The 57,671-nt window shown below is 66.8% G+C and carries 51 protein-coding genes (2 of these 51 cut by a window edge); 32 read left to right on the top strand and 19 right to left on the bottom strand.

The window, feature by feature from the left end; genetic code table 11:
• The 9 genes from cmrA to AC3A6P_RS29535 form a co-directional block, all read left to right on the top strand.
• Positions 1–465 carry the 3' portion of a mycolate reductase gene (gene cmrA, locus AC3A6P_RS29575; RefSeq protein WP_487695931.1) on the top strand. The gene continues 342 nt to the left of window position 1, outside the view, so the window shows 465 of its 807 coding nt (coding positions 343–807); its start codon lies beyond the left edge, outside the window; the stop codon is at positions 463–465.
• Between the two features lie 120 nt (positions 466–585).
• Positions 586–1,416 carry an SDR family NAD(P)-dependent oxidoreductase gene (locus AC3A6P_RS29570; protein ID WP_487695930.1) on the top strand — a complete coding sequence of 277 codons (831 nt, stop codon included), beginning with the start codon at positions 586–588 and terminating at the stop codon, positions 1,414–1,416.
• 105 nt (positions 1,417–1,521) lie between these two features.
• A complete protein-coding gene (locus tag AC3A6P_RS29565; RefSeq protein ID WP_487695929.1) occupies positions 1,522–3,000 on the top strand; it encodes a flavin-containing monooxygenase in 1,479 nt (492 codons plus the stop codon).
• 160 nt (positions 3,001–3,160) lie between these two features.
• Entirely contained in the window at positions 3,161–4,003 is an 843-nt protein-coding gene (locus AC3A6P_RS29560) for an SDR family NAD(P)-dependent oxidoreductase (RefSeq protein ID WP_487695928.1), read from the top strand.
• Positions 4,004–4,190: 187 nt separating this feature from the next.
• Positions 4,191–5,675: a flavin-containing monooxygenase gene (locus tag AC3A6P_RS29555; RefSeq protein ID WP_487695927.1), complete on the top strand. Its 1,485-nt coding sequence runs from the start codon at positions 4,191–4,193 to the stop codon at positions 5,673–5,675.
• A gap of 113 nt (positions 5,676–5,788) precedes the next feature.
• On the top strand, positions 5,789–6,199 hold the full coding sequence (locus tag AC3A6P_RS29550; protein WP_487695950.1) for an MmpS family transport accessory protein: 411 nt from the start codon (positions 5,789–5,791) through the stop codon (positions 6,197–6,199).
• Positions 6,200–6,234: 35 nt separating this feature from the next.
• On the top strand, positions 6,235–9,156 hold the full coding sequence (locus AC3A6P_RS29545) for an MMPL/RND family transporter (protein ID WP_487695926.1): 2,922 nt from the start codon (positions 6,235–6,237) through the stop codon (positions 9,154–9,156).
• An 807-nt stretch (positions 9,157–9,963) separates the two neighbouring features.
• Positions 9,964–12,696 (top strand): PE-PPE domain-containing protein, encoded by a 2,733-nt coding sequence (locus tag AC3A6P_RS29540; RefSeq protein WP_487695925.1) that lies wholly within the window; start codon positions 9,964–9,966, stop codon positions 12,694–12,696.
• Between the two features lie 18 nt (positions 12,697–12,714).
• A complete protein-coding gene (locus AC3A6P_RS29535; protein WP_487695924.1) occupies positions 12,715–13,590 on the top strand; it encodes a class I SAM-dependent methyltransferase in 876 nt (291 codons plus the stop codon).
• A 50-nt stretch (positions 13,591–13,640) separates the two neighbouring features.
• Here the strand turns inward: AC3A6P_RS29535 and AC3A6P_RS29530 are convergent, their stop codons facing one another.
• From AC3A6P_RS29530 to AC3A6P_RS29505, 6 genes are all read right to left on the bottom strand, one after another.
• Complete coding sequence (locus AC3A6P_RS29530; protein ID WP_487695923.1) at positions 13,641–14,909, bottom strand: hypothetical protein; 1,269 nt, start codon at positions 14,907–14,909, stop codon at positions 13,641–13,643.
• Between the two features lie 933 nt (positions 14,910–15,842).
• Positions 15,843–16,058, bottom strand: a complete 216-nt coding sequence (locus AC3A6P_RS29525) for an RNA-binding S4 domain-containing protein (RefSeq protein WP_487695922.1) — start codon at positions 16,056–16,058, stop codon at positions 15,843–15,845.
• 12 nt (positions 16,059–16,070) lie between these two features.
• The gene (locus tag AC3A6P_RS29520) at positions 16,071–17,117 is read right to left on the bottom strand and encodes a zinc-dependent alcohol dehydrogenase (protein WP_487695921.1); all 1,047 of its coding nucleotides are present in this window, start codon (positions 17,115–17,117) and stop codon (positions 16,071–16,073) included.
• An 87-nt stretch (positions 17,118–17,204) separates the two neighbouring features.
• Positions 17,205–18,008 (bottom strand): DeoR/GlpR family DNA-binding transcription regulator, encoded by an 804-nt coding sequence (locus AC3A6P_RS29515; protein ID WP_487695920.1) that lies wholly within the window; start codon positions 18,006–18,008, stop codon positions 17,205–17,207.
• A 101-nt stretch (positions 18,009–18,109) separates the two neighbouring features.
• Positions 18,110–19,153 carry a substrate-binding domain-containing protein gene (locus tag AC3A6P_RS29510; RefSeq protein ID WP_487695919.1) on the bottom strand — a complete coding sequence of 348 codons (1,044 nt, stop codon included), beginning with the start codon at positions 19,151–19,153 and terminating at the stop codon, positions 18,110–18,112.
• Between the two features lie 96 nt (positions 19,154–19,249).
• The gene (locus AC3A6P_RS29505; protein ID WP_487695918.1) at positions 19,250–19,906 is read right to left on the bottom strand and encodes a class II aldolase/adducin family protein; all 657 of its coding nucleotides are present in this window, start codon (positions 19,904–19,906) and stop codon (positions 19,250–19,252) included.
• A 129-nt stretch (positions 19,907–20,035) separates the two neighbouring features.
• Between AC3A6P_RS29505 and AC3A6P_RS29500 the strand changes: the two genes are divergently transcribed.
• A complete protein-coding gene (locus AC3A6P_RS29500) occupies positions 20,036–21,538 on the top strand; it encodes a xylulokinase (RefSeq protein ID WP_487695917.1) in 1,503 nt (500 codons plus the stop codon).
• Between the two features lie 136 nt (positions 21,539–21,674).
• Positions 21,675–23,045, top strand: a complete 1,371-nt coding sequence (locus AC3A6P_RS29495; protein ID WP_487695949.1) for a DNA polymerase IV — start codon at positions 21,675–21,677, stop codon at positions 23,043–23,045.
• Here AC3A6P_RS29495 and AC3A6P_RS29490 read toward each other — a convergent pair.
• Positions 23,010–23,951 carry an asparaginase gene (locus AC3A6P_RS29490; protein ID WP_487695916.1) on the bottom strand — a complete coding sequence of 314 codons (942 nt, stop codon included), beginning with the start codon at positions 23,949–23,951 and terminating at the stop codon, positions 23,010–23,012. The genes AC3A6P_RS29495 and AC3A6P_RS29490 overlap by 36 nt on opposite strands.
• 182 nt (positions 23,952–24,133) lie before the next feature.
• Here AC3A6P_RS29490 and lspA point away from each other — a divergent pair, with 182 nt between their 5' ends.
• From lspA to AC3A6P_RS29465, 5 genes are all read left to right on the top strand, one after another.
• Positions 24,134–24,670, top strand: coding sequence for a signal peptidase II (gene lspA / locus AC3A6P_RS29485; RefSeq protein WP_487695948.1), 537 nt, complete (start codon positions 24,134–24,136; stop codon positions 24,668–24,670).
• Positions 24,670–25,596 carry an RluA family pseudouridine synthase gene (locus AC3A6P_RS29480; RefSeq protein WP_487695915.1) on the top strand — a complete coding sequence of 309 codons (927 nt, stop codon included), beginning with the start codon at positions 24,670–24,672 and terminating at the stop codon, positions 25,594–25,596. The genes lspA and AC3A6P_RS29480 overlap by 1 nt, the downstream gene beginning before the upstream one ends.
• A complete protein-coding gene (gene rarD, locus AC3A6P_RS29475) occupies positions 25,593–26,516 on the top strand; it encodes an EamA family transporter RarD (protein ID WP_487695914.1) in 924 nt (307 codons plus the stop codon). Before AC3A6P_RS29480 ends, rarD begins: the two co-directional genes overlap by 4 nt.
• Positions 26,517–26,543: 27 nt before the next feature.
• On the top strand, positions 26,544–26,921 hold the full coding sequence (locus tag AC3A6P_RS29470; protein ID WP_487695913.1) for a YciI family protein: 378 nt from the start codon (positions 26,544–26,546) through the stop codon (positions 26,919–26,921).
• A 233-nt stretch (positions 26,922–27,154) separates the two neighbouring features.
• A complete protein-coding gene (locus tag AC3A6P_RS29465) occupies positions 27,155–27,763 on the top strand; it encodes a SecDF P1 head subdomain-containing protein (protein ID WP_487695912.1) in 609 nt (202 codons plus the stop codon).
• Here the strand turns inward: AC3A6P_RS29465 and AC3A6P_RS29460 are convergent, their stop codons facing one another.
• Positions 27,764–28,012, bottom strand: a complete 249-nt coding sequence (locus AC3A6P_RS29460; RefSeq protein WP_487695911.1) for a hypothetical protein — start codon at positions 28,010–28,012, stop codon at positions 27,764–27,766.
• Between the two features lie 83 nt (positions 28,013–28,095).
• Between AC3A6P_RS29460 and dnaE the strand changes: the two genes are divergently transcribed.
• Positions 28,096–31,644 carry a DNA polymerase III subunit alpha gene (gene dnaE, locus AC3A6P_RS29455; protein WP_487695910.1) on the top strand — a complete coding sequence of 1,183 codons (3,549 nt, stop codon included), beginning with the start codon at positions 28,096–28,098 and terminating at the stop codon, positions 31,642–31,644.
• Here dnaE and AC3A6P_RS29450 read toward each other — a convergent pair.
• Complete coding sequence (locus AC3A6P_RS29450) at positions 31,641–32,078, bottom strand: PPOX class F420-dependent oxidoreductase (protein ID WP_487695909.1); 438 nt, start codon at positions 32,076–32,078, stop codon at positions 31,641–31,643. The two genes, dnaE and AC3A6P_RS29450, sit on opposite strands and share 4 nt — an antisense overlap.
• Positions 32,079–32,131: 53 nt before the next feature.
• Between AC3A6P_RS29450 and AC3A6P_RS29445 the strand changes: the two genes are divergently transcribed.
• The 3 genes from AC3A6P_RS29445 to AC3A6P_RS29435 all read left to right on the top strand — a co-directional run bounded on the left by AC3A6P_RS29445 (position 32,132) and on the right by AC3A6P_RS29435 (position 34,719).
• Entirely contained in the window at positions 32,132–32,518 is a 387-nt protein-coding gene (locus AC3A6P_RS29445; protein WP_487695908.1) for a MerR family transcriptional regulator, read from the top strand.
• A 119-nt stretch (positions 32,519–32,637) separates the two neighbouring features.
• Positions 32,638–34,245: a glycosyltransferase family 39 protein gene (locus tag AC3A6P_RS29440; RefSeq protein ID WP_487695907.1), complete on the top strand. Its 1,608-nt coding sequence runs from the start codon at positions 32,638–32,640 to the stop codon at positions 34,243–34,245.
• Between the two features lie 60 nt (positions 34,246–34,305).
• On the top strand, positions 34,306–34,719 hold the full coding sequence (locus tag AC3A6P_RS29435) for an SRPBCC family protein (RefSeq protein WP_487695906.1): 414 nt from the start codon (positions 34,306–34,308) through the stop codon (positions 34,717–34,719).
• Here AC3A6P_RS29435 and AC3A6P_RS29430 read toward each other — a convergent pair.
• Positions 34,716–34,943, bottom strand: coding sequence for a hypothetical protein (locus AC3A6P_RS29430; RefSeq protein ID WP_487695905.1), 228 nt, complete (start codon positions 34,941–34,943; stop codon positions 34,716–34,718). The genes AC3A6P_RS29435 and AC3A6P_RS29430 overlap by 4 nt on opposite strands.
• 154 nt (positions 34,944–35,097) lie before the next feature.
• Here AC3A6P_RS29430 and ilvA point away from each other — a divergent pair, with 154 nt between their 5' ends.
• A complete protein-coding gene (ilvA, locus tag AC3A6P_RS29425; protein WP_487695904.1) occupies positions 35,098–36,381 on the top strand; it encodes a threonine ammonia-lyase IlvA in 1,284 nt (427 codons plus the stop codon).
• A gap of 134 nt (positions 36,382–36,515) precedes the next feature.
• Positions 36,516–37,175: an O-methyltransferase gene (locus tag AC3A6P_RS29420; RefSeq protein ID WP_487695903.1), complete on the top strand. Its 660-nt coding sequence runs from the start codon at positions 36,516–36,518 to the stop codon at positions 37,173–37,175.
• On the opposite strand, the gene AC3A6P_RS29415 is transcribed toward AC3A6P_RS29420, so the two are convergent.
• From AC3A6P_RS29415 to AC3A6P_RS29390, 6 genes are all read right to left on the bottom strand, one after another.
• Complete coding sequence (locus AC3A6P_RS29415) at positions 37,153–37,341, bottom strand: hypothetical protein (protein WP_487695902.1); 189 nt, start codon at positions 37,339–37,341, stop codon at positions 37,153–37,155. The two genes, AC3A6P_RS29420 and AC3A6P_RS29415, sit on opposite strands and share 23 nt — an antisense overlap.
• Positions 37,342–37,369: 28 nt before the next feature.
• Positions 37,370–37,798: a hypothetical protein gene (locus AC3A6P_RS29410; RefSeq protein WP_487695901.1), complete on the bottom strand. Its 429-nt coding sequence runs from the start codon at positions 37,796–37,798 to the stop codon at positions 37,370–37,372.
• A gap of 87 nt (positions 37,799–37,885) precedes the next feature.
• Positions 37,886–39,613: a malto-oligosyltrehalose trehalohydrolase gene (treZ, locus tag AC3A6P_RS29405; RefSeq protein ID WP_487695900.1), complete on the bottom strand. Its 1,728-nt coding sequence runs from the start codon at positions 39,611–39,613 to the stop codon at positions 37,886–37,888.
• Positions 39,606–41,894, bottom strand: a complete 2,289-nt coding sequence (gene treY / locus AC3A6P_RS29400) for a malto-oligosyltrehalose synthase (RefSeq protein WP_487695899.1) — start codon at positions 41,892–41,894, stop codon at positions 39,606–39,608. The genes treZ and treY overlap by 8 nt, the downstream gene beginning before the upstream one ends.
• Positions 41,895–41,898: 4 nt before the next feature.
• On the bottom strand, positions 41,899–44,100 hold the full coding sequence (gene glgX / locus AC3A6P_RS29395; protein WP_487695898.1) for a glycogen debranching protein GlgX: 2,202 nt from the start codon (positions 44,098–44,100) through the stop codon (positions 41,899–41,901).
• A 58-nt stretch (positions 44,101–44,158) separates the two neighbouring features.
• Positions 44,159–46,312 carry an acyltransferase family protein gene (locus tag AC3A6P_RS29390; RefSeq protein ID WP_487695896.1) on the bottom strand — a complete coding sequence of 718 codons (2,154 nt, stop codon included), beginning with the start codon at positions 46,310–46,312 and terminating at the stop codon, positions 44,159–44,161.
• Positions 46,313–46,394: 82 nt separating this feature from the next.
• On the opposite strand from AC3A6P_RS29390, the gene AC3A6P_RS29385 reads away from it, so the two are divergent.
• From AC3A6P_RS29385 to AC3A6P_RS29370, 4 genes are read left to right on the top strand one after another with little or no spacing between them, the layout of a single operon-like run.
• Positions 46,395–47,699, top strand: coding sequence for an adenosylmethionine--8-amino-7-oxononanoate transaminase (locus tag AC3A6P_RS29385; RefSeq protein WP_487695895.1), 1,305 nt, complete (start codon positions 46,395–46,397; stop codon positions 47,697–47,699).
• A 53-nt stretch (positions 47,700–47,752) separates the two neighbouring features.
• Positions 47,753–48,898 (top strand): 8-amino-7-oxononanoate synthase, encoded by a 1,146-nt coding sequence (locus AC3A6P_RS29380; RefSeq protein ID WP_487695894.1) that lies wholly within the window; start codon positions 47,753–47,755, stop codon positions 48,896–48,898.
• Positions 48,895–49,590: a dethiobiotin synthase gene (bioD, locus tag AC3A6P_RS29375; RefSeq protein ID WP_487695893.1), complete on the top strand. Its 696-nt coding sequence runs from the start codon at positions 48,895–48,897 to the stop codon at positions 49,588–49,590. The genes AC3A6P_RS29380 and bioD overlap by 4 nt, the downstream gene beginning before the upstream one ends.
• Positions 49,591–49,594: 4 nt before the next feature.
• Complete coding sequence (locus tag AC3A6P_RS29370) at positions 49,595–50,197, top strand: 2'-5' RNA ligase family protein (protein WP_487695892.1); 603 nt, start codon at positions 49,595–49,597, stop codon at positions 50,195–50,197.
• On the opposite strand, the gene AC3A6P_RS29365 is transcribed toward AC3A6P_RS29370, so the two are convergent.
• A complete protein-coding gene (locus AC3A6P_RS29365; protein ID WP_487695891.1) occupies positions 50,183–50,767 on the bottom strand; it encodes a TetR/AcrR family transcriptional regulator C-terminal domain-containing protein in 585 nt (194 codons plus the stop codon). The two genes, AC3A6P_RS29370 and AC3A6P_RS29365, sit on opposite strands and share 15 nt — an antisense overlap.
• A gap of 42 nt (positions 50,768–50,809) precedes the next feature.
• Here AC3A6P_RS29365 and bioB point away from each other — a divergent pair, with 42 nt between their 5' ends.
• Genes bioB through AC3A6P_RS29350 form a run of 3 tightly spaced genes read left to right on the top strand, consistent with a single transcriptional unit; the run spans position 50,810 to position 52,772 of the window.
• Positions 50,810–51,844 (top strand): biotin synthase BioB, encoded by a 1,035-nt coding sequence (gene bioB, locus AC3A6P_RS29360; RefSeq protein ID WP_487695890.1) that lies wholly within the window; start codon positions 50,810–50,812, stop codon positions 51,842–51,844.
• Between the two features lie 11 nt (positions 51,845–51,855).
• Entirely contained in the window at positions 51,856–52,107 is a 252-nt protein-coding gene (gene bsaP / locus AC3A6P_RS29355; protein ID WP_487695889.1) for a biotin synthase auxiliary protein BsaP, read from the top strand.
• Complete coding sequence (locus tag AC3A6P_RS29350) at positions 52,104–52,772, top strand: DUF2567 domain-containing protein (protein ID WP_487695888.1); 669 nt, start codon at positions 52,104–52,106, stop codon at positions 52,770–52,772. The genes bsaP and AC3A6P_RS29350 overlap by 4 nt, the downstream gene beginning before the upstream one ends.
• Here the strand turns inward: AC3A6P_RS29350 and AC3A6P_RS29345 are convergent.
• Together AC3A6P_RS29345 and AC3A6P_RS29340 are read right to left on the bottom strand one after the other, a co-directional pair.
• Positions 52,746–54,098, bottom strand: coding sequence for a lipase family protein (locus AC3A6P_RS29345; protein WP_487695887.1), 1,353 nt, complete (start codon positions 54,096–54,098; stop codon positions 52,746–52,748). The genes AC3A6P_RS29350 and AC3A6P_RS29345 overlap by 27 nt on opposite strands.
• A gap of 87 nt (positions 54,099–54,185) precedes the next feature.
• Positions 54,186–54,881 carry an NUDIX hydrolase gene (locus tag AC3A6P_RS29340; protein WP_487695886.1) on the bottom strand — a complete coding sequence of 232 codons (696 nt, stop codon included), beginning with the start codon at positions 54,879–54,881 and terminating at the stop codon, positions 54,186–54,188.
• 45 nt (positions 54,882–54,926) lie between these two features.
• Here AC3A6P_RS29340 and nadA point away from each other — a divergent pair, with 45 nt between their 5' ends.
• The 3 genes in view from nadA to nadC are tightly spaced (each overlapping or abutting the next) and all read left to right on the top strand, a layout consistent with a single transcriptional unit that may run on beyond the window.
• Positions 54,927–55,964, top strand: a complete 1,038-nt coding sequence (gene nadA / locus AC3A6P_RS29335) for a quinolinate synthase NadA (protein ID WP_487695885.1) — start codon at positions 54,927–54,929, stop codon at positions 55,962–55,964.
• Positions 55,961–57,547, top strand: a complete 1,587-nt coding sequence (locus tag AC3A6P_RS29330; RefSeq protein WP_487695884.1) for an L-aspartate oxidase — start codon at positions 55,961–55,963, stop codon at positions 57,545–57,547. The genes nadA and AC3A6P_RS29330 overlap by 4 nt, the downstream gene beginning before the upstream one ends.
• Positions 57,547–57,671, top strand: the 5' portion of a protein-coding gene (gene nadC / locus AC3A6P_RS29325) for a carboxylating nicotinate-nucleotide diphosphorylase (RefSeq protein WP_487695882.1). The gene runs 733 nt beyond the window's last position; only the first 125 of its 858 coding nucleotides appear in the window; its start codon is at positions 57,547–57,549; its stop codon lies off the right edge, out of view. The genes AC3A6P_RS29330 and nadC overlap by 1 nt, the downstream gene beginning before the upstream one ends.

The raw sequence follows: 57,671 nt of genomic DNA, 5'->3' as shown, positions 1-57,671 counted from the left end.
CTCAACGTCGTGGCGGTGCACGATCTGGTGCTGGCGGTACTGCCGGGGATGCTCGGGCGCGCCGCGGGCGGCATCCTGATTTCCGGTTCGGCTGCGGGCAATTCGCCGATACCGAACAACGCCGCGTACTCGTCCAGCAAGGCCTTCTTGAATACATTCAGTGAGGCGTTGCGGGTGGAACTGCGGAACTCCGGGGTGCATGTGACGCTGCTGGCACCGGGCCCGGTCAGTTCCGGATTGCCGGATTTCGTCGAAGAAGCGGTGGTCGACAAGGTGATACCCGGTTACATGTGGGTCTCCACCGAGTACGCCGCGAAGGCGTCGCTGAATGGTCTGCAGCGCAACAAGATGCGTGTGGTGCCCGGTCTGCCCGCCAAGGTGATGTCGCTGACGAGCACCTACCTGCCCCGCGCTGTGCTGGCGCCGATCGTCGGCAATGTCTACCGAAAACTCGGCGGGGGATAACACCGGCGAACACACCTACCGTCGCAACCGGCGCTGACCGCGGATACCGCAATCGGTGTCCGCGTCGTCGACGGCGGATCGCGGTTACGCTCGAGAAAGCGGACTGAGGGGAGTGCAGGCATGAATGGGTTTGCCGGCAAGGTCGCTGCCGTAACGGGCGCTGGTTCGGGTATCGGTCAGGCGTTGGCGCTCGAATTGGCGCGTAGGGGTGCCACTCTCGCGATCAGCGACATCGATGTCGATGGTCTGACGGTCACCGAGAAGCAGGTGGCCGCCCTCGGCGCACCGGTCAGGGCGGACCGGCTCGACGTCTCCGACCGCGAGGCCTTCGTCGCCTACGCCGAGACGGTCAACGACAGTTTCGGCAAAGTCAACCAGATCTACAACAACGCGGGGATCTCCTTCTACGGAGATGTCGAGATAAGCCGGTTCGCGGAGATCGAACGGGTGATGAACGTCAATTACTGGGGCGTCGTACACGGAACCAAGGCGTTCCTGCCGCACCTGATCGCCTCCGGCGACGGGCACGTGGTGAATGTCTCGAGTGCGTTCGGTCTGTTTGCCGTACCCGGGCAGGCCGCCTACAACTCGGCGAAATTCGCGGTACGCGGTTTCAGCGAGGCGCTGTACCAGGAGATGGCGCTCGCAGGGCATCCTGTGCGGGTTACCACGGTGTTTCCCGGTGGTGTCACAAGCGCTTTCCTTCGCAACATGACCGTGGCCGAAGGGCTCGGAGACGTCGATCTCACGGAGAACTTCGATGTGCGATTGTGGTCCACCTCCCCGGAGAAAGCCGCCCGGGTGATCCTCGGTGGGGTCCGCAGGAACCGGCCCCGGGTGCTGATCGGGCCCGATATGAAGGTCCTCGATCTGGCGGTGCGCATCGTGGGCCCGCACTATCAGCAGTTGGTGCCGCCCGTCCTGCGGCGGTTCATGAAGCCTCTCAGCTGAACCCCGCACCGAGGCGGCCACGCTCACCGACCAGCAAATTCAGCAAATTTCTGGAGTCAACAACCCCTTCCCGACAGTGCCGCTGGACAGGTACCCTCCGTCACCATGAGTGCCTTGGCGTACGAGGTCGTCATCGTGGGAGCCGGTTTCGGTGGAATCGGCGCCGCCATCCAGCTGAAAAAGCTGGGATATCACGATCTTCTGATCGTGGATCGCGAAAGCGACCTGGGCGGAACGTGGCATGTCAATCGCTACCCCGGGCTGGCCTGTGACATCCCGTCGTCCACCTATTCCTATTGGTTCGAGCCCAATCCGGATTGGTCTCGCCTGTACGCTCCGGGGGAGGAGATCAAGCGCTACGCGGAACGAGTGGCCGACAAATACGACGTCCGAAGGCACATGCGCTTCAACACCACCGTCGACAGCGTGCGGTGGGACGAGGATTCCCAGCGCTGGGAGGTGGCACTGGCCGGTGGCGACACGCTGGTGGCCCGGTTCGTGATCGCCGCAACCGGTGTGCTGTCACAGCCGCGCACTCCGGACATTCCCGGCATCGACCAGTTCGCCGGCCGGATCGTGCACACCACAGCGTGGGACGACGACTACGACTTCACGGGTCGTCGGGTCGCCGTCATCGGCACCGGGGCCACTGCGGTGCAGCTGATACCCGAGTTGGCCAAACAGGCGGCTGACCTGACGGTGTACCAACGTACGCCCATCCACGTAGTTCCCAGGACCGACTTTCCCATGCCGAAAGCGTTGCGGCGCTTGTTCAATCGGGTGCCGCTGACGCAGCGCGCGCTCCGCGTGATCACCGACGGGATGTACGAGATCTCGTTCGTGGCGTCGGTCTTGCGCTACCACCGGTTCTGGTGGCTGAACAAGTCCGCCGCCCACGCGTCGTCGATGCTGCGCTTTGTGTCCATTCGCGACGCAGAGCTTCGGCGCCAGCTCGCACCGGATTACGACATGGGTTGTAAGCGGCCCACGTTCTCCAACTCCTATTACCGGACCTTCACCAAACCCCATGTTCATCTGCAGGCCTCGGGCATCGACCGGGTGGAACCCGGTGGCATCGTCGCCCGCGACGGAACCACGACCCAGATCGACACGCTGGTGCTGGCCACCGGGTTCGATCTGTGGGAGTCCAACTTCCCCGCGATCGAGATCATCGGGCGTGACGGCCGCAACCTGGGAAAGTGGTGGCGCAACTACGGTTTCCAGGCCTACCAGGGGGTGTCGATCCCGTACTTCCCGAATCTGCTCAATCTGGCGAGCCCGTACGCGGTCAGCCTGAACTTCTTCGACATGATGGAATACCAGATGCGCCACATGGATCGGCTTCTGGGCGAGCTGCGCCGGCGGAATGCGGCCACCTTCGAGGTCACCGAAGACGCCAACGAGCGTTTCTGTAGCCGGCTGAGTGCCCTGCAACACAACACGGTGTTCCATCGCGGGAACTGCGGCACGTCGCGGTCGTACTACTTCAGCCCCGACGGCGAGACATACCTGCGCGCCACCGGTACGCGTACCACGGTCACCGAGCAGACCCGCTTCCCGCTCAGCGACTACTCCTTCAGCTGACCAGCGCATTTTCTTCGAGCTGGCGGCCCCTCGAAATAATTGACGAAGCAAGATGATTCGTGCCCCGTTGGCCGCAGCACCTGACGGGATGGAGAAGGAACGCTAGGCTCACACGCCAGGTGGGGTCTCGACTCGGTTCTCAAGCAAGGGACGGGTGAACATGGACGGTTTCGCTGGCAAGGTCGCCGTGGTCACCGGCGCCGGATCGGGGATCGGGCAGGCGCTCGCCGTCGAATTGGCGCGGGCGGGCGCAAAACTCGCGATCAGCGATGTCAACACCGCCGGGCTGGGGGACACCGAACAACGGGTCAAGGCCCTCGGTGCCTCCGTCAAGGCGGACCGGCTCGACGTCACCGACCGTGCGCGCTTCCTGGCCTACGCCGACGAGGTGAACGACCACTTCGGGGTGGTCAACCAGATCTACAACAATGCCGGTATCGGGTTCTTCGGTGAGGTGAGCCAGAGTCAGTTCAGCGAGTTCGAACGGGTGATGGAGGTCAACTACTGGGGTGTGGTGACCGGCACCAAAGCGTTCCTGCCGCACTTGATCGCCTCCGGTGACGGCCACGTGGTCAACGTCTCCAGTATCTGGGGCATCTTCGCCGCCCCCGGCCAATCTGCTTACAATTCCGCCAAATTCGCGGTACGCGGCTTCACCGAGGCGCTTCGTCAAGAGATGATGCTGGCTGGGAACCCGGTCAAAGTCACCACCGTGTACCCCAGTGGCGTCAAGACGGCGATCGCGCGGAACGCGACGGGTGCCCAGGGCCTGAACATGACCGACCTGGCCACGCTGTTCGACGACAAGCTCGCCAAAGGTGCTCCCGAGGCGGCGGCGCGGGGCATTCTCACCGGGGTGCGCAAGAACAGGTCCCGTGTGCTCGTCGGGCCCGGCGCCAAGACGTTCGACCTGCTGGTACGGCTGACCCCGGCCGGTTATCAGCGGCTCTTCGCGCCGGTGACCGGCCGCCTGATGCCGCGGGGTGACACCACCACGGTGTGAATCGATCTCCGCCCCGACTCCGGCGTGAGTCGGCGTGCCGGAGCCCACGCCCACCTGGGTATGGATCACAAGTGGGGGTCGACTAGTTCGAAAGATCTAGTTCCATTTGCTGGCAACACCTTTCGCTAAGTTCATTTTTCCCCGAACATGGTGACTTTCTCCGGCCCGCCGGTACCGTCTAGTGCTTATGGGTGAGGAGCAGTTCGACGTCGTCATCATCGGGGCGGGCTTTGGCGGAATCGGCGCGGCGATCCAGGTCAAGCGCCTCGGCTACGACAACATCTTGATCGTCGACCGCGAAGACGATCTCGGCGGGACATGGCACGTCAACCGCTACCCGGGACTGGCCGTCGATCAGCCGGCGACCACGTACTCCTACTGGTTCGAACCCAACCCACGCTGGACACGCCTCTTTCCCGAGGGCGCAGAGATGAAGAGCTACGCGGAGCACGTCGCGGACAAATACGACGTCCGCAGGCACATGCGGTTCAACACGTGCGTCGAGGGCGCGCAGTGGGACGAAGACGCCCAGAGTTGGCGGATCTCGTTGGTCGGCGGAACGCCGATCACCACCCAATTCCTCATCGTCGCAACGGGCTTTCTGTGCCAACCGAGGACACCCGACATTCCCGGGATCGACAGTTTCGCCGGCCGCATGATCCATACCGCCAAATGGGACGACAGTTACTGCTTCGACGGGCGCAGAGCCGCGGTCATCGGCACCGGGTCGACGGGCATCCAGGTCATCCCGGAACTCGCCAAGAAGGTCTCCGAGCTGACCGTCTACCAGCGCACGCCCATCTGGGTGATGCCGAAATCCGACATCAGGTTCCCGCGTCTCATCCGGCGGCTCTTCGCCACGGTGCCACTGACGCAACGCGCGTTGCGCTTCTGCACCGACTCCTTCATGGACATCGCCAATGTCATCACCATGTGGAACTACAAGTACTTCAAGGTGGCCAACAGAGCCATCACCCTGGGCTCGCGAATCCAGCGTCACCTCGCTGTTCGCGACCGCGAGCTGTCCCACAAGCTGAAGCCACAATACGATTTCGGGTGCAAGAGGCCCTCGATCTCGAACTCTTACTACCGGTCGTTCAGCCAGCCCAACGTGCACCTGGAGACCAGCGGCATCGAACGCATCGAGCCCGACGGCATCGTCGCCTGTGACGGGACGAAGCGGACCGTCGACACCCTGGTTCTGGCCACCGGTTATGACGTGTGGGAAAGCAACCTGCCGGCCATCGAGGTGATCGGGCGGGACGGCCGCAATCTCGGAAAATGGTGGCGCGAGGCGGGTTTCCAGGCGTACGAGGGTATTTCGGTGCCGTATTTCCCCAACTTCCTGACCATGGCGAGCCCCTATGCCTGGGTGGGTTTGTCGTGGTTCAACACCGTCGAGTACCAGATGCGCCACATGAGTCGGCTTTTCGGCTGCCTGCAGAGCCGCGGCGCAGCCACCTTCGAAGTCACCGAGAGCGCCAATGCCCGGTTCTTGCAGGAGGTGTCCGAGCGGCTCGAGAGTTCGGTTTTCCGGCTGGGCAATTGCGCGACGTCGAGGTCGTACTGGTTCAGCCCCACCGGCGAACCCGCGCTGTTTCGGCCCACGTCGGTCCGTAACGCGGTCAGAGCGCAGGATCGCTTCCCGCTGTCGGACTATGCAATCTCCTGATGCCGAAAGACACAGTTGTGCTCAGACGTTCGCCTCATCCGCAGCCACGCCCGGAAACCACGTTCCGCGGCGGCGACGGGCGACGGCCTCACGGCTCACCGTTGCTGAGGCTTCTGGCTCGGGTGTGGCTGCCGCTGGTGGTCGTGATCGTGGCCGGCGTCGGAGGGTACGCCGTGGCAAGGTTGCACGGCGCCTTCGGTTCCCAGGCCCACCCCTCGTACGCCCAGCCCGGTGCTGAGGATGCCGTCAGCCCGAAACAGTTGGTTTATGAAGTCTTCGGCCCAGCGGGAGCGGTGGCAGATATCAGTTATTTCGATGCTGACGCCACCCCACAACAAGTCGGGGGAGCACCGTTGCCATGGTCGTTCACGGTCTCGTCGGTACCGGGTTCCGTCGGAAGCGTTGTGGCCCAGGGCAACAGCAACAGTATCGGCTGCCGCATCCTGGTCGACGGTGAAGTGAGGGCCGAGAAGATCTCCAATCAATTGAATGCATTCACCTACTGCCTGGTGACCGGCGCATGAGTTGGCGCGGGTCGAGCCAGGGGGTGGGCGAGGCCGTGACCGTACAACCCGGACCTCACGAGCGTCCGTTCCTGGCTCGAGTGGTCCGTCGCCTTGCGGTCCTGGTGATCCTGGTGTGGGTGGCCATCACTGCGCTGGTCACCCTGGGGGTGCCCTCGCTGGAACAGGTCGCCCGGGAACGCGCCGTCTCCCTGAGCGTCCAAGACGCGCCGTCCATGCAGGCCAGAGACCACATCGGGAAAGTATTCGAGGAATCCAACACCGATAGCGTCGCGATGGTCGTGGTGGAAGGTGAGCAACCGCTCGGGGAGGCCGCCCACCGGTACTACGACGATCTCATCCGGCAGTTCCACGCCGACGACACCCACGTGCAGCGCGTCCAGGATTTCTGGGGGGATCCGATGACCGCGCAGGCCGTACAGAGTGCGGACGGTAAAGCGGCTTATGTTCAACTCAACCTGTCCGGGAACCAGGGCGAGACGCTGGCGAACCAATCGGTGGACGCGGTCCGCGACATCGTGGCGCAAACACCTGCCCCGGAGGGGATCACGGCGTATGTGACCGGTCCGACACCGCTTTCCGCGGACCTGGCGTACACCGGCGATCACACCGCCGTGAAGATCACGGTGGCGACCGTGGTGGTGATCTCAATCATGTTGCTGCTGGTGTACCGCTCGATCACCACCGTTGTCCTCGTCATGGTCGTGATGGGGATCGGCCTGGCAGCCGTCCGCGGTGTGGTCGCGTCCCTGGCGCACTTCGGCCTCATCGGGCTGTCCTCGTTCGCGATCAGCATCCTGGTGGCTCTCGCCATCGCTGCGGGAACCGACTATGCGATATTCCTGATCGGGCGCTATCACGAGGCCCGACAAGCCGGCGAAGACCGCGAGACGGCGTACTACACCGCCAATCGTGGTGTTTCGCATGTCATCTTGGCATCCGGTTTGACCATCGCCGGGGCCACCTTCTGCCTCAGCTTCACCCGGCTACCCATCTTCCAGACCATGGGTGTGCCGTGCGCGGTGGGAATGCTCGTCGCGGTTGCGGCGGCACTGACCTTGATTCCCGCCGTACTCACGGTGGCGAGCCGGTTCGGCCTCCTCGAGCCGAAGCGGACGACATCGACGCGCGGCTGGCGACGAGTCGGCACGGCGATCGTGCGCTGGCCCTTGCCGATCTTCGTGGCGTCCTGCGCTCTCGCCATGGTCGGACTGTTGGCCCTGCCCGGGTACCAGGTGAGCTACGAAGACCGCCCGTACATGCCGCAGGACACGCCTGCCAATATCGGCTGGGCGGCCGCCGACCGCCACTTCTCGCCGGCGCAGATGATGCCCGAACTCCTGATGATCGATTCCGACCACGACATGCGTAACTCCGCGGACCTCCTGGTGCTGAACAAGGTGGCCCAGGACATCTTCGACGTCGAGGGTATCGCCCTGGTGCAGGGCGTCACTCGCCCGGAAGGCACGCCGCTGCGGCACGCATCGCTTCCGTCCTTGGTCAGCATCGGGACCGCCGGTCAGCAGCAGAACGTCCAGTTCATCAAAGACCGCATGGAAGAGATGCGAGCGCAAGCCGATGAACTCGACGGCACCATCGCCTCGATGGAACGCGGCTATTCCTTGATGAAACAGTTGACCGCCAGCACCAACCACATGGTGGGCGTCTCACATGAAATGGTGGGCATTTCCAAAGCGATCCGTGACGACCTCGGCCGACTCAACGACTCGTACAACCGTTACGACAAGATTCTGTTCTCCGACTCCTGCATTCTCTTCGCCACGTGTGAGGCCGCCAGAACCGGGCGCGAAGCCGGGTTGGCGGCCTCGGCGGGCACCGACCGGCTCAACGAGAAACTCGACGAGCTGACGCCGGACCTGAACAATGTGAACACCGTTGCGCCGCAACTGGTTGCGCTGCTCCCGCCGCAGATCGAAACACTGAAGAGCATGCAGACCATGATGTTGACCACGTACAGCACCATGTCCGGAATCCTGGGGCAGACCGAACAGTTGGGCACCAATGCAGCTGCCATGGGACAGGATTTCGACGCGGCGAAGATCAACGAGTCGTTCTACCTTCCTCGTGAGGTGTTCGACAATCCGGAGTTCCAGCGCGTGGTCAGGTTGTTCATGTCGCCGGACGGCCACGCGGCCCGGTTCATAATCACCCACCGGGGAAATCCGGCCTCCAAGGACGGGATCGCGCGTATCGACACGATACGGACAGCCGCAGAAGAATCCGTCAAGGGAACGTCACTCGCGAATTCGCAGATCTATGTCGCTGGTACGGCGTCGGTCTTGAAAGACCTTCAGGAAGCCTGGAATTACGATCTGTTGATCGCCGGGATCGCCTCGTTGTGCATCGTGTTGATCATCATGTTGATGATCACACGAAGTCTCGTTGCGGCGCTCGTGATCGTGGGCACGGTGGTGGCCTCATTGGGGGCGTCGTTCGGTCTGTCGGTACTTGTCTGGCAACACATCATCGGCATCAACCTGCACTGGATGGTGATGCTGATGTCGGTCATCATCCTTCTGGCAGTGGGGGCCGACTACAACCTGCTGCTGGTCTCCCGCTTCAAGGAGGAGATCGGCGCCGGAATCAAGACGGGGATGATTCGCGCGATCGGGGGCACCGGCAAGATCGTGACACTTGCGGGGCTGGTGTTCGCCTTCACCATGGCGTCGATGTTGGTCAGCGATCTGCTGGTGGTGGGACAGGTGGGCACCACGATCGCTCTGGGCCTGCTGTTCGACACCTTGATCGTTCGGTCGTTCATGATGCCGTCTGCGGCTGCGTTGCTCGGACGGTGGTTCTGGTGGCCCATGAACGTCCGCAGTCGTCCGGCGCGCACCGCCCACCGCGCCGGGTCCGGTCCGAACCCCGCTCAGAACGGCTCGGTTCACGATCTCTCGGTCGACGATGAGGTGAGACAGTTCGTCGCCCCTCGCTGAACCCCCGGAAATTGCAGCGACGGCTACGGCCGCCGTATTAGCGACGTCGACGCGCAGCGTGGCGTGACGACAGGTCGGGCCCGGGTGTGCGGCGCAGTGCCGCTGCGCGGTGGACTGGTGGCGTATGCCATCGCACCGGCTGCAGATCGGTGGGAACGGAGACGTCACTTCAGCCACGCAATTACCGGAGGTCACAACAGTATTGGCGTGAACCACGTATCGGTTACCGCGTGGCAGGTTGGACTCGGTTCCCGTCCTGCCGTGGGAGACCCCCGGGCAGGACGTGCTCGAGGCAATATCTTGATGCAAGAGCATGATTCGAACGTTCTACGGTGTGGTCGATCCAATGCGAGTTGCATTGCCACGTCCGATCGCCGCTTGCTGGACGAAGTGTTCATCGTGGATTTCCTCCGCGAGATATCGCCGCATTTGGTTGCACGGGAAACGTTTTGGTCGGCAACATCGTGCTCCCGTCAACACGGCCCGAGCCGGTGGAGAAGCCGGTCAGGGCGCCACAGGCGCACATTTGCGGGCTGCCGGAGTGTCGCTGTCGGCCGCGTAAAAGTCAGAATGCGGTTCCAAACGGCGTTAGCGGAGGTACGCTCAGCAACATTCACTTGATTGTGGGAGGGAAGCGCCATGGGTGCTGCGCGCCAAGCAAGACGTCACCGTCGACGGAAAGCCGACCGCAAGGCCGGCGCCGGATGGCCGTCCCAGGCGGTTGGCGGTGCGGGAAACGCGACAGCGGCATCTCACCGGTCGCAGCGCAGCGCCTCGGCGCTGTCTCAGCTCACGGCCGGTGTGGCAATGGCAACGGCCACCGTGTTGACCGTCACCCAGGTCGCAGCACCGGCACCACCGCGTGCAGAGGTCCGCGTGATCGACACGGACGTCGACCTGGCTGCCGCGTCGATCGCCAACATTCCGCTCAATCTGCTCATCGACATCATCAACATTCCAAATTCCGAGCTGCAAGCCTTCGACCTGTTCGCCCAAGCCCAGCTGTGGGGCGGGAACTGGTTGGTCACCGGCCCGTCCAACATCTGGGGGACAGACCCCGCGGACGCGGTGCGGTTCATGGCGGCGGCTGCGATGGCGATTCCGATTCCTGCCCTCTCGGGGCTTGATCCCGACGCTCCGCTCGACGCCGACAACCCGCTCGGGGTGTTGGCAGGCAACGGTCTGGCGCAGAAGTTCTGGCGCTTCTGGGCTGCCGAGTTTCCGGTTGACCCCAACTGCGACGCCGAGGGGTGCGTCCCCACCACGCCGACGGCGCCGATCACCGGAATCACGGGTATCGACCGATTGATCTGGAACGTCATGATGTTCACCGGCATGGTGGACTTCCCGATGATCGGTGGCTTCTTCAAAATCGGTCTGTCCGAGCTGATCAACGGAAGCTACGGCCCCGTCGAAGGACCCAGCGGCAAGATCAACAACATTCCCGGGTTCAACATCCCCGGCACCATCGACGGTCCCAATGGCGAGAATTTCCTGCCGTGGGCCAACACACCCATCGACATGGATCTGGTTTCACCTTTCGTGAACTACCTGAACCACTTGATGGCGGACCCGGCGGACAACCCGATCAAACTTCCCAGCCTCGAGCAACTCGGCAGAACCATCCAGACACTGGTCGCGGGCCTGGTGGTCGGATTCGACCCCTACACCCCCGGAAGCCCGCTGTGCTGGGGCTACTGCCCGTATGTGCCGCCGGAGCAGGACTATCCGGCCATCGTGAAGTTCATCGGGGATCTGTGGCCGGGGAACGAGAAGATCGACGCATGGCTGGAAGCGTACGAAAACGGCACGGCCAACACCCCGATGGGCGACTACATCGCCGGCAACATCAACCTGTTCCGCCTCGCCGAGTCGTGGTGGGACTTCTCCAACAAGCCGCTTGACCCGCAGTTCGTCAACATCGGTTTCAACCCGAGCGATCTGGCACCGGCGTTCTACAACATGTGGAAGATGCTCGGATACGATCCGGATCCTCTCTACCCGGACGGAGACACCACCACCGGTGTGCCGACGCCGGTGGGCGCCGTCAGCGGTGTCTATGCCCTGAAAGGCATTCAGCTCGCTCCGTTCCCGTTCCTGATGGAAAGCGATCAGTGGATCGAGGACAAGGCCGCCACCTATGTCGGCAGCCTGACCGATCTGGATACGTCCAACGTCAACAACGTGCCCTGGTGGGAGCCGAGCGACCTGGTCGGCAAATGGACCTTGACCAACGCGATCGGCGACGACCCGTCGCCGACGATCTTCGGCTACTCCAGGGGAGCGTTCGTCGGCGGCGAGTGGAAGAAGGACTTCAACGAATACGGGGGGATCGAAGGCGTCAACCCGTCCTTCGTATTCATCGGAAATCCGTTGCGCCCCAACGGTGGATCCTCGGTGCGCATTGATCCCTTCTGGACCGACACCCGCGGCACCCCGACCGAGACAGCCGGTGCCGAACCCGGCCAGATCACCACGCGCGACATCGCCTACCAGTACGACTTCTTCGCGGACACACCCACGAACATGCTGAATCCGATCTCGATGACCAACTGGGCGTTCGGCATCGTCAACCACCTGTTCTACCCGGATGACCCGGAGAGCAAAGCGGTGCTGCAGGATCGCTACGGCGACACCGAGTACTACCTCATCCCGTCGGAGACCGTCCCGCTGCTGTATCCGGTGCAATGGCTACCCGTCGTCGGTCCGGCGTTGGCCGACATCCTCGATCCCGTGGCACGGGTCCTGGTCGAGTCCGGGTACAACCGGAACATCAGCCCGGGCGAGCCCACAGCAACCAATCTGTTGTACTTCCCCAACCCCGGGGAATTCGCCACCAACCTGTCCGTTGCCGTGGCCACCGGATTGGACAACGGATTCGAGCAGATGGGTCTGGGTCGCCTGCTGGGAACAACACGACCCGACACCACCGGTCAGGGCGCGTACGGGGTCGGCGGCCCACCCGTCACCATGGACGAGTCGGACGAGGACGCCGCGGGAGAGGACTCGGAGGACACAACCCTACGGCTGGCCAGCCTGTTCGGAGATCGTTCCGGCGACGAGGATTCCGGCGATCGCACCGCCGGCGACGACGATGCCGTCGTGGATGCCGAGGATGACGCCACCGCCGAGGATGACGCCACCGCCGAGGATGACGCCACCGACGAGGACGCAACGGGCGACGACGTGGCCGATGACGCTGCCGTCGTGGAGGACACGGCCGACGAGGACGAAGCCGCTGAGGACACCGAGGAGAATGTCACCGGCGAGGAGGAAGCGGGCGACACCGAGGACACCGAAACAACCGTCAGTGACAAGCGCGCCCGCTACACCGACGGCACGGGCCGCGACAAGACCAGCGGCGGTCGGCACGCCCGCAACGATGACGCCGAGGGTCCCGAAAGTACCGGGGGCGCACGGCATGCCCGCACTGACGACGCTGAAGGCAGTGACGATGCCAGCGACGCTCGACATGCCAGCAGCGACGATGACACCGGCGGTAGCGATGACACCGGCAGCAGCGAGAAGAAAGCCGCGTAGCCGCGGCGACGGAGCCGCGTGACCACGCGCATCGCGGTTCCGGAGCTGAGTCCGGCGCAGGAAAGCCTGTTCCTCACATTGGGTAGCCGGGCACTGGACAGTCGTCTGCCGCGGCCGTTCCTGGGCGACAACAACTCCGACGAGCTCATCACGACAATCGGTTACAACCTCGACAAGTTCCCGCAGCTGAACACCAAGTTCCTCGACCGCCGTTCCAGAGTCTTCGACGTGGCGGTGCGGACCAAGATCATCGACGAGATGGTGCGCCGGTTCGTGGCTCACCACCCGGATGCCGTCGTGCTGGATCTCGGGGCGGGTCTGGACACCAGGCGTTGCCGGGTCGACCCGCCGGCCACCGTCGAGTGGTACGACATCGACTATCCCGTCGTCGCCGATCTTCGGCGAAAACTGTTGCCGCACAGCAACAATACCCACAATGTCGGTGCTGACCTGACCGACCCCGGGTGGTTGCGCGACATTCCCCGAGACCGGCCGGCGATGATCGTCGCCGACGGTGTTGTGCTGTTCCTGGCCCAAGATGACGTGGTGGCGCTGCTGAACCGGCTGGTCGGCCATTTCCCGAACGGCCAGGTGGCACTCAACGCCTACACCACCCACGCCATGAAGACCTTCAAGCGCTCCCGCGCGATGCGCGCCATTGCCGGCGGTCTGGCCAATCCCGGCTTGAACGATCCCAGGCTGCTGGAACAGTGGGTCGACGGTTTGTCATTACTCGACGAGATCTTCCTCACCCGGACACCCGAGGTGGCCGATCTTCTGCTGATCGGGCGGGTCGCAGCCCGGTTGGCTGCCCGGAGCGCAACGTTGTCCCGGCTGATTGCCACCGTCGTATTGCGTTACCGCTTTGACGGCCATACGTCCGGTCCCACGTGAGAGGTCAAGAGGGACACGAAGATTCAGCTGATTCGAAGATCGGCCACGAGTTACGCGCCTTCCGCACCGTCGGGTCCCTTCGAGCCGATGCCATTGGCGCCGGCGCCGCCCTTGCCGGGCGTGGCGGTCGGCCCGACAGCCGAACCACCGGCGCCGCCTGCGCCGCCGGGTCCACCGAGACCAAACTGGCCACCGTTGCCGCCGTCACCACCCTTGGCAATCGTTCCGGTAGCGCTGCCGCCCGGGCCACCCGCGCCGGACGGGCCGATGCTGACGGTCTTCCCGCCTGCCCCTCCATTACCGCCGCGGGCGGTGCCGTTTTCGGTCTTCGCCGCGCCACCGGCGCCTCCGTCGGCGCCGACGCTCGAGAAGCCACCACCGCCTTGGCCCCCGTTGCCGCCGGTGGCGTCTCCGGTGGTGGTGGTGGCGTCACCGCCGTTTCCACCGGGCTGCGCGCCATTCCACTTTCCGTGGCCTGACTGCGGGCCGTCCCCACCCTTGGCGTCACCGATGACCGTGAAGGCATCCCCCCCGTCGCCGGCCTTGCCGCCGATGCCCGTGGGATTGAGGTCGGAGACGCGTGAGCCCGGCAGACCGCCATCGCCGCCAGTGGCATTGCCCACGGTGGCCGTGGCGTTTCCACCATTACCCCCGTTTCCGGGATTGCCGCTGAAGAGTCCGCTACTACCCCCGGCGCCGCCGGGCGCCGCTGTGGCGTCCCCCTTGGGGTTGACCGCGTTGCCGCCGTTGCCCCCATGGCCCCCGGAGCCGTTGCCAAGACCACCGTTGCCGCCGTTGCCACCGGCGCCGGCGGCCTTGATCAAGGTTCCGTCCGCTGCGTAAACCGCGTCGGTGCCGGCACCACCGTTGCCGCCGTTGCCGTTCCAACCCGCGTTGCCGCCGGCGCCGCCGAAGGCGCCGTCGCCACCGTTTCCGCCGAAGAGTCCACCGTCTTCCCCGTTGCACAGGGATATACAGTCGGGGTTGAGTTCCAGGGCATCGCGCCCGTCGCCGACCAGCCAGCCACCCGGGCCGAACATGGGCCGTGATTCCTCCGCCGGGGCCGCCGCTGCCGCCGTGCCGGTGCCGATGAAAGCCTGCGCGTGAGAGCCGTTTTCGAGGTACCACAACGGTTCTGAAGCGGCAATCTCCGACTCAGTGGAGGCAAGACGCACGTCGGCGGTCAGCACCGGTGCCTCGCGCAGGGCCGACGGCAAGGCGACGATCCCGACCACTGCCGCCCCGCAGGCAACCGCCGACCCGAAGGCGGCGACGGCGAACGTCCCGACGTTCACCTTGGTATTGAACTGATCAAGCATTTCCGATGCCTTTCGCGTCGAGCCCAGCTGGTACAGGCGTCACGGTTCTTCGGGACCCAGCGGTAAACATGTGCAAGCACGTGTTCATGGTTTTGCCCCGCAACGATGGTGCGGCACTGCTTGCCATTCGTGTACGCGACTGCGGGCCGAGGGTACCAGTAACGGTCCGACGGTGTATCCACGAGACCCGGCAATTGCCCAGTAACCAAGCTCCGCTGTCTCGTGTGTCATTTCCGACCGTTGGTGAGTGCACGAATCACACAATAAATGGTGCCGTATTCTGTCGTCCGCTATTCCGGCAAAACGGTGACAATTCGACCGCCTTACCCAATTCGGTTACGCATCTATCACGTCCTCAGAACCGGGATATGCCAGGCAGAAGGCGTGAACCCCGGTTTACCAGCAACCGGTTTCGCACGCTGACGCGCGGCCCGGCGAAGAGTCCATGGCAACGAACAATTGTGGGCCCAGCGTGCAATCGATCAGAAACGCATTCCAGGAGAAATCGAATGATGTTCGAATTTCTGGCGAAGTTTGCATGGTTGCTTGGCGAATTAACTGGACCATGTTCCGGGGACTTCGACGATTGCTGCGCGAAAGGTTCTATCAGCAAGAATCGAGAAAGAATGCAACTGCAGCTAATTTCTTGGCCCATACTGAAACCGCGAGAGTGAGCGGATTTGGGTAGGTCAGGCCGTTGCATTTGCATCTAAACAACTACCGGATGCAAAGATATCACAAGAATTCCATTGATCAATGGCATTCTCAATAGCACGTCCACACCTCGCGAACCGGCGCCGCGCGGCGGAGTTCGGGCACCGGGTGCCCGCGGCACGTGCGGCCGCTGCATCCGCCAAAACCGTTGCAGTACAACAGTTGGTCTCGAGATGGGGGAGTGAGGTCCGGGTGCGGCCTACAGCTGGGCCGCCCAGGTCATCCCTGGATGACCTGGGCGGTGTTCCCGGACAACGTCACAGCGTCGCCGGGATGCAGCTGCCTGCCCCGCCGGAGCTCGACCTCGCCGTTGACACTGACGAGCCCGTCGGCGATCACCGCTTTGGCGTCGGAACCGGAATCGATGAGCCCCGCCACTTGCAGGAACTGTCCGAGCCGGATGACGCCGGTGATGGGAACCTCGGTGATGCTCACCGGGTCAGGGTACTAACCCAGCCGAGGGTCGATCAGGTACTTGCTGCCCACCCCGTTGGCCATGTCCTCGAGGCTGTCGATCAGCTTGTCGAGCGGGCGCACCTCGGTGATGAGGTCCTCGCCGTTGAGCTGGCCGGTCTCGATCAGACGCAACGCGCGCTCAACGTAGAGCGGTTCGTGGTGGAAGACGCCGGTGACGGTGTACTCGAAGTAGTGCATGTCGTTGGCGTTCAGCGAGAAGTGCGCGCCCACCGGGGGACCGCCGAACATGACGGCCTTGCCGCCGGGGCGCAGGCATTTGGCGGTCTGTTCCCACACCTGGGGCAGGCCGACGGCCTCGATCGCGACGTCGGCGCCCTTGCCGTACGGGGTGAGTGCGCGCACCGCCGCGGCCACCTCGTCGACGCCCGGATGCTCGGAGATGTCGATGATCTCCTTGGCGCCCATCTTCTTGGCGGCCTCGAGCCGGAACGGGGACTGGTCGACGGCGATCACGTGGGCGCCGCGCAGCGTGGCCAGCCGGATGAACATCTGGCCGATCGGTCCCGCCCCGTTGACGGCCACCACATCGCCGAGTTCGATTCCGCTGACATACATCCCGTGCACGACGGTCGCCAGCGGTTCCAGCGGCGCCACCGACGCGAACGAGGTGGTGTCGGCGATCTGATAGGTGTTGCGCCGGACGATGGCGGCCGGGATCACGACCTCTTGGGCGAAAGCACCGTTGAGGAATTCGAGGTTCTCGCACAGACTCAGCCGGCCCGCCTTGCACGCCCAGCAGCCGCCGCAGGGGGCGGTGTTGGCCGCGACCACCCGCATGCCCGGCTCGAAGTCGGTGACTCCGGCCCCCACGCGGGTCACCACACCGGCGAACTCGTGACCGAACGGCGCCGGAAAGGACTTGAAGAGCTTGTGGTGGCCACGACGGTAGGCCTTGAGATCGGTGCCGCAGGTGGCCGCGGCATGCACCTCGACGACGATCTCGCCGGCCTCGGGGTTGCGGGTCGGCACGTCCTCGATCCGCAGGTCGCCGGGTCCGTAGAAGACGGCTGCTCGCATCACTGTTCTCCCATGTCGAAAATCACACGATTCGTGTTTGATTTAACTTATTGTGCCACGCCCGGGTGACCCGCCGGCATCCGCCCGTCAGTTCGAGCGCGGGGCGACGGTGACACTGCCGTGGTGCTGGCACAGCGCGTCGAGGGTGGCCTCCGGCGTCGCGGAATCCACCACCACATGATCGAACTCGGACAGCGCGCACAGCCGGAACAGGGCGCGCCGCTCGAATTTGGTGTGATCGACCAGCAGGACGCGGGTCTCGGCCGCCGCGATCAACGCGCGTTTCACCGAGATGGTGTCCTGACGCTGGTGATAGCACGCCGTCCCGGTGACCGCTGAGGTGGACATAATCAGCACATCGGCGTGCAGGGCCGCGATCGCATCGAGGGTCATCTGGCCCATGAAGGAGTTGCACCAGGCCCGGTACTCCCCGCCGATCAGGACGATCTCGACGTCCTCGGTGTCGACGAGGCCGTTGACCACGCTGAGGTTGTTGCTCGCCACGGTCAGTGGCGCCTTGGTGCCCAGCAGGTCCAGCAGCGGCAGCACCGTGGTGGAGTCGTCGAGCATGACCGTGTCGCCGGGGTGGATGAACTCCAGCGCTGTCGCCGCCAGGTCCCGCTTCTCGTCGCGCTGCTGCCCGCGCCGGTAGGCGTCGTTGGATTCGACTGTGCTGGAGGGCAATGCGGTGGCCACCCCACGCGCCTTGCGCAGGACGTTCTGGGCTTCGAGCCGGTCGAGGTCGCGGTGGATGGTCATCACGCTGACGTCGAACATGCGCGCCAGATCCTCGATGGCCACCGACCCTGCCGCCATCACGGCCTCGGTGACCAGGCGGTGACGCTCTTCCTGCCGCGCCGCCGCCTTGCCGTTCTGACTCGGGCTGCTCATCGGCTGTTCCTTCCCTCCCACCCGGCCCTGCTCCGCGGGGTGGATCGGCTCGGCTTGTCGGGCGACGACACGCCGAGCCTAACCAGTATCAGTGTGTCGCCCTACTCCTCGTTGGCCATGTCTCCGGTTTCGATGTTCTTGTCGATCACCTGGGGCAACCGGTCCAGCAGCGCCTGCCGGTCCGTGACGACGTTCTGGAGCACCTCGTCGATGTTGCTCGAGTCCACCGGGGGCATGGTGTAGACGAACTCGCGCGACATGTCCTCGCCGTCGGCGACCCGCTTGGCCACCGCGAGACCGTCGGCGAGTTCGATCGTGCCGTGCTGCAACGACGTTCCGATGAAATCACCGGTCTTGACGGCGTTGAGGCCGTCCTCGATACCGTCGATGCCGACGATCGGGATCGTCAGCCCGGATTCCTTGATGGCCTGCAGCGCACCCAGGCCCATATCGTCGTTCTGGGCCACGATGCCGTCGATCTGGGGACCGAACGCGGTGATCCAGTTGCGCATCTTGTTCACCGCGATATCCCGGGTGTTGTCGCCGGTGTCCATCGCCAGCACGTTGATACCCGGGTTGGCTTTCAGGATCTCCTGATTGCCCGCGGTGCGGTCGATCTCGTAGGACGAACCGAGCTTGGTCTGCAGGATCACGATGTTGCCCTGGCCGCCCAGGTGGTCGACCATCTGCTGCATCTGCTGCTTGCCGGCCGCGACGTCATCCGGCAGCACCGTGGCGGCCAGCTTCGAGTCATCCGAGAGCGCGGCGTTGACGGCCAGTACCGGGACGCCCTTGGTGTTGGCCGACTCGATCTGCGGCTGTAGCGAATCCGCTTGCACGGGAACGATGATGATCGCGTCGACGCCCTGGTTGATGTACTGGTCCACCTGGTCGGCCTGGGTGCTGACGTCGCCGCCGGCCGACTTCCACAGCAAGTCGATGTCGTTGGCCGCCGCGTAAGTCTCCATCCCGGACTTTCCGGCGGTGATGAACGAACTCATGTCGTAGACGGTCACGCCGATGGTCTTGCGATCGTCGCCGGCGCTGGTGTCCCCGGCGCCACACGCGGTCAGCGCCGCCATGGTCACGACGGCGGTCCCGGCGACCGCCGCGAGCTTCGCCGACCGCGTCTTCACAGATCTCATTTCTTCCCTTCACGGCTGAGCTACTTCACATTTGTATGTGAGAAATCACATGCTAGCCGTGATTTATATCAGGTCAAGGGTTTTCTGTGGTGTCGGTCACGCGGTTTTCGGTTGGCCGTACGTACTGAACTTCGCGACCACGTGCTCGAGCTCCTCGGGGCTGATTTCCCGTGGTGTACCGACGGCGGCGGCGCGCAGCCACACGTCGCACAGCCATTCCAGCTGGCTGACCTTGTCGAAGGCGTGCCCGAGGGAATGGGAGAAGGCGATGGTGCCGTGGTTGGCCAAGATGGTGGCGCTGCGCTCGTGCAGCCCTTCGGCCATCGCGTCGGCCAGCTCCGGCGTGCCGTAGGTGCGGTAGGGCGCCACCCGCACCTGGCCGCCGAACATCGCGAGCTGGTAGTGCACCAGCGGCACGGTGTCCTTCAACAACGAAAGGGCCGTTGCGGCAGCCGAATGCGTGTGCACCACCGCTGTTGCGTCGAAGTCCTGGTAGCAACGCAGGTGCATGGGCAGCTCGCTGGTCGGCTTGAGGTCGCCGGCGACCACGGTGCCGTCGAGCCGCACCACCGGAACGTCCTCGGGGCGCATCGTGGCGTAGTCGACGCCGGAGGGCGTCACCGCGATCACGTCGTCCACCCGCAGAGAGATGTTCCCCGAGGTGCCCACGACGAGGCCGTCGGAGGTGAGTCGGTTGGCGTACTTGACCACCTCGGCGCGGGCCGAGTCTAGGTTGGATGCAGCGGAGGTCACGGGCTGGCCTTTCGTCGAGGGCAACGGGGCCGCGGCAGCGATCCCGAGCACTTATCTAACACAGTGCATGTTATAACTAACACTGTTGCATGGATCACTCTGTCAACAGTTTCGAGGAGGATCTCGCCGATGGCCGATCGCGATCTGGTGCTGGCTGTCGACTGTTCGACCAGCGGCGCCAAAGCGGTGGTGTTCAGCCCGGACGGACGTTCGCTGAGCGTCGGACGCACGACGTTTCCCATGGCCAAGACGCCCGAGGGCCGGCACGAGCAGGACGCCCACGACTGGTGGCGGTCCGTCAGCGCGGTCATCGCCGAGGCCATGAGCAGCGTGGACCGATCCCGGGTCGCGGCCGTGACGGTCACCCACCAACGCGAGACATTCGTCTGCGTCGACGCAGCGGGCGAACCGTTGCGCCCGGCGATCGTGTGGGCGGACAACCGGTCGGTGCCGCAGGTCGAGGAGTACGGCTCCGACGAGACCCACCGGATCTCCGGGCGGGTGCCCGACATCACCCCGGCCATCTTCAAACTGGCCTGGCTCAAAGAACACGAGCCCGAAACGCTGCGGCGGGCCACCCGGGTCGCCGATGTGGCCGCCTACCTGCACTGGCGACTGACCGGACGCTGGGTCACCAGCGCCTCCAGCGGCGACTCGCTGGGCCTGATGGACCTGGCCTCGCGGCAGTGGTCATCCACACTCTGTGAGATCGCCGGCGTGGACGCCGGTCAACTGCCGGAGATCGCCACCCCGGGCAGCGTCATCGGCGCTGTCGAGGGTGCCGTCGCCGAACAGCTCGGCCTGACACCGGGCACCCCCGTCATCGCCGCTGCCGGCGACGGCCAATGTGCCGCTCTGGGCACCGGCGTCTCGGATTCCGAGACCATGTACCTCAACGTCGGCACCGCACTCGTCGCCGGTTATGTCTCACCGGAGTACCGCTGGTCACGCAAGTACCGCACCGTGCTCGACGCCGCCGGGCAGGGATTCCTCTTGGAGGCGTTCACGCTGTCGGGTGCGTATCTGATCACGTGGTTCGTCGACACCTTCGTGCCCGCACTGCTGGCCCAGGGCGCGGACCGGTCCTGCGCGGCCCGTGAACAGGATCTCGAAGCAGGTGCACAATCGGTACCGCCGGGCAGCGACGGCTTGTTCACCGTGCCCTACTGGAACGGCTCGCAGACGCCCTACTGGGAGGGCAACGCGCGCGGAACCGTGCTGGGCTGGTCGGGGATCCACACCGGCGCCCACTTCTACCGCTCCGTCCTCGAAGGTTCCGCCTTCGAGGTGCGCCTGCAGGTCGAAGGCGTCGAAGCGGACACCGGCGTACCGGTGCGCCGGTTCCTGGCCACCGGCGGCGGCTCCCGCAGCCCACTGTGGTCGCAGATCATCGCCGATGTGACCGGCATGCAGGTCGACATCTGCGCCGAGTCGGAGACCACCGCACTGGGTGCGGCCATGATGGCCAGCTGCGCGGTGGGTATCCACGCCGACATGCGGACCGCTGCCGCCGCGATGACGCGCACCGTGAAGTCCATCTCCCCGCAACCCGAGGTGGCCCAGCAGTACGACGAGCTCTACAAGCGCTACCTGCGGATCTACCCGACCGTGCGGGAGCTCTGCCAACGCTGACCTGTTGCGTCGGTCAGTGGCTCTTTTGGCTGGCCGGCCATGATTCGCCTCGGCTGTGCCTGGCCTGTTGCGTCGGTCAGTGGCTCTACGATCGGACGTCGTGAACGCGTCTGACAGGTGGGTGTTGCACCTGGACATGGACGCGTTCTTCGCCTCGGTGGAGCAGCTCACCCGACCCACCCTGCGCGGCCGTCCCGTGCTGGTCGGCGGCCTCGGCGGCCGGGGCGTGGTGGCCGGGGCCAGCTACGAAGCCCGCGTCTTCGGCGCACGGTCGGCCATGCCCATGCACCAGGCTCGACGCCTGGTCGGCGCCTCCGCGGTGGTGCTGCCCCCGCGCGGTGTCGTCTACGGCGTGGCCAGTCGGCGGGTGTTCCAGACCATCCGCACCGTGGTGCCCGTGCTCGAGCAGCTGTCCTTCGACGAGGCGTTCGGGGAGCCTGCCGAACTCGCCGGAGCCGCTGCCGCCGACGTCGACGCCTTCTGCGAACAACTGCGCCAGCGGGTCCGCACCGAGACCGGGTTGGTGGCGTCGGTGGGCGCCGGCTCGGGCAAGCAGATCGCCAAGATCGCCTCCGGCCTGGCCAAACCGGACGGGATCCGGGTGGTGCGCCGGGACGAGGAACGCCCGCTGCTCGACAGCCTGGCGGTGCGCCGGCTGTGGGGGATCGGGCCCGTCGCCGAGGACAAACTGCACCGCCTGGGCATCGAGACCATCGGCCAGTTCGCCGCACTGGCCGAAAGCGAGGTGGCCAGCATCCTCGGCGCCACCGTCGGCCCGGCGCTGCACCGCCTCGCCCGCGGGATCGACGACCGGCCCGTCGCCGAGCGTGCCGAAGCCAAACAGATCAGCGCCGAGTCCACCTTCGCCGCCGACCTGACCACCCTGGATCAGCTTCGCGAGGCCACCGGCCCCATCGCCGAGCACGCGCACCGGCGGCTGCTGCGCGACGGCCGCGGCGCCAGGACCGTGACGGTGAAACTGAAGAAGACCGACATGAGCACCCTCACCCGGTCCGCCACCCTGCCGTACGCCACCACCGAGGCAGCGACCCTGGCCGCTACGGCGCGCCGATTGTTGTTGGACCCCATCGAGATCGGCCCCATCCGGCTGCTCGGCGTCGGGTTCTCCGGACTGTCCGATGTCCGGCAGGAGTCGCTGTTCCCCGATCTGGATCAGCAGGAAGTGCACGAAGCCCAGCTGGGGGAGACGGCCGCGCCGGTCCGCGCCCCGGCGCCGGAGGCCGGCGGGTGGCGGATCGGGGACGACGTGGCCCACCCCGAACTCGGCCACGGCTGGATCCAGGGTGCCGGCCACGGAGTCATGACCGTGCGGTTCGAGACCCGGGCCAGCGGCCGCGGTGTCGCCAAGACCTTCCCGGTCGCCAGCCCCGACATCGTGAGCGCCAACCCGGTCGACAGCCTGGACTGGCCGGACTACATCGACGACATCGAAGACGACGCCGAGCCGGCCTCAGCCGAACCGGTCGACGATCTCGGCGGGCGCTGAGCCGGCCGCCAGCGCGGCGATCAGGAGCACCCGGGCCTGGGGCGGCCGCAGCCGCGGCACCACCAGCGCGCCGGCGTCCACCAGCGCGCGTCCCGGCCCATATCCCGGGCTGACCTGCCCACCCGGCACTCGTGTCGACACCGCCACCACCACTCCGGCCGCGCAGTGCCTGCCCACGGCGTCGATCACCGCCGCGCCGGCATTGCCCGACCCCAACGCCTCGAGCACCAGCCCCCGGGCCCCGGCCGCGACGAACGCATCCATCGCCACCCCATCGGAGCCGGCGTACACCGGTACCACGTCCACCCGCGGGGCGGCCCCCGCGCGCACCCGACCGACCGTGCTGCGTTCCTTGGCCGCGACCACCTCCACGCGCCCCGCGGACACCGTGGCCACCACCCGGCCGGCGAAACCGGTGAGATCCGCGGTGGCCACCTTCTGCAGACCCAGCGGCTGCAGCACCCGGCCCGCGAAGCACACCGTCACACCCCAGCCTGCGACCGCCGGGTCGGCTGCCACCGTCAGCGCGTCGCGAAGGTTGCCCGGCCCGTCGGCGTCCGGGGCGTCGGAGCTGCGCTGAGCGCCGGTGAGCACCACCGGCACCGCCCCGTCATAGGTGAGTTCCAACCACAGCGCCGTCTCCTCCATGGTGTCGGTGCCATGGGTGAGCACCACCCCGTCGGCGCCACCGGCCACCGCCGCGTCGATGGCGTCGCGCATCGCGTCCCACTCGGCCGGCCCCAGCATCGAACTGTCGACCGCCATCAACTCCACCGTCTCCACGTCCGGACGGGGTTCGACAGCTGCCAGCAGATCGCCGGCGCTGCGGGCGGGCCGTTTCACCCCGTCGGTATCGGTGCTGGTGGCGATCGTGCCTCCGGTGGCGATCACGACGAGGCGTGGCATGGGCTGATCATGCCTGATCGCGGGGCTCGAAGCGGTTAGGGGATGATGGTCGGGTGACTGACGAAACACCCGGCTCGTCGGAGCCGGGGGACCGTTCAACCGGAGACAAGGCCACCGACCCCGGGCCGAGAGAGCCCGCAGAGTCCACAGACGCCGGAGAGACCCAGCCCGACGCCGATGTCGTGGAGCAGGAGACGGTGGAGCCCAAGCCCCGGAAACGTCTGAAGCTGCTGTTGTCGGTCGCGTCGGTGGTATGGGTGCTCGACATCATCACCAAGGTCGCTGCCGTGCATCTGTTGACCCCCGGCCAGCCGGTGTCGATCATCGGCGACACCGTGACCTGGACGCTGGTGCGCAATTCCGGTGCCGCGTTCTCGATGGCGACCGGCTACACCTGGGTGCTGACCCTGGTGGCCACCGGTGTGGTGATCGGAATCATCTGGATGGGCCGACGTCTGGTGTCCCCGTGGTGGGCCCTCGGCCTGGGCATGATCCTGGGCGGCGCGCTGGGCAACCTGGTCGACCGGTTCTTCCGCTCACCCGGCCCACTACGCGGCCATGTCGTGGACTTCCTGTCGATCGGATGGTGGCCGGTGTTCAACGTCGCCGACCCGGCCGTCGTCGGTGGGGCGATCCTGCTGGTGGTGCTCTCACTGTTCGGTTTCGACTTCGACACCGTCGGCCGGCGCAAGCCCGAACTCGAACCCGAGCCGCAGTAATGGCCGAACGGTCCATGCCCGTCCCGGAGGGGCTTGCCGGTATGCGCGTCGACGCCGGACTGGCGCGCCTTCTGGGACTGTCGCGGACGGTCGCCGCCGAGATCGCCGAGGACGGCGGTGTGGTCCTCGACGGCACCCAGGCCGGCAAATCCGACAAGCTGACCGCCGGTGCCTGGCTGGAAGTGCGTCTGCCCGAGGCACCGCCGCCGGTGGAGAACGTGCCCGAGGAGATCGAGGGCATGTCCATCCTGTACTCCGATGACGACATCGTCGCCGTCGACAAACCACCCGGAGTGGCCGCGCACGCCACGGTCGGCTGGCACGGCCCCACCGTGCTCGGCGGGCTGGCGGCCGCCGGATTCCGGATCAGCACCTCCGGCATCCACGAACGCCAGGGCATCGTGCACCGACTCGACGTCGGCACCTCCGGTGTCATGGTGGTGGCGCTGTCCGAACGCGCCTACACCGTCCTCAAGCGGGCCTTCAAACAGCGCACCGTGGACAAGCGCTACCACGCCCTGGTGCAGGGCCATCCCGATCCGTCCAGCGGCACCATCGACGCCCCGATCGGGCGCCACCGCGGACACGACTGGAAATTCGCCGTCGTCGAAGGCGGCAGGCACAGCGTCACCCACTACGACACCATCGAGGCGTTCCAGTCCGCCAGCCTGCTCGATGTACACCTGGAGACCGGCCGCACCCACCAGATCCGGGTGCACTTCGCGGCGCTGCACCACCCCTGCTGCGGCGACCTGACCTACGGTGCCGACCCCACTATCGCGAAACGGCTTGGGCTGCAACGACAGTGGCTGCACGCCAGGTCACTGGCCTTCGCTCACCCCGCCGACGGGCGGCGGGTCGAGATCACCAGTCCCTATCCCGACGATCTGCAGCACGCGCTCGACGTGCTGCAGAGTCACGAGTGAGCAGTCCCCGATCCGGGCTGCTGTACGGACTGGGCGCCTACGGCTCCTGGGGCCTGTTTCCGGCGTTCTTCCCGCTGCTGGAACCGGCGGGCGCGTTCGAGGTGCTGGCCCAACGCATCCTGTGGACGCTGGCGTTCATGGCCGTCGTCGTGGTGGCCGTCCGCCGGCTACCCGATCTGCGCCGCATCGACCGCCGGACCTGGCTGCTGCTGATCCTGGCGTCGGCGCTGATCTCGATGAACTGGCTCATCTACATCTACGCCGTGAACAACGGGCACGTGGTGGACGCGGCCCTGGGCTATTTCATCAATCCGCTGGTCAGCGTCGCCCTCGGTGTACTGATTTTCCGCGAGAAGCTCAATCGCGCACAGGTCGCGGCACTGCTGATCGCCGTCGTCGCCGTGGTGATCCTGGGGGTGCAGTTCGGCGCACCGCCGTGGATCGCACTCGGGCTGGCGTTCTCCTTCGGGCTGTACGGCGCCGTCAAGAAGGTGGTGCCCGCCGATCCGCGGGTCAGTGTGGGTGTGGAGGCGGCCGTCGCGGCGCCGGCCGCGGTGGCCTACATCGCCGTCCTCGAAGCCGCCGGCCAGGGCCACTTCCTCGGGTTCGGGGCCGGACACACCGCGCTGATGATGCTGTCGGGTCCGCTCACCGCCATCCCGCTGCTGCTGTTCGCCGCCGCGGCGCAACGACTGCCGCTGGTGACCCTCGGTCTGCTGATGTACCTGACCCCCGCCATGCAGATGACGTGGGGGATCGTCGTCGGCAACGAACCGATGCCGCCCGTGCGCTGGCTCGGTTTCGCCCTGATCTGGGTGGCGCTGGCCGTGTTCAGTGCCGATGCGATCCTGCGGACCAGACGATCGAAGAATCCCGGCGCTGATGTCGATTCCGGGGCGCATCGATCGTCATCTCGGTGACCACCATCGATCCGGGAGGATGTCACCATGCAGTACAGCCTGCTCATGCACTACCAGGAAGGCCCCGACGCCGGCCTCACCGACCAGGACATGGCCCCGGCCCGGGAAGCGTTCGCGCGGTATGCCGCTGACCTCGACGACGCGGGGGTGTTGATCGGCACCCAGGTGTTGCAGAGCACCGCGGTGGCCACCACCTACACCGCGCGCAACGGCACACCCGAGGTCCAGGACGGCCCGTTCGCCGACACCAAGGAACGCCTCGGTGGCATCTTCGTGATCGACGTGGCCGACCTGGACGCCGCCCTGGCCTGGGCGGCCCGGTGCCCGGCCGCCCAATGGGGCTCGGTCGAGATCCGCCCGGTCGCGGTGACCTATGCGCGGGAACGGGGCTGGTATCAACCCTGAGCAGCGGTCGCCGAGGTGGCCGGCCGCTCCTACGGCCGGCTGCTGGCCCTGCTCGCCGCGGCCACCGGTGACATCCCGGCCGCTTCCAGTACGAGGCGGCCACTCCGCCCTGTCACATTTCCAGCCAAACCGTGCGCGACCATCTTGCGGCCAGGCTGGCGCTGCGAGTCCCGGGCGACGTGATACACATCGTGGGGCCGCCGAGCACGGCCACGAAAGGCGGGGACTGCAGGATGGACGAGCGGGCGCGGGTGGCGGCTGCGCGGCGACGCAGGATCTCGATCGCCGTCATCGCGGCGGTGGGCGGGGTGGCCGTCGTCGTGCCCATCGCCGGATCGTTGCTGATGCAACTCGCGAGCTCCGATGGCCGTGCCGACGAGCAGGCAGCCACGCCCATCTCGACCGAACCGCCGGTCTACACCATCAAACCGCTGGCGGTTCGCCCCGTGGTCGCCGTGGAGGGGGTGCTTCCCGAGCAGTGTCCGCCGCCGCAGCCCGTGGTGCCCACCGCGGAGCTGCGCACCTGCGACTTCGCCCGCAGCGCGCTGTACACACTGGGCCCCGAAGGGGTGCAGTTGCAGCTGGTCCGCGTCGACTCCCTGCTGTCACCGATCACCAACGGCTACATCGTCCAGGTGTCGATGAATGCCGAGTCGGCAACGGCGTTCGCCGACTACACCGGGACCCAGGTCGGCAAGCAGGTGGCGTTCGTGCGGGCTTCGGTGGTGGTGTCGGCGCCGCAGATCACCGAGGCCATCTCGGGTGACACCCTGCAGTTGTCGGGGAATCTGACCGAACAGCAGTCCGACGAGATGGCCCGCCTGCTCCAGGACGAGGCCTGATCAGCGGGCTCGTCGACCGCGCCAGACACCCCACACCGTCACCACCAGCAGCACCGGGTAGATCACCAACAGATCGATCCTGATGTTGGCGTCGGGCCGGTCTTCGCTCACGAAGAGCTCCCACCCGAAGTACGCCAACCAGAGGGCAGCCGCCACCCCTGTGACGTGAGAACGCGACCATGACCAGACGGCGACCAGCACACAAACCGGAAGTAACGCCAACCCCGGATAGTCGATGAACAGGGTCATCGTGAGGCCGCGACACGACACGCCGCGGGGCTGTCGCCGACACGCCCGGACGTGTCGGTGGACCGCTTTAGACTGAGCGGCCTATGGGTACCAGCGACTCTTTTGTGCACCTGCACAACCACACCGAATACTCGATGCTCGACGGTGCCGCCAAGGTCAAACCCATGCTGGCCGAGGCCCAGCGCCTCGAGATGCCCGCCATCGGCATGACCGACCACGGAAACATGTTCGGCGCCAGCGAGTTCTACAACGCCGCCACCTCCGCCGGCATCAAGCCGATCATCGGCATCGAGGCCTACATCGCGCCGGCCTCGCGGTTCGAGACCAAACGCGTGCTCTGGGGTGATCCCAGCCAGAAGTCCGACGATGTCTCCGGCAGTGGCTCCTACACGCATATGACCATGGTGGCCGAGAACGCCACCGGGCTGCGCAACCTGTTCAAGCTGTCGTCGCTGGCGTCGTTCGAAGGCCAGCTCGGCAAGTGGTCCCGCATGGATGCCGAGATCATCGCCGAACACGCCGAAGGCATCATCGCCACCACCGGCTGCCCGTCCGGTGAGGTGCAGACCCGGTTGCGGCTCGGTCACCTCGACGAAGCCGTGGCCGCTGCCGCCAAGTGGCAGGACATCTTCGGCAAGGAGAACTTCTTCCTCGAGCTGATGGACCACGGCCTCGACATCGAGCGCCGGGTCCGCGAAGGCCTGCTGGAGGTCGGCAAGAAGCTCGGCATCCGGCCGCTGGCCACCAACGACTGCCACTACGTCACCCGCGATGCCTCCCAGAACCACGAGGCGCTGCTGTGCATCCAGACCGGTAAGACGCTCTCGGACCCCAACCGCTTCAAATTCGACGGTGACGGCTACTACCTGAAGTCCGCGGCGGAGATGCGGGCGCTGTGGGACGACCAGGTGCCCGGTGCGTGCGACTCGACGCTGCTGATCGCCGAGCGCGTACAGCCCTACACCGACGTGTGGACGCCCAAGGACCGGATGCCGATCTTCCCGGTGCCCGAGGGCCACGACCAGGGGTCCTGGCTGACGCACGAGGTCATGACCGGGCTCTCGCAGCGCCGGTTCCCCGGCGCCGAGGTTCCGCAGGAGTACATCGACCGGGCGAACTACGAGATCAAGGTCATCTGCGACAAGGGTTTCCCGGCGTACTTCCTGATCGTCGCCGACCTGATCAATTACGCGCGCTCGGTGGGCATCCGGGTGGGCCCGGGCCGTGGATCGGCGGCGGGGTCGCTGGTGGCCTACGCGATGGGTATCACCAACATCGACCCCATCCCGCACGGTCTGCTGTTCGAACGGTTCCTCAACCCCGAACGCCCGTCGGCCCCCGATATCGACATCGACTTCGACGACCGCCGCCGCGGCGAGATGCTGCGGTACGCCGCCAATAAGTGGGGCAGCGACAGGGTGGCCCAGGTCATCACCTTCGGTACCATCAAAACCAAAGCGGCGCTGAAGGATTCGGCCCGTGTGCACTACGGGCAGCCCGGGTTCGCGATCGCCGACCGCATCACCAAGGCCCTGCCGCCGCCCATCATGGCCAAGGACATCCCGGTCTCTGGCATCACCGATCCCACCCACGAGCGGTACAAAGAGGCCGCCGAGGTGCGCGCGCTCATCGACACCGATCCCGATGTGCGCACCATCTACGAGACCGCTCGTGGCCTCGAGGGCCTGGTTCGCAACGCGGGTGTGCACGCGTGTGCGGTGATCATGAGCTCCGAACCGCTGATCGATGCGATCCCGCTGTGGAAGCGCCCGCAGGACGGGGCGGTCATCACGGGCTGGGATTACCCGTCCTGTGAGGCCATCGGCCTGCTGAAGATGGACTTCCTCGGCCTGCGGAACCTGACGATCATCGGTGACGCCATCGAGAACATCAAAGCCAACCGCGGCGTCGATCTGGATCTGGAGTCACTCGACCTCGACGATCCCAAGGCCTATGAACTGCTGGGGCGCGGGGACACGTTGGGAGTGTTCCAGCTCGACGGCAGCGCCATGCGGGATCTGCTGCGGCGTATGCAGCCCACCGAGTTCAACGACATCGTGGCCGTGCTGGCGCTGTACCGGCCGGGTCCCATGGGCATGAACGCGCACAACGACTACGCCGACCGCAAGAACGGCCGCCAGGCCATCAAGCCCATTCACCCGGAGCTCGAAGAGCCGCTCAAGGAGATCCTGGCCGAGACCTACGGCCTGATCGTCTACCAAGAGCAGATCATGTTCATCGCGCAGAAGGTCGCCTCCTACTCCATGGGTAAGGCCGACGCGCTCCGTAAAGCCATGGGTAAGAAGAAGCTGGAGGTGCTCGAGGCCGAGTACAAGGGCTTCAAGGAGGGCATGACGGCCAACGGCTTCTCCGAAGCCGCGGTGAAAGCGTTGTGGGACACCATCCTTCCGTTCGCCGGGTACGCGTTCAACAAATCGCACGCCGCCGGGTACGGCCTGGTGTCCTATTGGACCGCGTATCTCAAGGCCAACTACCCCGGTGAATACATGGCCGGACTGCTCACCTCCGTCGGTGACGACAAGGACAAGGCGGCCATCTACCTGGCCGATTGCCGCCGCCTCGGCATCACCGTGCTGCCGCCCGATGTCAACGAGTCCGTGCAGAACTTCGCCTCCGTGGGTGACGACATCCGGTTCGGTCTGGGCGCGGTGCGCAACGTGGGCGCCAATGTTGTTGCTTCCCTTGTCAACACCCGCAAAGAGCGGGGCAACTTCACCGACTTCTCCGACTACCTCAACAAGATCGACATCGCCGCCTGCAACAAGAAGGTGACGGAGTCGCTGATCAAAGCCGGTGCCTTCGACTCGCTCAAGCATCCGCGCAAGGGCCTGTTCCTGGTGCACACCGACGCCGTCGACTCGGTGCTCGGCACCAAGAAGGCCGAGGCCATGGGCCAGTTCGATCTCTTCGGCGGGGGAGGCGAGGAGGGGGAGACCGACGCCGTCTTCACCATCCGGGTGCCCGACGAAGAGTGGGAGGACAAGCACAAGCTCGCTCTGGAACGCGAGATGCTCGGCCTCTACGTGTCCGGGCATCCGCTCAACGGGGTGGCTCATCTGTTGGCCAATCAGGTCGACACCCAGATCCCGGCGATCCTGGAAGGTGCCATCGCCAACGACACCCAGGTCAGGGTCGGCGGCATCCTGGCCTCGGTGAACCGGCGGGTCAACAAGAACGGCCTGCCGTGGGCGTCGGCGCAGATCGAGGACCTCACCGGTGGTATCGAGGTGCTGTTCTTCCCCCAGACCTACTCGGCGTTCGGGGCCGATATCGCCGACGACGCCGTGGTGCTGGTGGGCGCCAAGGTCGCCATTCGCGATGACCGTATCTCGTTGATCGCCAATGAGCTTGTGGTGCCGGACTTCTCGAGCGCACAGGCGGATCGCCCGCTGGCGGTGAGCCTGCCGACCCGGCAGTGCACCACCGACAAGGTGAGTGCGCTCAAGCAGGTGCTGTCCCGGCATCCCGGCACCTCGAAAGTGCACCTGCGACTGATCAGCGGTGAGCGCATCACCACGCTGGAGCTCGATCAGTCGCTGCGGGTCACCATGTCCTCGGCCCTGATGGGAGACCTCAAGGCGTTGCTCGGACCGGGCTGCCTGGGCGGTTAGAACTCGATCCGGACGATCGCGCTGTCGGGCCAGACGCCGCGGTCGCAGGCCCGGCGCACCTTCTCGCGCAGCGCCAGCTTGCTGTGGACGTTGCGCACGCCGGGGATCTTGATCAGCGGCACGATGGTGTACTGCCACCCGTAGCGACGCCGCAGCAGGTCGTTGGCCCTCGCAGCGGTGGGGGCGGCGAGGATGCTGGCCCGTCCGCCGAACACGGCTTCGTTGCCCGTCACCTGTCCCCGGTAGTCGCACGCCCGGATCTCGACCCGCGGATCGCGGCTCAGCCGCCGGGTCTTGGGGCCGATCTTGGTCCGGAACACCAGGGCGTCACCGTCGAAGGTGAACCAGATCGGGGTGTCCACGGCGCTGCCGTCGGTGCGGTAGCTGCGCAGCAGCGCGTACCGGGAGCGGGTCAACTCGTCGAGGTTCGGCATACCGCCAAGTCAACGACTTAGAGTTGACTCGAAGTCAAGCTCAAGGAGTGCACGTGGCCCTGACCATCGGAGAACTCGCGCGGCGTGCCGACGTCGCCGCCACCACGTTGCGCTACTACGAGCAGATCGGCCTGCTGCCCGCACCGCGCCGGGTTGGGGGCCAGCGCCGGTACGACGAGACGATGCTGGCCCGCCTGGAGGTGATCCGGTTGTGCAAGCGCGCCGGGTTCGCACTCGACGACATCGTGGTGCTGTTCGCCGACGAGGCGCCCGGACGGGCGGCGAGCCGGGCGCTCGCCAAAGCGAAACTCGTCGAAATCGAGGCCAGCATGGCTGAATTGGCCCGGGCCCGCGACATCATCGAGTGGGCGATGGCATGTGAGTGCCCGTCGATCAGCGCTTGCTCGTGCGGTGTGCATCCCCCCGCGCACATCGATTGATTCATCTCGCTCTTGATGCGGCATACTGCTACGGTTCTGCGAATCGGCAGGGCGGGGAGCCCTGCGCAGTGTGTGGTGGGGGCTTCTCTGTGCTCAATTCGACGCTATTTGCTGGTCGAGTGTCCGACAGGGCTGCCCCCGTTCTCGCCGGCGGGCGGGCCGACGCGGCGCTCGTGGGGATCTTCGCCTTCGTGGTCAGTGTCCTGGGTGCCGGCGGACCGTCGTTGTGGCTGGACGAAGCCGCCACCATTGCAGGCTCGACGTACACCCTCGATCAGATGCTGCGGATGCTCGCCAACGTCGACGGCGTGCACGGGGCCTACTACCTGTTCATGCACCTGTGGTTCACGGTGTTTCCCGCGACCGAGTTCTGGGCGCGGCTACCCAGCGCACTGCTGATCGGAGGCGCTGCCGCCGGTGTCGTGGTGCTCGGGAGAGCCCTGTCCACCCGGTCGGTGGCCATCGCCGCCGGCGTAGTGTTCACCGTCCTGCCGCGCACCACCTGGGCCGGGATCGAGGCCCGCTCGTATGCGCTGTCGATGTTCGACGCGGTGTGGCTCACGGTGCTGTGCGTGGCGGCCGTACGTTCGCGCAGGCTCTGGCTCTGGGGTGCCTATGCGGTCGGGTTGGTGATCGCCGCGCTGGGCAATGTCTTCGTGCTGTTCATCGTCGCCGCGCACGGTGCGCTGGTACTCGGATCGAGCCGGTCGCGGACCACGGTGGCGCGATTCGCCGGCGCGGTGGTGGCGGCCACGATTGCGATCGCTCCGTTCCTCCTGCTGATCCAGGGGCAGCAGAAGCAGGTGGCATGGATCGCGCCGGTCGGCCCGGCCACGCTGGGCCAGATTCTCGGCGATCAGTATTTTCCCGCGGTCTACTCCGGCGGCGCCCACACTGCCGGTGAGGAGATCACGCCGGACCAGATCTCGGAGGCGCTGTTCGCCTGGGCGCTGGTGCTGCCGGTTGTGATCGTCGTCCTGGTGGTCGTCGTGGCCGCACTGGTCCTGCGACGGCGCCGCAGCGACGTCGACGTCGGCCCTCACCCGCGGCTGTTGATCTGGACGGCCGCGGTGTGGGTCGTCGTGCCCACGGCCGTCCTGGTGCTCTACTCCGCTGTCACCCGGCCGATGTACCAGCCGCACTACCTGTCCTACACCGCGCCAGGGCTGGCGCTGCTCATCGGGCTGGCGGTGGTGGTCGTCGGCCGGGAACCGCGTCGGATCGCCGTGGTCCTGGCCGTGCTCGTGGTGGCGGCAGTGCCGAACTACCTGGCGCAGCGTGGCCCCTATGCCAAGTTCGGTCATGACCAGAGCGAGGTCGCGAGACTGATCGACGCCGAAGCCGGTGCGGGCGACTGCCTCAACATCGATCTGGCGGCGCCGGAGTCCGTGATCAACGGACTCACGGCGGCACATCCGGATGCCTTCTCCGGTCTACGTGACCCCGGCGTGTCCCGCATCGGTCCCGACCAGCGTGGCCTTTTCGAATCCCGGGTGCCGGTGTCGGCCTGGACCAATGAGCTCCTCACCTGCAATGTTCTGTGGACCGTCACCGAGCGCGATGACACGCTGCCCTCGTATTCCGGCGATGCGGCGGTGCCGCCCGGGCCGCACCTCGAAGCCGAGGTGGCCTACCAGGTGCCGGCCGCGCTGGGCTTCCGGGCCGTCGAACGCTGGCAGTTGAATCTCAGCCAGGTGGTGAAATCGGTCCGGGAGGCGCGGCGCTGAACCGGCAAGGCGCACGGGTGTTATCCCACACCGCCGCACCTTCTGCGCGACGATGAGGTGATGACCGCCCAACGGCCTGACTCCCGGCATGTCAGCGTGTGGATCAACGCCGGCCCGGCCGAGGTGTACGCCTATGCGGCCGATCCCCGTAACTTGCCGCACTGGGCGGCAGGACTGGCCAGTGGTGAGGTCAGGCCGGTCGACGGACGGTGGGCGGTGTCGTCGCCCATGGGTGAGATCAGTGTCGAGTTCGCAGCGCCCAACGACCTGGGGGTGCTCGACCATGTGGTGCGGCTGCCCGGCGGGGCGACGTTCTACAACCCGATGCGGGTGACACCCGCCGCGGACGACGACCGATGGTGCGAGGTGGTGTTCACCGTGCGCGCACAAGCGGGCGCCGATGAGCAGGAGTTGGCTGCTGATGTCGCGGCCGTCAGGGCCGACCTGGAGCAGCTGCGCAGAATCCTGGGCTAGCGCACGCGGTGCAGCAGGCCCAACCCGAGCCACACCACGGAGGCCGCTGCCGCGCCGCCGAGGACGGCGGGGGAGGCGCTGGCGGTGGCCACCGCGACCACACCGAACACCACGAGCCCGACCAGCAGGGCCACCACCTTGTAGGCCGGCCATGGCACACCGGCGACAGAGATCTCCGAGGTGGGTCGCGTGATCGCGGACCGGAAATGCTCGGCGGTGGTCATGTGTTCACGATAGCTCTGATTCAAAGTTTCGGTCAACCGAAACGTGCGATCAGGTTGAACCGGTCAGGCCGGTCCGGCTGGCCGGAGCGCCCGGCGAGGGATGGCCGGTCCGCGCGATTTTCTGGGCATCGGCCGAGCGTGGCACCATTGACCGGTGTCTGCTGATGTGAGCCAGAGTCCCCGCACGGTATCGCCGCTGTCCGCGGCCGACATCGACGCGGCGGCACAGCGGATCAGCGGTGTGGTGACACCGAGCCCCCTGCAGTTCAGCGACCGGTTGTCGCAGTTGACCGGCGCCTTGGTGTACCTCAAGCGTGAGGACCTGCAGTCGGTCCGGTCCTACAAACTGCGCGGTGCCTACAACCTGCTCATGCAGCTCAGTGCCGAGGAGATCGCCGCCGGGGTGGTGTGCTCCTCGGCCGGCAACCACGCCCAGGGGTTCGCGCTGGCCTGCCGGTCCATGGGTATCCACGGCCGGGTCTATGTGCCGGCCAAGACACCGAAGCAGAAGCGCGACCGTATCCGCTATCACGGCGGTGACTTCATCGAGCTGATCGTGGGCGGAGCCACCTACGATCTGGCCGCCGAGGCGGCCCGAGCCGATGTTGCGCGTACCGGTGCCACCCTGGTGCCGCCCTACGACGATCCCCGGACCATGGCCGGGCAGGGCACCATCGCCGTCGAGATCCTCGACCAGCTCGACAGTGAACCCGATCTGGTGATCGTGCCCGTCGGTGGCGGCGGCTGTATCAGCGGTATCACCACCTACATCGCCGAGCGGACTTCGCGTACCGCGGTGCTGGGCGTCGAGCCCGCGGGTGCCGCGTCGATGGACGCGGCGCTGGCCGCCGGTGAGCCGGTCACGCTGGATCACGTGGACCAGTTCGTCGACGGCGCGGCCGTGAACCGGGCCGGTGCATATCCGTTCGCGGCGCTGTCGGCGGCCGGCGACATGGTGTCGTTGAGCACGGTCGACGAAGGTGCGGTCTGCACCGCGATGCTGGACCTCTACCAGAACGAGGGCATCATCGCCGAACCGGCGGGGGCACTGTCCGTCGCGGGGCTGCTCGAAGCCGACATCACCCCGGGTTCGGTGGTGGTGTGCCTGATCTCCGGCGGCAACAACGACGTCTCCCGCTATGGCGAGGTGCTCGAACGGTCGCTGGTGCATCTCGGGCTCAAGCACTATTTCCTGGTCGACTTCCCGCAGGAGCCGGGTGCGCTGCGGCGCTTCCTCGACGAGGTGCTCGGCCCCAATGACGACATCACCTTGTTCGAGTACGTCAAGCGCAACAACCGGGAGACCGGTGAGGCGTTGGTGGGTGTCGAACTGGGTTCTGCCGCCGGCCTCGAAGGTCTGCTGGACCGGATGAAGGCCTCGGAGTGCCACGTCGAGGCGCTCGAACCCGGCTCACCGGCCTACCGCTACCTCACCTGACCTCTCCCGCTACCTCACCTGACCTCCCGGCCGAGCGAGCGTGTCTGCCCGCAACACGCCGCGCAAATCGTGCACACAACGCGCGCTCGCCAGGACATAGCGGCCACACAGGGTGGCTGGCTACCGTTGGGCCCATGAGTTCGACGCTGCATACCGGTCCGGTCGCCGACACCATCGCCGCGCTCTACCGGAAAGCCGACGAACAACGCCGCAGCCGTCCACCGGGCCAGCGTCCGCGGACGCTGGAGGGGACCCCACAGGAACGCGCCGACGCCATGGCGCAGGTCTACATGCCGATCGCCCCCATGGCGGGCAAGCTGCTGTACTCACTCATCCGCTCCGCGCGGCCGCAGGCGGTGGTCGAGTTCGGCATGTCCTTCGGCATCTCGACCCTGCACCTGGCCGCCGCCGTGCGCGACAACGGGCACGGCCGGGTGTTCACCACCGAACTCAGCGAGTCCAAGATCGCCGCTGCCACAGCGACATTCGCCGAAGCCGGCGTCTCCGATCTGATCTCGGTCCTCCAGGGTGACGCGATGAGCACCCTGCCCACGGTGGACGGCCCGGTCGGTGTGGTGCTGCTCGACGGGTGGAAGGAGATGTACCTCGACGTACTGACCCTGCTGCAGCCGAAGCTGTCACCGGGCGCGCTGGTGGTTGCCGACAACACCGAAAGTGCCGGTGCTGCACCCTATCTCGACTACGTGCGGAACCCGGCGAACGGTTTTGTCAGCCTGAACTTCCCCGGCAAGGCCAACGACACCATGGAGCTCAGCTGCTGGGCCGCACTCTGACCAGCGCAGCCCACTGACGATCGTCCTCGGAGATCCCATCGCGCCCCGGCCGCGTCAACAGGAATGCCACGGTGGTGCCCGCTCCGAGCCAACCATCGAGTGCCGCGGGTAACTCCGCGATCACCCCGGCCGCGCGCTCGCGGTCTCGGCGTCCTAGGGCGGGCACCTGTCGGCGAATTCCGTTATCCACAGCCTCAGTTGCCCGGAACCACCCTGACCACCGAGCTGTCGTTGACACGAAAGAACGGCGCGATCGGCAGGCCGTGCATCTCCGCGGCTCCGAGCACCATGTCCGCCCAGTGCAGATCCTCATCGGACACCGCGGTCCCCGAGCCCGGTCGCGAGAACAGGAAGGCCGCTTCGCTTCCCGGAATCATCTGGTCGACGGTCTCACTGAGGTCGACGATCACACTGAAGACCAACAACCAGTCGTCGTAGGACTGGGCGGGGAATTGAGTGAGCGCCTTCTCCATGCGCCGGTCCGCCGTCACAAACGTCATCCACAGCGCCTGCCTACCGAAGCCCAGCGGGTTCATCAGCGCCAGCCACCGCCGACGAAGATCCTCGGAGGAGTGAAGTGTGCCGGGGGCGGCCCCGACGGAAGGAGCGTGATAGCTGTACATGCCGCGAGCATGCCTGCCCACCGCCGACCCGGTATTCCGCCATGCACAGGCGCGGTGGATCACCGCAGCAGGGAACCGTACGGCGTTTCAGCCCTTCAGCACGGCGAAGGAATGCCCCGGCAGTTCGGTGCTCTCACCGCCCGGCTTCGGCTCACCCCAGGCCAGTACCACCTCACCGCCGGCGGGCACGGTGACCGCTTGCTCACCGAGATTCAGGGCGATGGACAGGCTGCCGCGCCGCAGGATGATCCAGCGCTCGGCTTCGTCGTAGTCGACGCCCATGTGGTCCAGCCAGAAGTCCGCGAGATCCGGCTCCCGTTTACGCAATGCGATCATATCGCGGTACAGCTGCAACAGCTCGGCGTGCCCGCCGCTGTCCAGTTCGGCCCAGTCCAGCTTGGACCGCAGGAATGTCTCCGGGTCCTGCGGGTCGGGGATGTCGTCGGCGTCCCAGCCGTGCGAGGCGAACTCGGCCTTGCGGCCCTTGCGGGTGGCCTCGGCCAACTCGGGCTCGGGATGCGACGAGAAGAACTGGAACGGCGTGGACGCCGCCCATTCCTCACCCATGAACAGCATCGCCGTGAACGGTGTCAGCAAGGCCAGCGCTGCGCTGACGGCCAGCTGACCGGCATCCAGATAGGCCGACGGACGGTCCCCGATGGCGCGGTTGCCCACCTGATCGTGCGTACAGGTGTAGGCCAGCAGCCGGTAACCCGGAATCGTGCTGGTATCCAGCGGTCTCCCGTGCCGACGACCCCGGAACGACGAGTAGGTGCCCGCGTGGAAGAAGCCGTTCTTCAGCGTGTGCGCCAGCGTCTCGATCGACCCGAAGTCGTGGTAGTAGCCCTGCCGTTCCCCGGACACCGCGGTGTGCAGAGCATGGTGGATGTCGTCATCCCACTGCGCGGTCATACCGAGGCCGCCGTGGTCGCGCGGTGTGATGAACCGCGGATCATTGCGGTCGGTTTCGGCGATCAGAGACAGCGCGCGGCCCAACTGTGCTGACAGCGCGTCGGTTTCGGCGGACAGTTCTTCGAGAATGTGAATGGCGGTGGTGTCCACCAGCGCGTGCACGGCATCCAGGCGCAGGCCGTCGGCGTGGAAATCGCGCATCCAGCGCAGCGCGCACCCGATGATCAGATTGCGCACCTCGTCGGAATTCTCGTCGGCGATGTTGATGCCTTCGCCCCACGGATTGCTCGCCGCAGACAGATACGGCCCGTAACGGGGTAGATAGTTGCCCGACGGCCCCAGATGGTTGAACACGGCATCGATCAGCACGCCCAGGCCACGGGTGTGGCAGGCGTCGATGAACCGCGCCAACCCGTCCGGCCCGCCGTAAGGTTCGTGCACGGCCCACCACAGCACGCCGTCATAACCCCAGCCGTAGGTGCCGCTGAACGCGTTCACCGGCATCAGCTCAACGAAGTCGACACCGAGGTCCAGCAGGTGATCCAGCTTCGCGATGGCGGCGTCGAAAGTGCCGTCGGCGGTGAAGGTGCCGATGTGCAGTTCGTAGATCACCGCACCCTCGATGGAGCGGCCCGACCACTTCTGGTCGCTCCATTCCACCGAGGCCGGGTCCCACAGCTGGGAGCGTTCGTGCACGCCGTCCGGTTGACGCGGGGAGCGCGGGTCGGGCAGGACGGTCGGGTCGTCATCGAGCAGGAAGCCGTACCGGACATCCGGGGCGACTTCCACTGTGGTGCGCCACCATCCGTCGTCATACCGGGTCATCGCATGCGCGGTTCCCGCGATGTCCAGCCGCACCAACTCGGGTTTCGGCGCCCAGACCGCGAATTCATGTTCAGGCATCGGTTTTCTCCAGCAGGACGACCGAGAGGTCGGTGAACAGTTGCTCGGCACTCACGGTGCCGCTGAGCACCGTGCCGGAGATCAAGTCGGTCCAGGTGCCGGGTGGCAACGTCAAAGTGGTGTCACCCCAACCGGTTTCCTCCAGGCGCACGGTCCAGCGGCTGACCGCCACCAGCACATCGTCTCCGCGCCGGAACGCCACCAACTGCTCGGCGGCGGAACCCTCGGCGATCACCGGGGTGTAGCCGCCGGCCAGGAAGCTGTCCGGGCGCCGGCGGCGCGCCTGCAGCGCTGCGGTGACCACCCGGATCTTGGGATGGTCACCGGCGGCCAGTGCGTCGCGGCGCGCGGGGTAATCCACCGGCCTGCGGTTGTCGGGGTCCACCAGGCTGTCTTCGAACAACTCGGTGCCCTGATAGACGTCGGGTACACCGGGCACGGTGAGCGCCAACAGTTTCTGCGCCAGCGCGTCACTGTGGGCATGGGCGGAGAGCCGTTTCACCAGGGCGGTGATCTCGGTGGCGACCGGGCCGTCGAGCACCTGGTCCACCCACGCGTGGACCGCACCCTCGAATGCCTCGTCGGGGTCGTTCCACGTGGTGTGCACCGCAGCCTCCCGGATGGCCTTCTCGGCGTACCCGTGCAGCCGGCCGCGCAGCTCTTCGGTGACTTCGCCGCTTTCGGGCCACACACCGAAGATGTTCTGCCACAGGAACAATCCGGTGGCGGCATCGGGGGAGGGCGCCTGGGACTCCCATCCGGTGACGAGTTGGGCCCACAGGGACGGCACCTGAGACAGCACCCCGATCCGGGCGCGGACGTCTTCGCCGCGTTTGGTGTCGTGGGTGGTCAACGTCGTCATCGCGGTGGGCCACAACTGCGCCCGCAGCGCTGAACTCTGGTGGAACTCCGCTGCGCTGACCCCGAACCGTTCCGGCGCACCGCCGACTTCGTTGAGGGAGACCAGCCGGGCATCGCGGTAGAACAAGCAGTCCTCGACGGCCTTGGCTGTGACCGCGCCACACAACTGCTGGATGCGCACCGATGCCTCGCCTCCGGCGGCCACCGCCGCCGACACCAGCTCCAGAGGGCGCGCCAGTTGCGGTGCGGCGGCGGCTGTTTCGGCGATCGCGGTGGGCAGAAGTGCCGACAATCCGCGGTAGTCGCTGCGGTAGACACCGAGATTGGTCAGCAGCGCTGCCACTGCGTCGGGCAGCAGCGGGTGGTCGTGGCCCACCGCGGCGACGATCACCCGGGTCAGCCGGGCCAGCTCACTGGACAGGGTTTCGGTGGCCGCGCCGATCTTGAGGTCGGCTTCCATGGCTGCCACCTCGGCGTGATCGAACCCGGCCGATGCGGCCAACGCGGTCAGTGCCTCTTCGCCGGTGGGGTCGATGAACAGGCCGCCCACCTCACGCAGGGCGTCGTAGCCGGTGGTGCCGTTGACGGGCAGTGTCGGTTCCAGCGCCTCGTCGGCGGCGAGTATCTTCTCGACCACCAGATAGGCGTTCGGACCGATCAATTCGCGTAACCACTGCAGGTAACCGGCCGGGTCGGACAGGCCGTCGGGGTGGTCCACCCGCACCCCGTCGACCAGCCCCTCGGTGAACCATCGGCGCACTTCGGCGTGACTGGCGTCGAAGACGTCGCGGTCCTCCTGGCGGATCCCGGCCAGCGAGGTGATGGAGAAGAAGCGGCGGTACCCGCACACCCCGTTGCGCCAGCCGATCAGCCGGTAGTGTTGCCGGTCGTGCACCTCGGGACCGGTTCCGTCACCGGTACCGGGCGCGATCGGGAAAGCGAGATCGCCGAGGCGCAACACGTCCCCGTCCACCTGCAGGTCATCGACATCGGAGTCGGATCCGAGCACCGGCAATACGATTCTGCGGTCCGGATCCAGGGTCCAGTCGATGTCGAAATACGTGGAGTACTGCGACTGTTCGCCGTGCCGCAGGACGTCCCACCACCAAGGGTTGAGTTCGGGTTTGTCCACCCCGACGTGGTTGGGCACGATGTCGACGATGATCCCGAGGCCGCGTCCGCGGGCTGCGGAGGCCAGCGATGAAAGGCCTTGCGCTCCACCGAGTTCGGCGGACACCGTGGTGGGGTCGGTGACGTCGTACCCATGGGTCGAGCCCGGTACGGGTGTCAGGACGGGCGACAGGTACAGATGGCTGACCCCGAGATCGGCCAGGTAGTCGACCAGCTTCTCGGCATCTTCGAAGCGAAACTCGTCGCCGCGCAACTGGAGTCGATATGTCGACAGCACAGGAGAGGTCATGGGTTCAGACCGTCTTACGCAGGATCAGTACGGAACGGGGCTGTAGAGACACGGTCTCTCCGGCTTTGACCACCAGGTCACTATCTCCTCGGGAATCAGCGGTGTCCACGGCGGCGGTCCACTCGTGGGCGTAGCTGGTGTCGGGTGTGGTGAATTCCACGGGTTCGGGGTGGGAGTTGAAGCACAACAGGAACGAGTCGTCGACCACACGTTCGCCGCGGGCATTCGGCGCCGGAATCGCGTCGCCGTTGAGGAACACCGCCACGCACTGCCCGAAACCGGATCCCCAGTCTTCGGGCGTCATCTCCTGTCCGGCGGTGGTCAGCCAGGCGATGTCACGGGCCTGCTCGCCGGTACGGATGGGCTTGCCCTCGAAGAACCTGCGACGCTTGAACACCGGGTGCGCCTTGCGGAACGCCGTCACCTTGCGGGTGAATGCCAGCAGGTCTGTATTCGACTGGCACAGCGACCAATCCATCCATGACAGCGGCGAGTCCTGGCAGTAGGCATTGTTGTTGCCGTGCTGGGTGCGGCCGATCTCGTCGCCGTGGCTGATCATCGGGGTGCCTTGACTGACCATCAGGGTGGCCCAGATGTTGCGCATCTGTTTGGCGCGCAGCTCCAGGATCTCGGGGTCGTCGGTGGGTCCTTCGACCCCGCAGTTCCACGACCGGTTGTGGCTCTCGCCGTCGCGGTTGTCCTCACCGTTGGCCAGGTTGTGCTTCTCGTTGTAGGACACCAGGTCGGCCAGGGTGAAGCCGTCGTGAGCGGTGACGAAGTTGATCGACGCGCTCGGACGCCGTCCGGTGGCCTCGTAGAGGTCGGAGGACCCGGTGAGTCGGGAGGCGAATTCGCCCAGAGTCGCGGGCTCGCCCCGCCAGTAATCGCGCACAGTGTCGCGATATTTCCCGTTCCACTCGGTCCACAAACCAGGGAAATTGCCCACCTGGTATCCGCCTTCACCGACGTCCCACGGTTCGGCGATCAGCTTCACCTGGCTGATCACCGGGTCTTGCTGCACGAGGTCGAAGAACGCCGAGAGCCGGTCCACGTCGTAGAACTCGCGGGCCAGCGTCGAGGCCAGGTCGAACCGGAAACCATCCACATGCATCTCCAGTACCCAATAACGCAGCGAATCCATGATCAGCTGCAGAGTGTGAGGATGACGGGCGTTGAGGCTGTTGCCGGTGCCGGTGAAGTCCTTGTAGAGGCGGGCGTCGCCGTCCAGCAGCCGGTAGTAGGCGGCGTTGTCGATACCGCGGAAGTTGACCGTCGGTCCGAGGTGGTTGCCCTCGGCGGTGTGGTTGTAGACCACATCGAGGATCACCTCGATACCGGCTTCGTGGAACGCCCTGACCATGGTCTTGAACTCGGCGACGGCGCCGCCGGCGTGTCGGGTGGCCGCGTACTGGTAGTGCGGGGCGAAGAAGCCCACGGAGTTGTAGCCCCAGTAGTTGCGCAGTCCCAGATCCAGCAGGCGGTGGTCGTGCATGAACTGGTGCACCGGCATCAACTCGATGGCTGTCACGTTCAGCGATTTGAGATGGTCGATGATCACCGGGTGGGCCAGCCCGGCGTAGGTCCCGCGGAGTTCCTCGGGCACGCCGGGGTGCGTCTGCGTCATGCCCTTGACGTGCGCCTCGTAGATGATCGTCTCGTGGTAGGGCGTGCGCGGCGCCCGGTCGGACTGCCAATTGAAGAACGGGTTGATCACCACGCTGGTCATCGTGTGACCCAGCGAGTCCACCATGGGCGGGATCCCGCCGGAGGCCAGGTCGTCGGCTTCCAGGTCGTAGGAGAACAGCGCCTGGCTGAAGTCGAAGTCGCCGTGGAACGATTTTCCATACGGGTCCAGCAGCAGCTTGCTGGGGTCACACCGGTGCCCGCGGCTGGGGTCCCAGGGCCCGTACACCCGGAACCCGTACCGCTGTCCCGGAGTGATGGTGGGCAGATACGCATGCCAGACGTAGCCGTCCACCTCGTCGAGTTCGATACGCGTCTCGGTGCCGTTCTTGGCGATCAGGCACAGCTCGACCTTCGAGGCCACTTCGGAGAACACGGAGAAGTTGGTGCCGGCCCCGTCGTAGGTTGCCCCGAGCGGATACGGCGTGCCCGGCCACACGGTGGTGACAGTGGGCGCCGGTGTCAGCGGGGCGCTGGGTGCGGGCAGGCCTTCAGATGGACCGGGTGGCTCGCTCGACGGCATCGTTCGACCTTATCGGCGCGAGGGTCCGAATGCGCACCACCCGCGACGACTGCGACGTTCACCACCAGCCGGTGGCCGGGCCCATCTGCCTGCCCAGTTCGTCGACCAGGGTGCGCATGTACGTCGCGGTCAGGTGGTGAGAATCGTGATACAGCAGCACATTTCCCTCGACAGCGCGGCAGATCTCCTGGCCGCACACGGCATCGCTCATGTCCAGCGGTTTGAGCAGCGGGAACTGCTCGACGAAATCGAGTGTGGGATTGTGGGCCGAGAGCGCCTCGGAGCGTTTCATCCCACACGACGTGGCGTCGCCACCGCTGGCCAGGCAGTCCGCCGGCAGGAACGGATTGCGGTCCTCGTCGAGAATCCACGGCGTGTCCCGCATCGCCAGCACTGGAATCTTGTTGTCGGACAACGTTTGCCAGATCCCGATATAGGTGGCCGGCATGACATCGCCGGCTTTGATGTTCCACGGCCGGGTCGACGTGGTGAACACGAAGTCGGGGTGGTCGGCGACCAGCTTGCTCATCACCCGCTCGTTCCAGGTGTGGCAGTTGGGGTACTCCCGGTTGCTGCCCATCACCAGCGGCCGTTCTTCGGTGGTCAGCGGGCAGCCCATCTTGAGGTAGGTCACCACTTTGAAGCCGTGCTGCTTGCCCAGGACGTCCAGGGCGGTGATCCAATGTTCGGCGTGCGAGCCACCGGCCAACGCGATGGTGCGGGTCGCCGACTCGTCACCGTAGGTGCAGTTGAGGATGCTCACATTGCTGAAGTCGCTGATACAGCCGTCGATGGTGGACTGGGGCAGATCGTCCTTGGCTTCGAGCACCGTCGGACGCATCGGAAGATCCGGCACCCGACGCTGATGCAGCAGCGCGTCGGCGCCCGGGTAGTCCTGCGAACTCAGGCCGGCCAGTTCCTCGCCGTTGTCGCGCTGCACGGTGACGTGCTCGCGCCAGGTGAACGACGTGGCGGTCAGCGCGACGCCCAGCAGGATCACCGTCGAGCCCAGCGCCATCGTCGGCCGCCGCAGCCGTTTGCGCCAGGACACCTTCACCACGTGCGGTGACGGCGCCCGGTAGCGCAACGGCTCCTCGACGAACCGCATGGTCAGGTAGGCCAGCACCCCGGAGATCAGCAGGATCACCGCGCCTTCGGCGAAGTTGGCGTGTTCCCGTCCGGTGAGCACCAGCCAGAAGATCAGCAGCGGCCAATGCCACAGGTACAGCGAATAGGCCATCGAACCCAGCGTCACGAAGGGCCGCCAGGCCAAGATCCGATTCGGCAGCGGAAGCTTCTCACCCTGCTGCCGGTTGGCCGCCGCCAGGATCATCAGGACTCCTGCGCCCACCGGGACCAGCGCCCACGGCCCGGGGAACTCCTGCACTCCGTCGATCAGCCACCCGCACGACAGGATGGCCGCCAGCGCCACGGTGGCCGCGACCACACGTAGCCACATCGGCCAGCGGATGTGACCCACCAGCGCGCCCGCCACGGCGCCCAGCAGCAGCTCCCACGCGCGCGCGAAACTGTTGTAGTAGGCGGTGGTCTGGTCGGCGTTGTGGGCGATGATCGCGTACACGAACGAGGCGATGGTCAGCGCGCCCAGCAGCACGATGAAGAACACCCGCAGGTGCTTGCCCAGGGGCCGGCGCAGCAGTGCGGTCAGCCCGAAGACGATGATCAGGAACGCGATGTAGAACTGGCCCTGGACCGACATCGACCAGATGTGTTGCAGCGGACTGACGGCCTCACCGGCGCGCAGATAGTCCGACGCGGTGTTTGCCAGCTCCCAGTTCTGGTAATAGCCCAGGCTGGCCAGGCTCTGGTCGGCGAAGGTCTCCCAGCGGGTCTCCGGCTGCACCAGGATGGTCAGGACAGCGGACGCCGCGAGCACCACCACCAGCGCCGGCAGCAGCCGTCGCACCAGCCGGGTCACTTCGCGCGCCGGCGACAGCTTCAGGCCCGGGGTCAGCGAGTTGCGCAGCAACCGGCCACCGAAGAAGAAGCCGGACAGCACGAGGAACACGTCGACACCGCCGGAAACCCGGCCGAACCACACGTGGAAGACAGCAACCAGCGCGATGGCCACACCGCGCAGTCCATCGAGATCATGTCGGTAGAAACCCGATTTCCTGGTCCCCATCGCGGTCGGGGTCACAGGTTCCGGAGTGGTTGCTGGCTCCGGCCTGGTCGGGGTCAAGAACATCATGGTCGACAGACAATGTACCCAACAGGTCTGGGTAACTCCTGGTGAGCAAAGCGCCGCGTCGTCTCCGATACTCTCGGTGCCCGTGCCGACGCAGTCCCGATTGACTCCCGCCGAGATCAGCGCCATCGACGCCGCGCATGTCTGGCATCCGTACAGCACTATCGGAGCCCCGGGCGCACTGCCGGCGACGGTGGTGCTCAGCGCCGCAGGGGCCTACCTGAAGGTGGTCCGGGACGGACGGTCGGTGGACGTGCTCGACGGTATGGCGTCGTGGTGGACCGCGGTACACGGGCACGGGCACCCGGTCCTCGACGAGGCCGTCACCCGCCAGGTGTCGACCATGAGCCACGTGATGTTCGGCGGTCTCACCCACGAACCGGCGGCCCGGTTGGCGCAGCTGCTGGTGCAGATCACCCCCGCCGGTCTGGAGACGGTGTTCTTCAGCGACTCCGGGTCGGTGTCGGTGGAGGTGGCGGTCAAGATGGCGGTGCAGTACCAGCGCAGCCGCGGCCACACCGGCAGGACCCGTCTGATGACGTGGCGCGGCGGCTACCACGGCGACACGTTCACCCCGATGAGCGTCTGTGACCCCGAGGGCGGCATGCACTCGCTGTGGACCGACATCCTGACCGAGCAGGTTTTCGCCCCGCCGGTGCCCGCCGCCTACGACCCGGCCTACAGCGCGGCCTTCGACGCGCAGCTGGCCCAACATGCCCACCAGGTGGCGGCGGTCATCGTGGAGCCGGTGGTCCAGGGGGCCGGCGGTATGCGGTTCCATGACCCGCGCTACCTGTCCGATCTCCGGGCGATCTGCGACCGCCACGACGTGCTGCTGATCTTCGACGAGATCGCGACGGGTTTCGGGCGCACCGGTGAACTGTTCGCCGCCGACCATGCCGGGGTCAGCCCGGACATCATGTGCGTCGGCAAGGCGCTGACCGGGGGATACATCACCCTGGCCGCCACCTTGTGCACCTGGGAGATCGCCCATGTCATCAGTGCCTCGGATGCGGGCGCGCTGATGCACGGCCCGACGTTCATGGCCAATCCGCTGGCCTGCGCCGTCGCGGTGGCCAGTGTGGAGCTGCTGCTCGGCCAGGACTGGCGCACCCGGGTGGCCGAGATCGCCGCGGGCCTGGAGGCCGGGCTGGCGCCCGCGCGCAGCGTGGCCGGGGTGGCCGATGTCCGGGTCCGCGGCGCGATCGGTGTGGTGGAGCTGAGCCGGCCGGTGGACCTGGCCGTCGCCACCGCAGTGGCGCTGGATCACGGCGTGTGGCTGCGCCCGTTCCGCAACCTGGTGTACGCGATGCCGCCGTTCGTGTGCACGCCCGCCGAGATCGACCGCATCGCCTCGGCGATGGTGGCCGTGGCGCGTGCGCTAGCCTGAACGGTGTTCAATTAAGGCGGCGTTCCGTTCGCCCCGACATGGCGAGGTCACCGGTGTCGATTCGTGCGCAGGTATCACCACTGGAGTGGCTCGACGCCACCGAACAGCAGCGCCGCGCCGCCGGACTGCGGCGGGCACTACGCCCCCGGCCCGCGGTGGCGCCGGAACTGGATCTGGCCTCCAATGATTACCTCGGGCTGTCGCAGCACCCGGCGGTGATCGAGGCCGGGGTGGCCGCCCTGCGCACCTGGGGAGCGGGTTCGACCGGATCCCGGCTCGTCACCGGCGACACCGACCTGCACCAGCAGTTCGAACGCTCGCTCGCCGAATTCGTCGGCGCGCCGGCGGCTTTGGTGTTCTCGTCGGGATACACGGCCAACATCGGCGCCGTCGTGGCACTGTCGGGCCCCGGCTCGCTGCTGGTCTCCGATGCCTATTCCCACGCCTCCCTGGTCGACGCCTGCCGGCTCTCGCGGGCGCGGGTCGTGGTCACTCCGCACCGCGACGTCGACGCCGTCGAGCAGGCCCTGGCGGGCCGTACCGAAGAACGCGCACTGGTCATCACCGATTCGGTGTTCAGCGCAGACGGGGCGCTGGCGCCGCTGCGCCGGCTGCACGAGGTGTGCCGAAAACACGGCGCGGTGCTGCTGGTCGACGAGGCGCACGGACTCGGGGTGCGTGGCGACGGTGGGCGCGGCCTACTCCAGGAAACCGGGCTGGCGGGCGCCCCCGACATCGTGATGACGACGACGTTGTCCAAGGCGCTGGGCAGCCAGGGTGGTGCGGTGCTCGGATCCGTGGCCGTCCGTGACCACCTGATCGACGCGGCCCGAACCTTCATCTTCGACACCGGTTTGGCGCCGGCGGCGGTCGGCGCAGCGCTGGCTGCTCTGCAGCTGCTGGCCGCCGAACCCGAACGCGCTCGAGCTGTCCTGGCCCACGCGCGCGAACTGGCCCGGGTGTGCGGGGTCGCCGACGAACCGCAGTCAGCGGTCGTGTCGGTCATCCTCGGCGAGCCGGAGGTGGCCGTGGCGGCGGCCGCCGCCTGCCTGGAACGCGGGGTCCGGGTGGGCTGTTTCCGGCCGCCGACGGTGCCCGCGGGGACATCGCGGCTGCGCCTGACCGCGCGCGCGTCGCTGACCGCCGACGAACTGGGCCTGGCCCGGCGGGTGATGACCGAGGTGTTGGCCGGCCGATGAGCGTCGTCGTGGTTTCCGGGACCGGAACCGGTGTGGGCAAGACGGTGGCCACCGCCGCGCTGGCGTGTCATGCGCGCCTCCTCGCCCTGCCCGTGGCGGTCTGCAAACCGGTGCAGACCGGAACCGCCCCGGCCGAGGCCGAAGCCGGTGACGACGACCTGGCCGAAGTGGGCCGCTTGTCGGGTATCGCCGGGCTGCACGGCCTGGCGCGCTACCCCGAGCCGCTGGCGCCTGTCGCAGCCGCGGAGCAGGCCGGTGAACCGCTGCCCACCGAGGAGGAGCTGCTGGCGGCCATCCGTGCCGTCGACGCGCCGGGGCAGCTCACCCTGGTCGAAGGCGCCGGCGGCCTGCTGGTGCAGATCGGCGCCGGCGGTGTCACGGTCCGCGATCTGGCGGAGCGGCTGGACGCACCGGTCGTGGTGGTGGTGTCCGCGACGTTGGGCACCCTCAACCACACGGCCCTGACCCTGGAATCGCTGGCTCATCGGGGGTTGCGCTGCGCCGGATTGGTCATCGGCTCGTGGCCGGCCCGGCCGGGTGCTGCCGAGGTGTCGAACCGGGGCGCGCTGGCCGAACTGGCACCGGTGCGCGCGGCGCTGCCGGCCGGGGCGGGTTCACTGTCGGCGCAGGACTTCTCGACGCTGTGTGCTTCGGCGTTCGATCCTGAGTGGCTGACCGGTTTGATCGAATGAGCCGGTGGCACATTCGATCGAGCTGTACTTCGACGACGACACCGACGCTGCGCTGAGGGCGGTGTGGGCGGAACTGGCCGAGGCCGGGGTGCCCAGTCAGCTGCGGGTGACGTCCACCAGCAACCGGCCGCACGTGACGATGGCGGTGGCGGGCCGTATCGACCCCGCGGTGGACGACGAGCTGGCGCAGCTGGGGGAGCACCTGCCCCTGCCCTGTACGGTCGGCGCCCCCCTGGTCTTCGGTCATCCGCCCGCGAACGGGCCGGAAAATGCTGGCGACTCGGACCAAGCGGTCGATCTGGGCGTGGGCCGCTTCACCCTGGCGCACCTCATCGTGCCGTCCACCGCACTGCTCGAGCTGCACGACGCGGTGAACCGCATCTGCGCGCCGCACATGTCGTCGTGGCGTGCACCGCACACCGACTCACAGCAGTGGACACCGCACGCGACGCTCGGCCGCAAACTGACCGCCGAGCAGGTCGCGGTGGCGCTGGCCTGTGCCCGCGGTGTCACGCGGGAGCGGCGCGCGTTCTTCGTCGGACTCCGGCGCTGGGATGGCGACGCCCGCGTCGACTACCGATTGATCGAGAACTCACGGCTGCCGTAGACCACCGCGCACCGAGATCCCGTCGATCAGCAGGGACAACCCGAAACCGAATGTGTCCGGCCGGTCCACCCCCAGCCCGGACTGCCCGGCCGGCAGCGCCCCCGCGGAGTCCAACTGCAACCGCGACTGCTCATCGACGGTGAACCCGAGGGTGTAGTAGACGATGGTGCGCGCCGCCAGCTCGGTCTGCGCATCCGGCACCCCGGCGTCGCGGGCGGCATCGGCCAGCAACCCCAGGATCAGCGGCATGGCCGCCGATTGCCCCGAGGCGAAGCTCGACGAGGCCAGCTCGGCGCCGTCGGTGTGCGACAGCAGTGCGTCACGCAGTCGGCTGCACACCGTGGCGATGCGTTCACGCCAGCCCAGGCCGTCGACCGGCCGGCAGGCGGGTCGCAGCAGCTCGTCGGCCACCGCGCCCAGCAGTTCCTGTTTGTTGGCGAAATGCCAGTACAGGGCGCCGGCGGTGACGTCGAGTTCACGCGCCAGCCGGCGCATGGTCAGGTCGGCGATCCCGAAGTTGTCCAGGATCTCGGTCGCTGTGCGAATCACGTCTCGTTTGTGCAGTTGCACGCCACTAGCCTAACCTGAACACCGTTCAAGTGGCACGCAGGGATGCTGCAAACGAGAGGAGCGTCAGCCGTGACGCAAGCTGCAGTCGATGTACTCGGACTGGCCCGCGAGCAGGTTCTGGAGCGCGGGGAAGGTCTCACCCAGGATCAGGTGCTGCAGGTCCTGCAACTGCCCGACGACCAACTCGAAGCCCTGCTGGCCCTGGCCCACGAGGTCCGGATGAAGTGGTGCGGCCCCGAGGTCGAGGTCGAGGGCATCATCAGCCTCAAGACCGGCGGTTGTCCCGAGGACTGCCACTTCTGCTCTCAGTCGGGCCTTTTCGCCTCCCCGGTACGCAGCGCATGGCTCGACATCCCGAGCCTGGTGGAAGCCGCGAAACAGACCGCGAAATCGGGGGCCACCGAGTTCTGCATCGTCGCCGCCGTGCGCGGCCCCGACGAGCGGCTGCTGGCCCAGGTGGCCGCGGGGATCGAAGCCATCCGCAACGAGGTCGACATCCAGATCGCCTGCTCGCTGGGCATGCTGGACCAGGAGCAGGTGGACCGCCTCAAGGGCATGGGCGTGCACCGCTACAACCACAACCTGGAGACCTCGAAGTCGTTTTTCCCGAATGTGGTCACCACCCACACCTGGGAGGAGCGCTGGGGCACCTTGGAGATGGTGCGCGACGCCGGTATGGAGGTCTGCTGCGGCGGCATCCTCGGGATGGGCGAGACCCTGGAGCAACGCGCGGAATTCGCCGCGAATCTCGCCGAGCTCGATCCACACGAGGTACCGCTGAACTTCCTCAACCCGCGCCCGGGGACGCCGTTCGGCGACCTCGAGGTGCTTCCGGCCGCCGAGGCGCTCAAGGCCGTCGCCGCGTTCCGGCTGGCGCTGCCGCGCACCATGCTGCGCTTCGCGGGTGGCCGGGAGATCACCCTCGGCGACCTGGGCGCCAAGAAGGGCATCCTGGGTGGCATCAACGCGGTGATCGTGGGCAACTACCTCACCACACTGGGCCGGCCGGCCGAGGCTGACCTGGAACTCCTCGACGATCTGCAGATGCCGATCAAGGCGCTCAACGCGAGCCTGTAGAAAAGCAGGTGATGGTTCACGATTTCGCGAGCACTGCGCCCGAGCCGGTAGCCGCAGGCGCCTACAACGTCTACACCGGCGTGGCGGCCGATGCCGAAGCCGGCGCCTCGGTGCCCACCGCGGCGCAGTTGGGTCTGGAACCGCCCCGGTTCTGCGCCGCGTGTGGCCGCCGGATGATCGTCCAGGTGCGCCCCGACGGCTGGTGGGCCAAATGCTCGCGGCACGGCCAGGTGGACTCCGAGGATCTGGACACCCGGCGATGACCGCGGTCCCGGTCGGCATGGACACCACGGCCCCGCGGGTCTCGCGACGTCGCGCGGCAACACTCGTCATCGCCGGCTTGACCGCCGCCGGCCTGGTGCTCGGTGGACTGTGGGCCTGGCTGGCCCCGTCCGTGCACGGGGTGATCGCGTTGACCCGTGCCGGTGAGCGGGTGCAGACCTATCTCGGCGACGAAGCCGACCACTTCTTCGTCGCCGCGTTCCTGATGCTGGGCCTGTTGTGGGTGGTCGCCGTGGTGACCCCTGTTCTGGTGTGGCAGTGGCGTGCGCATCGTGGCCCGCTGATGGTGGCCGCACTGTCGATCGGAGCCGCCCTCTGCGCGACGGCCGCCACGACCGTCGGCGCGGTGCTGGCGCGGCTGCGGTACCCACCGGTGTACCTCGACACCGCACCCGTCAGCCCCGATCAGCGGGTGTACTACTACACGGAGGCACCGTCGGTGTTCTTCGGTGCCGGCCCGCTGCAGATGGCGGCCACGCTGCTGATTCCCGCTGCCACCGCGGCACTGGTGTACGCCATGTTCGCGGTGTCCACCGCACGGGACGATCTCGGCGGCTACCCGCCCGTTGAGCCGGTGTTCCTGCCGGCCCCACAGTCGGTGCCGGTGAGCGCCGACAGCTCAGCGGTCGAAGCGGGAGAGCGGTAGCCGCTCCAGCTGGCGCCCGGTGATCACCTTGGCGCTGATCACTCCCAGGCGCAGCATGCCGCGGTAGGTCGACGGGTTCAGCAGGGTCGGCCACCTGGTGCGCGCCAGGTGCTCCTGCAGCGGCCGGCCGGCGAAGCGGTCACGCAGCCAGCGCAGCGTCATCGGCGCCGACATCGGGTGCAGCAGCATGTGCTCGCTGAACATGTCGCGGTGGTAGGTGACCTCGCAGCCGCCGGCGCTGTAGACCTCGGCCAGTTCGTCGATGTCGTCCACCGAGACGATGCGATCGTGGACGGCCTGGACGATCAGCACCGGCAGTTTGGGTGCGGCGGTGCCGAGCTTGATGTCGGCGAACACCCGCTGGATTTCCGGGGTCGCCAAGATCTCCTCGAGAGGACGGTCGACCATCGTGCCCAGGTCGCTGCCGATCAGCCGCAGGACCGCGCTCATGGTGGTCTGCTTCTCGAGGTCGAGCAGCATCGCCTTGCCCTCAGCGGTGGCGTGCTCCTGGATCACCCGGTCCAGGTCGGGATAGATATGGGTCAACGCCGCCACCACCATGGCGGGCAGGCCGGAGTAGAAGCTGCCGTTCAGCCGGCGGAACGCGTGGCCCAGGTCGCCGACCGGTGAGCCGAGGACCGCGCCGACGATGTTGAGTTCGGGAGCGTAAGCGTCGGCCATCTCGGCAGCCCAGGCCGTCGCCAAACCGCCACCGGAGTATCCCCACAGCCCCAGCGGTGCGTCCTGGGCCAGGCCCAGACGCTCCATGCTGGTGGCGGCCCGCAGTCCGTCGAGGACGTGATAGCCCGGCTCGACGGGCGCGCCCCACAGGCCGCGCAGCCCCTCGTGATCCGGCACCGACACCGCCCACCCCTCGGCCAGTGCGGCCGCGATCAGCAGGAACTCCAGCTGTGCCAGCGCGCCCACCGCCTTGGCGCCGCGGCGCAGCGCGTACGAGGGGAAGCACCGGTCGGCCACCGCGTCGATGGCGCACTGGTAGGACACCACCGGGCACGGAGTGGTGGCGGACCGTTCGGCGGGCACCAGCACGGTGGTGACGGTCGCTTCGGGGTCACCGTGCAGGTCGGTCGTGCGGTAGAGCAGCTGAGTCGCGGTGAATCGCTGCCGGATCAGGCCGAGAAAGGCGAGCTCGACATCGCGGGACCGCAGCACCGTTCCCGGCTCGGCGTGCTCGAAGCCCTCCGGCGGTGCGTAGAAGGGATCGTCATGCGGAAGCAGCGGCTTGGCGCCGCGCTGCAACACCTGATGAGGTGTCCTGCCTATCCACTCGGCGCCGGTCGCCTTGGCTGCACTGCCAATCTCCATGCCAGCTCCTCTTCATGACCGAGCGCCCATTGTCTCTTAATGAACCCTTAGGAACCAAGCGGGGGTGGCACTGGGTGCCGGTCAGGCTCAGTTTGGCGGACGGAATGCGGCGAACTCGTCAGTGACGCGCAGTTGGGCGTCGGTGAATTTGTACATCGCGGCCGGGCGGCCGCCGCTGCGCCCGGACTGCGCGGTGGTGCCGGTGCGGGTGATCACGCCGCGGCGAGCCAGCACACGCTGCAGATTTGTTGCGTCGACCTGGTAGTCCAGGGCGGTGCTGTAGATGTCGCGCAACGTGGACAGCGCGAATTCCTTTGGCGCCAGGGCGAATCCGATGTTGGTGTATGACAGCTTGGCGGCCAGCCGTGTGCGGGCGTGGCTCACCATGGGGCCGTGGTCGAAGGCCATCGGCGGCAGGTTGTCCACTGGGTGCCAGCGCGTGTCGGCCGGTAGTTCGGGGGTGGCGGGGGAGGGGACCAGGCCCAGGAATGTGGTGGCGATGGTGCGGGTGTCGCCCGGAACCCGGTGCGGGTCGGAGAACACCGCCAATTGCTCGAGGTGGGCTATCTCACGTAGGTCCACCTTCTCGGCGAGTTGGCGCCGGACTGAACTCGTCATGTCTTCGTCGTGTCGCAGCCGCCCGCCGGGCAGGGACCACGCGCCGCGTTGCGGATCGAGCGCGCGTTGCCATAGGAGCACGCTGAGCTGCGGTTCTTTGGTCGTCAACCGGCGAACCTGGAAGACGACGGCGAGCACTTCGTGGGCAGTGCTACGATGTGGCATGTTTTCGATCATAAGTCGAAAACCTCGATGGCGAAAGGAGCGGTCATGACTGTGCTCGACCGCATGGACGGATTGGCAGCCCAGATCTCCAATGGGCCCGACGGCTATTCCGGTGTTGTCGGCGACCAGCAATGGGCGGACGAGATCCGCCGCCTCCTCAAACTGCGGGGTGCCACGCTGCTTGCGCACAACTACCAGTTGCCGGCCATCCAGGACGTCGCCGACCACGTGGGCGACTCCCTGGCGCTCTCGCGCATCGCCGCCGAGGCACCCGAGGACACCATCGTCTTCGCAGGTGTGCACTTCATGGCGGAGACGGCCAAGATCCTGTCACCGGAGAAGACGGTCCTGATCCCGGACCAGCGGGCCGGTTGCTCACTGGCCGACTCCATCACCGCCGAGGAACTGCGGGAGTGGAAGAACGAGTTCCCCGATGCGGTGGTCGTTTCCTACGTCAACACCACCGCCGCGGTGAAGGCACTGACCGACATCTGCTGCACGTCGTCCAACGCGGTCGAGGTCGTCGCCTCGATTCCCGAAGACCGCGAAGTGCTGTTCTGCCCCGACCAGTTCCTGGGTGCCCACGTCAAACGCGAGACCGGCCGCAAGAACCTGCAGATCTGGGCCGGTGAATGCCACGTCCATGCCGGCATCAACGGCGACGAGCTCGCCGAGCAGGCGCGCAGCCACCCCGACGCGGAGCTGTTCGTGCACCCCGAATGCGGTTGCGCCACTTCGGCGTTGTACCTGGCCGGTGAGGGCTCCTTCCCGGAGGACCGGGTGAAGATCCTGTCCACCGGCGGCATGCTCGACGCCGCCCGGCAGTCCAAGGCCCGCCAGGTGCTGGTGGCCACCGAGATCGGTATGTTGCACCAATTGCGCCGTGCTGCACCGGAAATCGACTTCCAAGCCGTCAACGACCGCGCCTCCTGCAAGTACATGAAGATGATCACCCCGGCCGCGCTGCTGCGCTGCCTGGTCGAGGAGGCCGACGAGGTGCACGTCGACCTCGAGACCGCCGCGCTGGCGCAACGCAGCGTGCAGCGGATGATCGAGATCGGTCAGCCCGGCGGCGGCGAATGAACCGTGTCCGTGCCGCCGCCTGTGGGGGCGGCGGGCTGTGGCAGCAGCGGGCCGATGTCGTGGTCATCGGCACCGGAGTCGCCGGTCTGGCGGCGGCGCTGGCGGCCCACCGCGCAGGCCGTCGGGTTGTGGTGTTGAGCAAGATCTCCGAAACCGCGACGCATTACGCACAGGGCGGTATCGCCGTCGTCATTCCCCGTACCGACGACTCGGTGGACGCGCATGTGGCCGACACGCTGGCCGCCGGAGCGGGTCTCTGTGATGCAGATGCGGTCCGGTCCATCGTGGCCGACGGCTACCGAGCCGTCACCGAATTGGTTTGCGATGGAGCCGTTTTCGATCAGCGGCCCGAGGGCGGGTGGGCGTTGGGCCGCGAGGGTGGCCACTCGCGGCGGCGCATCGTCCACGCCGGCGGTGACGCCACCGGGGCCGAAGTCCAGCGCGCACTGGACCACGCCGCCGCTTCGCTCGACATCCGCCGCGATCACGTTGCCGTGCAACTGCTGCGCGACGAGGACGCCATCACCGGCGTCGCCGTGGTCAGCCCCCACGGTCCCGGAATCGTGCACACCGGTTCGGTGATCCTGGCCACCGGCGGCCTCGGCCATCTCTACAGCGCCACCACCAACCCGGACGGCTCCACCGGCGACGGCATCGCATTGGCGCTGCAGGCCGGGGTGCCGGTCAGCGACCTGGAGTTCATCCAGTTCCACCCGACCATGTTGTTTTCCGACGCCCGGCAGTCCGGCGCCCGTCGGCCCCTCGTCACCGAGGCGATCCGCGGTGAGGGCGCGATCCTGGTCGATGCGCGCGATGAGTCGGTGACCGCCGGGCTGCACCCGATGGGGGACCTGGCGCCACGTGATGTCGTCGCCGCCGCGATTGACGCACGGCTACGCGAGACCGGGGACGCCTGCGTCTACCTCGACGCCCGCCGCCTCGACGGGTTCGCGCGGCGGTTCCCCACGGTGACGGCCGCCTGCCACGCCGCGGGTATCGATCCCACCCGGCAACCGATACCGGTGGTGCCCGGGGCGCACTACTCGTGCGGCGGGGTCGTGACCGACGTGCACGGCCGCACCGAGCTGCCCGGGCTGTTCGCCGCCGGTGAGGTGGCCCGCACCGGGATGCACGGCGCCAACCGGCTGGCTTCCAACAGCCTGCTCGAAGGTCTGGTGGTCGGCGGCCGGGCGGGCCGCGCCGCCGCGGACCACGCCGCCACGGTGGGTATCCGGACCGCCAGGACAGAAGACGGGCCCGGTGTACCCGTGGTGGACCGGGCTCGGTTGCAGCAGACGATGTCGCGTTCGGCCTCGGTGGTCCGCTCGGCCGCCGGGCTGCGCGCGCTCAGTGAGCTGGTTTCCACTGCGCCCCTGGTTCAGCCGCGTACGCGCGCACAGTTCGAGGATGCCGCCCTGACCGCCACCGCCGCCGCGGTTGCCGCGGCCGCCATGGCGCGTACCGAAAGCCGGGGCTGCCACCATCGGGCCGAACATCCCGGGACAGACGACCACCTGGCACACAGCACCGTGGTGCGTCTGGTGCAGGGCGGTCCGGCGGTCGAGACGGCGGTGGCATGCTGATGGCTCTCACCGCTCACGAACTGCATGAGGCGCGGGCCGCCATCGCCCGGGCGCTCGACGAAGACCTACGCTACGGTCCCGACATCACCACGCTGGCAACGGTTTCCGAAGATGCCAGCACCAC

The organism is Mycobacterium sp. Soil_C_30 (genome assembly GCF_057656995.1).
The sequence above is the reverse complement of the archived record's forward strand: the minus strand, read 5'-3'. Positions and strand labels throughout refer to the sequence as shown.

What these genes read in the sequence shown, in the direction of transcription:
- AC3A6P_RS29495 (WP_487695949.1), top strand. Translation starts at nt 21,675, where the DNA reads ATGGACGCGTTCTTCGCCTCGGTGGAGCAGCTCACCCGACCCACCCTG.
- AC3A6P_RS29340 (WP_487695886.1), bottom strand. Translation starts at nt 54,881, where the DNA reads ATGCCACATCGTAGCACTGCCCACGAAGTGCTCGCCGTCGTCTTCCAG.
- AC3A6P_RS29560 (WP_487695928.1), top strand. Translation starts at nt 3,161, where the DNA reads ATGGACGGTTTCGCTGGCAAGGTCGCCGTGGTCACCGGCGCCGGATCG.
- AC3A6P_RS29460 (WP_487695911.1), bottom strand. Translation starts at nt 28,012, where the DNA reads ATGACCCTGTTCATCGACTATCCGGGGTTGGCGTTACTTCCGGTTTGT.
- AC3A6P_RS29420 (WP_487695903.1), top strand. Translation starts at nt 36,516, where the DNA reads ATGAGTTCGACGCTGCATACCGGTCCGGTCGCCGACACCATCGCCGCG.
- AC3A6P_RS29465 (WP_487695912.1), top strand. Translation starts at nt 27,155, where the DNA reads ATGGACGAGCGGGCGCGGGTGGCGGCTGCGCGGCGACGCAGGATCTCG.
- glgX (WP_487695898.1), bottom strand. Translation starts at nt 44,100, where the DNA reads ATGCCGTCGAGCGAGCCACCCGGTCCATCTGAAGGCCTGCCCGCACCC.
- dnaE (WP_487695910.1), top strand. Translation starts at nt 28,096, where the DNA reads ATGGGTACCAGCGACTCTTTTGTGCACCTGCACAACCACACCGAATAC.
- AC3A6P_RS29510 (WP_487695919.1), bottom strand. Translation starts at nt 19,153, where the DNA reads ATGAGATCTGTGAAGACGCGGTCGGCGAAGCTCGCGGCGGTCGCCGGG.
- AC3A6P_RS29515 (WP_487695920.1), bottom strand. Translation starts at nt 18,008, where the DNA reads ATGAGCAGCCCGAGTCAGAACGGCAAGGCGGCGGCGCGGCAGGAAGAG.
- AC3A6P_RS29435 (WP_487695906.1), top strand. Translation starts at nt 34,306, where the DNA reads ATGACCGCCCAACGGCCTGACTCCCGGCATGTCAGCGTGTGGATCAAC.
- AC3A6P_RS29470 (WP_487695913.1), top strand. Translation starts at nt 26,544, where the DNA reads ATGCAGTACAGCCTGCTCATGCACTACCAGGAAGGCCCCGACGCCGGC.
- bsaP (WP_487695889.1), top strand. Translation starts at nt 51,856, where the DNA reads ATGGTTCACGATTTCGCGAGCACTGCGCCCGAGCCGGTAGCCGCAGGC.
- AC3A6P_RS29430 (WP_487695905.1), bottom strand. Translation starts at nt 34,943, where the DNA reads ATGACCACCGCCGAGCATTTCCGGTCCGCGATCACGCGACCCACCTCG.
- AC3A6P_RS29520 (WP_487695921.1), bottom strand. Translation starts at nt 17,117, where the DNA reads ATGCGAGCAGCCGTCTTCTACGGACCCGGCGACCTGCGGATCGAGGAC.
- AC3A6P_RS29480 (WP_487695915.1), top strand. Translation starts at nt 24,670, where the DNA reads ATGGCCGAACGGTCCATGCCCGTCCCGGAGGGGCTTGCCGGTATGCGC.
- AC3A6P_RS29500 (WP_487695917.1), top strand. Translation starts at nt 20,036, where the DNA reads ATGGCCGATCGCGATCTGGTGCTGGCTGTCGACTGTTCGACCAGCGGC.
- AC3A6P_RS29410 (WP_487695901.1), bottom strand. Translation starts at nt 37,798, where the DNA reads ATGTACAGCTATCACGCTCCTTCCGTCGGGGCCGCCCCCGGCACACTT.
- AC3A6P_RS29390 (WP_487695896.1), bottom strand. Translation starts at nt 46,312, where the DNA reads ATGATGTTCTTGACCCCGACCAGGCCGGAGCCAGCAACCACTCCGGAA.
- AC3A6P_RS29490 (WP_487695916.1), bottom strand. Translation starts at nt 23,951, where the DNA reads ATGCCACGCCTCGTCGTGATCGCCACCGGAGGCACGATCGCCACCAGC.
- AC3A6P_RS29540 (WP_487695925.1), top strand. Translation starts at nt 9,964, where the DNA reads ATGGCAACGGCCACCGTGTTGACCGTCACCCAGGTCGCAGCACCGGCA.
- AC3A6P_RS29450 (WP_487695909.1), bottom strand. Translation starts at nt 32,078, where the DNA reads ATGCCGAACCTCGACGAGTTGACCCGCTCCCGGTACGCGCTGCTGCGC.
- bioB (WP_487695890.1), top strand. Translation starts at nt 50,810, where the DNA reads ATGCTGCAAACGAGAGGAGCGTCAGCCGTGACGCAAGCTGCAGTCGAT.
- AC3A6P_RS29345 (WP_487695887.1), bottom strand. Translation starts at nt 54,098, where the DNA reads ATGGAGATTGGCAGTGCAGCCAAGGCGACCGGCGCCGAGTGGATAGGC.
- treY (WP_487695899.1), bottom strand. Translation starts at nt 41,894, where the DNA reads ATGACCTCTCCTGTGCTGTCGACATATCGACTCCAGTTGCGCGGCGAC.
- AC3A6P_RS29565 (WP_487695929.1), top strand. Translation starts at nt 1,522, where the DNA reads ATGAGTGCCTTGGCGTACGAGGTCGTCATCGTGGGAGCCGGTTTCGGT.
- treZ (WP_487695900.1), bottom strand. Translation starts at nt 39,613, where the DNA reads ATGCCTGAACATGAATTCGCGGTCTGGGCGCCGAAACCCGAGTTGGTG.
- AC3A6P_RS29555 (WP_487695927.1), top strand. Translation starts at nt 4,191, where the DNA reads ATGGGTGAGGAGCAGTTCGACGTCGTCATCATCGGGGCGGGCTTTGGC.
- AC3A6P_RS29530 (WP_487695923.1), bottom strand. Translation starts at nt 14,909, where the DNA reads ATGCTTGATCAGTTCAATACCAAGGTGAACGTCGGGACGTTCGCCGTC.
- AC3A6P_RS29350 (WP_487695888.1), top strand. Translation starts at nt 52,104, where the DNA reads ATGACCGCGGTCCCGGTCGGCATGGACACCACGGCCCCGCGGGTCTCG.
- AC3A6P_RS29570 (WP_487695930.1), top strand. Translation starts at nt 586, where the DNA reads ATGAATGGGTTTGCCGGCAAGGTCGCTGCCGTAACGGGCGCTGGTTCG.
- AC3A6P_RS29330 (WP_487695884.1), top strand. Translation starts at nt 55,961, where the DNA reads ATGAACCGTGTCCGTGCCGCCGCCTGTGGGGGCGGCGGGCTGTGGCAG.
- nadA (WP_487695885.1), top strand. Translation starts at nt 54,927, where the DNA reads ATGACTGTGCTCGACCGCATGGACGGATTGGCAGCCCAGATCTCCAAT.
- bioD (WP_487695893.1), top strand. Translation starts at nt 48,895, where the DNA reads ATGAGCGTCGTCGTGGTTTCCGGGACCGGAACCGGTGTGGGCAAGACG.